Origin of the sequence: Streptomyces sp. NPDC046881 (assembly GCF_040645015.1) — a bacterium.
In the GTDB taxonomy this organism is placed as follows: domain Bacteria; phylum Actinomycetota; class Actinomycetes; order Streptomycetales; family Streptomycetaceae; genus Streptomyces.
Genome location: NZ_JBEYXJ010000018.1, coordinates 1 through 56862, shown reverse-complemented (window position 1 = coordinate 56862; position 56862 = coordinate 1). Strand labels below are relative to the sequence as shown.

At 69.8% G+C, this 56862-nt stretch carries 48 protein-coding genes and 8 pseudogenes (1 of these 56 only partly in view); 30 read left to right on the top strand and 26 right to left on the bottom strand.

The window, feature by feature from the left end:
* Both ABZ923_RS11950 and ABZ923_RS11945 read left to right on the top strand, forming a co-directional pair.
* Window positions 1-358 carry the 3' end of a Vms1/Ankzf1 family peptidyl-tRNA hydrolase gene (locus ABZ923_RS11950; RefSeq protein ID WP_361470008.1) on the top strand. Its footprint begins 785 nt before the window's first position, so 358 of the gene's 1143 nt are visible here — the last part of the coding sequence; its start codon lies beyond the left edge, outside the window; its stop codon occupies window positions 356-358.
* A 76-nt stretch (window positions 359-434) separates the two neighbouring features.
* The gene (locus ABZ923_RS11945; protein ID WP_361470007.1) at window positions 435-797 is read left to right on the top strand and encodes a DUF2795 domain-containing protein; all 363 of its coding nucleotides are present in this window, start codon (window positions 435-437) and stop codon (window positions 795-797) included.
* A gap of 983 nt (window positions 798-1780) precedes the next feature.
* Here the strand turns inward: ABZ923_RS11945 and ABZ923_RS11940 are convergent.
* Together ABZ923_RS11940 and ABZ923_RS11935 are read right to left on the bottom strand one after the other, a co-directional pair.
* The gene (locus ABZ923_RS11940; RefSeq protein WP_361470005.1) at window positions 1781-3382 is read right to left on the bottom strand and encodes an AMP-binding protein; all 1602 of its coding nucleotides are present in this window, start codon (window positions 3380-3382) and stop codon (window positions 1781-1783) included.
* A 435-nt stretch (window positions 3383-3817) separates the two neighbouring features.
* Window positions 3818-5053 (bottom strand): acyl-CoA dehydrogenase family protein, encoded by a 1236-nt coding sequence (locus ABZ923_RS11935; RefSeq protein ID WP_361470004.1) that lies wholly within the window; start codon window positions 5051-5053, stop codon window positions 3818-3820.
* Window positions 5054-5159: 106 nt separating this feature from the next.
* On the opposite strand from ABZ923_RS11935, the gene ABZ923_RS11930 reads away from it, so the two are divergent.
* On the top strand, window positions 5160-6284 hold the full coding sequence (locus ABZ923_RS11930) for an acyl-CoA dehydrogenase family protein (RefSeq protein WP_361470003.1): 1125 nt from the start codon (window positions 5160-5162) through the stop codon (window positions 6282-6284).
* Here ABZ923_RS11930 and ABZ923_RS11925 read toward each other — a convergent pair.
* Window positions 6250-6771: a helix-turn-helix domain-containing protein gene (locus tag ABZ923_RS11925; RefSeq protein WP_361470001.1), complete on the bottom strand. Its 522-nt coding sequence runs from the start codon at window positions 6769-6771 to the stop codon at window positions 6250-6252. The genes ABZ923_RS11930 and ABZ923_RS11925 overlap by 35 nt on opposite strands.
* A gap of 115 nt (window positions 6772-6886) precedes the next feature.
* On the opposite strand from ABZ923_RS11925, the gene ABZ923_RS11920 reads away from it, so the two are divergent.
* The 3 genes from ABZ923_RS11920 to npdG all read left to right on the top strand — a co-directional run bounded on the left by ABZ923_RS11920 (window position 6887) and on the right by npdG (window position 9329).
* Window positions 6887-7399, top strand: a complete 513-nt coding sequence (locus ABZ923_RS11920) for an SRPBCC family protein (RefSeq protein ID WP_361469999.1) — start codon at window positions 6887-6889, stop codon at window positions 7397-7399.
* Window positions 7399-8448 (top strand): LLM class flavin-dependent oxidoreductase, encoded by a 1050-nt coding sequence (locus tag ABZ923_RS11915; protein ID WP_361469997.1) that lies wholly within the window; start codon window positions 7399-7401, stop codon window positions 8446-8448. Before ABZ923_RS11920 ends, ABZ923_RS11915 begins: the two co-directional genes overlap by 1 nt.
* Window positions 8449-8639: 191 nt before the next feature.
* Entirely contained in the window at window positions 8640-9329 is a 690-nt protein-coding gene (gene npdG, locus ABZ923_RS11910; RefSeq protein WP_361469996.1) for an NADPH-dependent F420 reductase, read from the top strand.
* A gap of 425 nt (window positions 9330-9754) precedes the next feature.
* Here the strand turns inward: npdG and ABZ923_RS11905 are convergent.
* The 8 genes and pseudogenes from ABZ923_RS11905 to ABZ923_RS11870 form a co-directional block, all read right to left on the bottom strand.
* Window positions 9755-10492, bottom strand: a pseudogene (locus tag ABZ923_RS11905) (IS5 family transposase); the annotation flags it as partial.
* 100 nt (window positions 10493-10592) lie between these two features.
* Complete coding sequence (locus ABZ923_RS11900; RefSeq protein WP_361469994.1) at window positions 10593-11522, bottom strand: NAD(P)H-binding protein; 930 nt, start codon at window positions 11520-11522, stop codon at window positions 10593-10595.
* A gap of 62 nt (window positions 11523-11584) precedes the next feature.
* Window positions 11585-11812: a hypothetical protein gene (locus tag ABZ923_RS11895; protein WP_361469992.1), complete on the bottom strand. Its 228-nt coding sequence runs from the start codon at window positions 11810-11812 to the stop codon at window positions 11585-11587.
* Window positions 11813-12155: 343 nt separating this feature from the next.
* On the bottom strand, window positions 12156-13214 hold the full coding sequence (locus ABZ923_RS11890) for a zinc-dependent alcohol dehydrogenase family protein (RefSeq protein ID WP_361470098.1): 1059 nt from the start codon (window positions 13212-13214) through the stop codon (window positions 12156-12158).
* Window positions 13215-13241: 27 nt separating this feature from the next.
* Window positions 13242-13550, bottom strand: a complete 309-nt coding sequence (locus ABZ923_RS11885) for a hypothetical protein (RefSeq protein WP_361469991.1) — start codon at window positions 13548-13550, stop codon at window positions 13242-13244.
* 398 nt (window positions 13551-13948) lie between these two features.
* A complete protein-coding gene (locus ABZ923_RS11880) occupies window positions 13949-15388 on the bottom strand; it encodes a gamma-aminobutyraldehyde dehydrogenase (RefSeq protein ID WP_361469989.1) in 1440 nt (479 codons plus the stop codon).
* Between the two features lie 16 nt (window positions 15389-15404).
* Window positions 15405-15806, bottom strand: coding sequence for a nuclear transport factor 2 family protein (locus ABZ923_RS11875; RefSeq protein WP_361469987.1), 402 nt, complete (start codon window positions 15804-15806; stop codon window positions 15405-15407).
* A gap of 79 nt (window positions 15807-15885) precedes the next feature.
* Window positions 15886-17421 carry a cytosine permease gene (locus ABZ923_RS11870; RefSeq protein WP_361469985.1) on the bottom strand — a complete coding sequence of 512 codons (1536 nt, stop codon included), beginning with the start codon at window positions 17419-17421 and terminating at the stop codon, window positions 15886-15888.
* Window positions 17422-17522: 101 nt separating this feature from the next.
* Here ABZ923_RS11870 and ABZ923_RS11865 point away from each other — a divergent pair, with 101 nt between their 5' ends.
* From ABZ923_RS11865 to ABZ923_RS11855, 3 genes are all read left to right on the top strand, one after another.
* Window positions 17523-18974, top strand: coding sequence for a PucR family transcriptional regulator ligand-binding domain-containing protein (locus ABZ923_RS11865; protein ID WP_361469984.1), 1452 nt, complete (start codon window positions 17523-17525; stop codon window positions 18972-18974).
* 237 nt (window positions 18975-19211) lie between these two features.
* Window positions 19212-19376: a hypothetical protein gene (locus ABZ923_RS11860; protein ID WP_176986079.1), complete on the top strand. Its 165-nt coding sequence runs from the start codon at window positions 19212-19214 to the stop codon at window positions 19374-19376.
* Between the two features lie 524 nt (window positions 19377-19900).
* Complete coding sequence (locus tag ABZ923_RS11855) at window positions 19901-20848, top strand: phosphotransferase (protein WP_361469982.1); 948 nt, start codon at window positions 19901-19903, stop codon at window positions 20846-20848.
* A 169-nt stretch (window positions 20849-21017) separates the two neighbouring features.
* Here the strand turns inward: ABZ923_RS11855 and ABZ923_RS11850 are convergent.
* Window positions 21018-21080, bottom strand: a pseudogene (locus ABZ923_RS11850) (NUDIX domain-containing protein); the annotation flags it as partial.
* A pseudogene (locus tag ABZ923_RS11845) lies at window positions 21061-21279 on the bottom strand (hypothetical protein); the annotation flags it as partial. The pseudogenes ABZ923_RS11850 and ABZ923_RS11845, both read right to left, overlap by 20 nt.
* Before the next feature lie 328 nt (window positions 21280-21607).
* Between ABZ923_RS11845 and ABZ923_RS11840 the strand changes: the two are divergent.
* Together ABZ923_RS11840 and ABZ923_RS11835 are read left to right on the top strand one after the other, a co-directional pair.
* Window positions 21608-21843: pseudogene (locus tag ABZ923_RS11840) on the top strand (NAD-binding protein); the annotation flags it as partial.
* A 103-nt stretch (window positions 21844-21946) separates the two neighbouring features.
* A complete protein-coding gene (locus ABZ923_RS11835) occupies window positions 21947-23743 on the top strand; it encodes a GNAT family N-acetyltransferase (protein WP_361469980.1) in 1797 nt (598 codons plus the stop codon).
* Here ABZ923_RS11835 and ABZ923_RS11830 read toward each other — a convergent pair.
* Window positions 23670-25610 (bottom strand): AMP-binding protein, encoded by a 1941-nt coding sequence (locus ABZ923_RS11830; protein WP_361469978.1) that lies wholly within the window; start codon window positions 25608-25610, stop codon window positions 23670-23672. The two genes, ABZ923_RS11835 and ABZ923_RS11830, sit on opposite strands and share 74 nt — an antisense overlap.
* Window positions 25611-25709: 99 nt before the next feature.
* On the opposite strand from ABZ923_RS11830, the pseudogene ABZ923_RS11825 reads away from it, so the two are divergent.
* Window positions 25710-25943: pseudogene (locus ABZ923_RS11825) on the top strand (hypothetical protein); the annotation flags it as partial.
* A 19-nt stretch (window positions 25944-25962) separates the two neighbouring features.
* Here ABZ923_RS11825 and ABZ923_RS11820 read toward each other — a convergent pair.
* The gene (locus tag ABZ923_RS11820; RefSeq protein ID WP_361469976.1) at window positions 25963-26703 is read right to left on the bottom strand and encodes a class I SAM-dependent methyltransferase; all 741 of its coding nucleotides are present in this window, start codon (window positions 26701-26703) and stop codon (window positions 25963-25965) included.
* A gap of 172 nt (window positions 26704-26875) precedes the next feature.
* Between ABZ923_RS11820 and ABZ923_RS11815 the strand changes: the two genes are divergently transcribed.
* Window positions 26876-27355 carry a diadenosine tetraphosphate hydrolase gene (locus ABZ923_RS11815; RefSeq protein WP_361469975.1) on the top strand — a complete coding sequence of 160 codons (480 nt, stop codon included), beginning with the start codon at window positions 26876-26878 and terminating at the stop codon, window positions 27353-27355.
* A 775-nt stretch (window positions 27356-28130) separates the two neighbouring features.
* Complete coding sequence (locus tag ABZ923_RS11810) at window positions 28131-28715, top strand: YrhB domain-containing protein (RefSeq protein ID WP_361469973.1); 585 nt, start codon at window positions 28131-28133, stop codon at window positions 28713-28715.
* On the opposite strand, the gene ABZ923_RS11805 is transcribed toward ABZ923_RS11810, so the two are convergent.
* Window positions 28697-29266 (bottom strand): hypothetical protein, encoded by a 570-nt coding sequence (locus ABZ923_RS11805; RefSeq protein ID WP_361469972.1) that lies wholly within the window; start codon window positions 29264-29266, stop codon window positions 28697-28699. The two genes, ABZ923_RS11810 and ABZ923_RS11805, sit on opposite strands and share 19 nt — an antisense overlap.
* A gap of 91 nt (window positions 29267-29357) precedes the next feature.
* On the opposite strand from ABZ923_RS11805, the pseudogene ABZ923_RS11800 reads away from it, so the two are divergent.
* Window positions 29358-29775: pseudogene (locus tag ABZ923_RS11800) on the top strand (transposase).
* 230 nt (window positions 29776-30005) lie between these two features.
* Window positions 30006-30263, top strand: coding sequence for a hypothetical protein (locus ABZ923_RS11795; RefSeq protein WP_361469970.1), 258 nt, complete (start codon window positions 30006-30008; stop codon window positions 30261-30263).
* A gap of 8 nt (window positions 30264-30271) precedes the next feature.
* Here ABZ923_RS11795 and ABZ923_RS11790 read toward each other — a convergent pair whose 3' ends face one another.
* Complete coding sequence (locus ABZ923_RS11790; RefSeq protein ID WP_361469968.1) at window positions 30272-30640, bottom strand: hypothetical protein; 369 nt, start codon at window positions 30638-30640, stop codon at window positions 30272-30274.
* A gap of 477 nt (window positions 30641-31117) precedes the next feature.
* Here ABZ923_RS11790 and ABZ923_RS11785 point away from each other — a divergent pair, with 477 nt between their 5' ends.
* A complete protein-coding gene (locus ABZ923_RS11785; RefSeq protein WP_011113206.1) occupies window positions 31118-31288 on the top strand; it encodes a hypothetical protein in 171 nt (56 codons plus the stop codon).
* A 315-nt stretch (window positions 31289-31603) separates the two neighbouring features.
* Here ABZ923_RS11785 and ABZ923_RS11780 read toward each other — a convergent pair whose 3' ends face one another.
* The 3 genes from ABZ923_RS11780 to ABZ923_RS11770 all read right to left on the bottom strand — a co-directional run bounded on the left by ABZ923_RS11780 (window position 31604) and on the right by ABZ923_RS11770 (window position 36428).
* Complete coding sequence (locus ABZ923_RS11780; RefSeq protein ID WP_361469966.1) at window positions 31604-32239, bottom strand: hypothetical protein; 636 nt, start codon at window positions 32237-32239, stop codon at window positions 31604-31606.
* A gap of 90 nt (window positions 32240-32329) precedes the next feature.
* Window positions 32330-34132 carry a hypothetical protein gene (locus ABZ923_RS11775; protein WP_361469964.1) on the bottom strand — a complete coding sequence of 601 codons (1803 nt, stop codon included), beginning with the start codon at window positions 34130-34132 and terminating at the stop codon, window positions 32330-32332.
* 1099 nt (window positions 34133-35231) lie between these two features.
* On the bottom strand, window positions 35232-36428 hold the full coding sequence (locus tag ABZ923_RS11770; RefSeq protein WP_361469963.1) for a helix-turn-helix transcriptional regulator: 1197 nt from the start codon (window positions 36426-36428) through the stop codon (window positions 35232-35234).
* 124 nt (window positions 36429-36552) lie between these two features.
* Between ABZ923_RS11770 and ABZ923_RS11765 the strand changes: the two genes are divergently transcribed.
* The 4 genes from ABZ923_RS11765 to ABZ923_RS11750 are packed head-to-tail and all read left to right on the top strand — an operon-like array spanning window position 36553 to window position 43726.
* Complete coding sequence (locus ABZ923_RS11765) at window positions 36553-37161, top strand: toll/interleukin-1 receptor domain-containing protein (RefSeq protein ID WP_361469961.1); 609 nt, start codon at window positions 36553-36555, stop codon at window positions 37159-37161.
* Window positions 37162-37171: 10 nt separating this feature from the next.
* A complete protein-coding gene (locus ABZ923_RS11760; protein ID WP_361469959.1) occupies window positions 37172-39394 on the top strand; it encodes a PQQ-binding-like beta-propeller repeat protein in 2223 nt (740 codons plus the stop codon).
* Window positions 39395-39410: 16 nt separating this feature from the next.
* Window positions 39411-39842, top strand: coding sequence for a hypothetical protein (locus ABZ923_RS11755; protein ID WP_361469957.1), 432 nt, complete (start codon window positions 39411-39413; stop codon window positions 39840-39842).
* The gene (locus tag ABZ923_RS11750) at window positions 39839-43726 is read left to right on the top strand and encodes a hypothetical protein (protein WP_361469956.1); all 3888 of its coding nucleotides are present in this window, start codon (window positions 39839-39841) and stop codon (window positions 43724-43726) included. The genes ABZ923_RS11755 and ABZ923_RS11750 overlap by 4 nt, the downstream gene beginning before the upstream one ends.
* Before the next feature lie 21 nt (window positions 43727-43747).
* Here the strand turns inward: ABZ923_RS11750 and ABZ923_RS11745 are convergent, their stop codons facing one another.
* The 3 genes and pseudogenes from ABZ923_RS11745 to ABZ923_RS11735 form a co-directional block, all read right to left on the bottom strand.
* A complete protein-coding gene (locus ABZ923_RS11745; protein WP_361469955.1) occupies window positions 43748-44224 on the bottom strand; it encodes a hypothetical protein in 477 nt (158 codons plus the stop codon).
* Between the two features lie 230 nt (window positions 44225-44454).
* A complete protein-coding gene (locus ABZ923_RS11740) occupies window positions 44455-45324 on the bottom strand; it encodes a class II glutamine amidotransferase (RefSeq protein WP_361469954.1) in 870 nt (289 codons plus the stop codon).
* A 316-nt stretch (window positions 45325-45640) separates the two neighbouring features.
* Window positions 45641-45793 (bottom strand): annotated as a pseudogene (locus ABZ923_RS11735) (GNAT family N-acetyltransferase); the annotation flags it as partial.
* Between ABZ923_RS11735 and ABZ923_RS11730 the strand changes: the two are divergent.
* The gene (locus tag ABZ923_RS11730; protein ID WP_361470105.1) at window positions 45780-45929 is read left to right on the top strand and encodes a hypothetical protein; all 150 of its coding nucleotides are present in this window, start codon (window positions 45780-45782) and stop codon (window positions 45927-45929) included. The pseudogene ABZ923_RS11735 and the gene ABZ923_RS11730 overlap by 14 nt on opposite strands.
* 129 nt (window positions 45930-46058) lie before the next feature.
* Complete coding sequence (locus tag ABZ923_RS11725; RefSeq protein WP_361469953.1) at window positions 46059-46421, top strand: hypothetical protein; 363 nt, start codon at window positions 46059-46061, stop codon at window positions 46419-46421.
* 235 nt (window positions 46422-46656) lie between these two features.
* Here the strand turns inward: ABZ923_RS11725 and ABZ923_RS11720 are convergent, their stop codons facing one another.
* Window positions 46657-47544, bottom strand: a complete 888-nt coding sequence (locus ABZ923_RS11720; protein WP_361469952.1) for a neutral zinc metallopeptidase — start codon at window positions 47542-47544, stop codon at window positions 46657-46659.
* Window positions 47545-48207: 663 nt separating this feature from the next.
* Between ABZ923_RS11720 and mscL the strand changes: the two genes are divergently transcribed.
* Entirely contained in the window at window positions 48208-48651 is a 444-nt protein-coding gene (mscL, locus tag ABZ923_RS11715; RefSeq protein ID WP_361469950.1) for a large conductance mechanosensitive channel protein MscL, read from the top strand.
* Window positions 48652-49652: 1001 nt separating this feature from the next.
* On the opposite strand, the gene ABZ923_RS11710 is transcribed toward mscL, so the two are convergent.
* Window positions 49653-50585, bottom strand: coding sequence for an NAD-dependent epimerase/dehydratase family protein (locus ABZ923_RS11710; RefSeq protein ID WP_361469948.1), 933 nt, complete (start codon window positions 50583-50585; stop codon window positions 49653-49655).
* A 431-nt stretch (window positions 50586-51016) separates the two neighbouring features.
* On the bottom strand, window positions 51017-51943 hold the full coding sequence (locus ABZ923_RS11705) for a LysR family transcriptional regulator (RefSeq protein ID WP_361469947.1): 927 nt from the start codon (window positions 51941-51943) through the stop codon (window positions 51017-51019).
* 243 nt (window positions 51944-52186) lie between these two features.
* Between ABZ923_RS11705 and ABZ923_RS11700 the strand changes: the two are divergent.
* The 6 genes and pseudogenes from ABZ923_RS11700 to ABZ923_RS11675 all read left to right on the top strand — a co-directional run.
* Window positions 52187-52243 (top strand): annotated as a pseudogene (locus ABZ923_RS11700) (hypothetical protein); the annotation flags it as partial.
* Window positions 52244-52334: 91 nt separating this feature from the next.
* Window positions 52335-52796: a hypothetical protein gene (locus tag ABZ923_RS11695; protein WP_361470103.1), complete on the top strand. Its 462-nt coding sequence runs from the start codon at window positions 52335-52337 to the stop codon at window positions 52794-52796.
* The gene (locus ABZ923_RS11690; RefSeq protein WP_361469946.1) at window positions 52759-52890 is read left to right on the top strand and encodes a hypothetical protein; all 132 of its coding nucleotides are present in this window, start codon (window positions 52759-52761) and stop codon (window positions 52888-52890) included. Before ABZ923_RS11695 ends, ABZ923_RS11690 begins: the two co-directional genes overlap by 38 nt.
* Window positions 52891-53300: 410 nt before the next feature.
* Window positions 53301-53486 (top strand): helicase associated domain-containing protein, encoded by a 186-nt coding sequence (locus tag ABZ923_RS11685; protein WP_361469944.1) that lies wholly within the window; start codon window positions 53301-53303, stop codon window positions 53484-53486.
* A gap of 698 nt (window positions 53487-54184) precedes the next feature.
* Window positions 54185-55462 (top strand): family 16 glycosylhydrolase, encoded by a 1278-nt coding sequence (locus tag ABZ923_RS11680; RefSeq protein ID WP_361469943.1) that lies wholly within the window; start codon window positions 54185-54187, stop codon window positions 55460-55462.
* An 89-nt stretch (window positions 55463-55551) separates the two neighbouring features.
* Window positions 55552-56754 carry a glycoside hydrolase family 64 protein gene (locus tag ABZ923_RS11675; RefSeq protein ID WP_361469941.1) on the top strand — a complete coding sequence of 401 codons (1203 nt, stop codon included), beginning with the start codon at window positions 55552-55554 and terminating at the stop codon, window positions 56752-56754.
* The last annotated feature ends 108 nt before the right edge of the window (window positions 56755-56862 follow it).

Here is a 56862-nt window from a genome sequence, read left to right as displayed (position 1 = left end):
CGGGCGGTCGGAGACCGGCAGCCCGCCGGACGCGGTGGAAGGGGTCCCGGCACTGGTGGAAGCCGCTCAGGAGCACCGCATCGACACACTCCTTATCCGCTCCGACGGTCCGGAGCTGGCCACCGAGACATGGGTGGGTGCCGCGCCGGATCAGGTCGCAGTGCGCCGTACCGACGCGCAGACCCTCGGGGAAGGCGATCCCGTCGCCGTCCGGGCCGACGACGCGCTGCTGCGGGCGGCCGCCGCCACGGCCGCAGACGTGCTGTTCGTTCCTCCCACAGACGGGGAGGGAGCGGACGTGCCCACGGGCGGCCTCGGCGCCCTGCTGCGGTGGACGCACGAACCCAGCGCGGCGTAAGCAGCGCGGCAGGAAACGGAGATGTGCGGATATGGAACGAGGCAGTAACCCGGTCGGTCCCCGTAAGGACGACGAGATGAAGCACGAGCTGGAAGGGCAGCTGCGTGCCGGCCGGCCTACGCACGTGGAGGAGGCCAGCGACCCCGAGCCGCCGGCCGACGACGACATCCGCGTCGACCCCGGTGGCCCCGTCCCGCCACCCGGTAAGGAACGTGAACAGGCCCGGGCCACCGCCGAAGCGGACTCCCTGCGGCTTGAGCTGGCGCGCCACCTGGAGCGCGCCGCCTTCCCGACCGGCCGCCGGGGGCTGCTCGACGTCCTCGAAGCTCACCACGCGCCGGACCCCGTGTTGGAGGCGGCGCGGAAACTCCCGGAAAGCGGCGAGTACGCCAATGTGACCGAGGTTGTCGAGGCGCTCGGCGGCGAGCCCACAGCGTGAATCGTCGCCGCGTGGACAAGCAGGGAGCAGTCATGACCGTTCCCGAGGAGAACCGCCCGAAGACGACCTTACCGACGAAGTCATCGACACATCTGACTGCTACGACAAGCGCGGCTACGTCTACCTCGGCACCACCACAGCGGCAGCCCTGGTCATCTGGCTCCGGACATGATCGCCCGGACAAGTCTCAGGTGCTGGCCTGAACGCTGGACCTCGACTGGCGCCGGCAGGCTTACGCCGCCCTTCCACGCCTGGGTGTCGTACCCGCACCTCCGGGACACCCAGATCGGCGCCCTCGAGGTGCTCTTCAGGGCCGTGCAGCGCCGCGGCGGTCCAGGACGAGCGCGATCGCCGGTACTACGCGGTCGCCTGTCGGCTGGGCGGGCCACGCGACCCTGCCGGCGCTGCGACTGCCGGTGACGCCGATGCCGGCGCAGGGGCGGGATCATGCTGGCTGGGGCTCTGTGCTTCAGTGTCCGGTGCAGAGGGCCATGTCCGGTCGGCGATGTGCCTGCGGCGGCAAGGCCGCCGCTGGTCGGCGACGGTACCCGGTGAAATGCCGGCCGTCGGAACTGCCCGAGGCCACCAGAAGATCATTCACAGGACAGCCCTTGGTATCGCGCACGACCTTGCGGAGATGAAGGGCCCGCCGGTGAGTGTCGGCCGTGTCCCGGTACCAGAGGTCTTCGACCCGGAGCAGGAAGAGGACCTCTGCGAAGGGTTTCGGTCTGTCCGGGGTCCTGCACCCGGATTGCAGGCGGCCGACAGGATGCCCAGGTTGGAAGGAACGAGGCCGGAAGTGGTCGTCGGCCGCGCCGGCCGGCGACCGGCCGGTCACCGTGCCAGTGCGACGTCCCGGCGTACGGCAGCGATGACACGTCTTGAGGTGGCACATGACGTCAGCGACGACGACCGACGCGGCCGCGGAGTTCCGCCGGCTGAGCGACCCGGGCGTCGCGCGCCAGCCCGGACGCGGTGCCGCTTCAGGCGCGGAGGCCGTGCAGTTGCTGTCGCAGGATCTTGCCGGCGGGGGACTTGGGAATCGTGTCGACGTACTCCAGGGCCCGGATCTTCTTGTACGGGGCGACACGGTCGGCGACGAAGGCGAGGACATCGGAGGCGTCTGGCACAGTGCCGGGTTCGGGGACGACGAAGGCTTTGGGGATCTCCTCGCCGTTTGCGTCCAGGGCGCCGACCACGGCGGCGTCCCGGATGCCGGGGTGGGACAGGACAACCGCCTCGAGCTCCGCGGGGGCCACCTGGTGTCCCTTGTACTTGATCAGTTCCTTGAGTCGGCCGACGACGGTGAAGACGCCCTCGTCGGTCACGGTGACCAGGTCACCGGTGCGCAAGAACCCGTCGGCGTCGACTGTCGCCGCGGTCGCAGCGGGGTTGTCGAAATAGCCGAGCATGACATTCGGACCACGACACCAAAGTTCCCCGGCTTCGCCCGGAACGGTGTCCCGCCCGGTGACGGGGTCCACCACCCGGGCCTGCACGTTCGGCAGCAGGACGCCGATGGAGCCTTTGTCGATGTCGGGCCGGTCGTGGGGGATGCAGTGTGTTGCGGGACTGGCCTCGGTCAGTCCGTAGGCCTGGGTGACGCCGCACGCCAGGCGGTCCGCGACGTCCTGCGCCAGTTCCCGGCCCAGGGGGGCGGCGGCAGAGGTGATCAGTTCCACGGAGCCGAGGTCGTAGGAGTCGACCAGGGGATGTTTGGCGAGAGTCAGTGCGAGCGGCGGTGCCACGAACAGGTGGTCGACTTGGTGCTTCTGCACGGTCTCCAGGTAGGAGGCCAGATCGAACCGGGGCAGTGTGACGACGGTGGCGCGGTGGTGCAGCGCGAGGTTCAGGATGCCGGTGACCCCGTAGATGTGACTCAGCGGCAGGGCTGCCAGGGTCACACTGCCACGGCCGATCCGGCTGAGGGGGCGGTTCTGGAGGACGTTCGCGATCAGGTTGCGATGGCTGAGCATGACCCCTTTGGGCACCCCGGTGGTGCCGGAGGAATAGGGGAGGGCTGCCAGGTTTTCGGCGCCCAGTGCGGGAAGCGGGAGATTGCGGCCGGTCCCTGTAAAGGCGTCGAGACCGATCTCACCGGGCCGGCTCCACCCGGTGGTTCCGCCGGTGCTGCCAACGGCCCTCTCACCGACCACGACGATCATGGAGGCGCGGACTCCCGGCGAACGTATCGCCTCGCGCGCGGTCTCCAGCCCGTCCGGCCAGGTGAACAGGATCCGGGCCCTGCTGTCGCGCAGCTGGTGGGCTGTCTCCTCGCTGGTATGGAGGTGGTTGACAGGCGTCACGGCTGCTCCGGCGGACACGATGCCGTGGAAGAGCACCGCGTACTCAGGGCAGTTCGGCAGGTGGATCGCCGCCACGTCCCCGACGCTCACTCCGTGAGCGGCCAGGGCCTGGGCGATCTCGTGCGTCCGGTCGGCCAGCCCACCGTAGGTCATGGTGCGGCCGGTCGCGCCGTCGATGAGTGCGATGGCGTCACGGTCGGCGCTCACGTCGCCGAGCACGAACTGCGTCAGGCTCGTTCTGGGCACTTCGATGTCGGGGAATGGGCTGTTGAGGATCATCGGTGTCTCCTGTGGCGGCGACCGGACCGTGGGGTGGAACGTGGCTGCGGGGTGGACGTCGGGGCGAGGGTGCGGGAAGAGATGGGGCCGGGGGGACAGAGCGAGGCTGGGCGGTGGTGTGCCGCCCGCACTGACCTGGACCACAGCGAGGCACCGGGTCGGGCGGGGGAGTGCCGGAGGTGCGGCTCCGCGTCGCCCAGGGCGTGGCGGCCGACGTCTCGGGAATGGGCCGGCCGGGCCGGTGAGCCGGGTCCGCCTCGTGGCGGGGAGTACGGTGTCGCGTTCGGCGCGCAGTCGAGGCGTGCCCTGTGGGGGCGTTGTCGAGGCTCTGAGCGCTTTTGATTTCGGCGGGTCGCGTCGGTCGGAGGCGGCGGGCCTGTCCCTGGGTGGGGGCGCGAGGGTGGCGGCACCTTGCGGTACAGGGGGCGTGCTGCCTCAGGACGCGGGGGAGGGCCGCGGGCGGGGTTCCTTGGGGAGGCCGAGGAGCATCTCACCGATGATGCCTCGCTGGATCTGAGAGCTGCCTCCGTAGATGGTGGCGGCGCGGGCGTTGAGGTAGACGCTGGTCCAGGAGGCCGAGGAGTTCGATGCTCCCGTGTCGTCGGTGTAGTACCAGTTCGGTGAGGGATCGCCGGTGGGGGTCAGGGCGTCGAGTCCCAGCACGTCCATCGCCAGTTCGGTGGCCTTGCGGTGGTACTCGCTGGTAAGCAGTTTGACGACCGCTGCTTGGGGGCCGGGCTCCTGTCCTTCGGCGAGTTGGGTGGCCAACCGTAGGCTCTGGCAGTGCAGTTGCTCGACCTGCACGTGGCACCAGGCGAGGCGCTGCCGGATATTGGAGTCGTCCTTCAGTCCGCTGGAGACGATGAGGTCGGTCAGCCGGTCCAGTTCGTCGCGGAGCTTGATCGGCATGAGGACATAGGTCTCGGCGCGTTCGAAGTTCAGCAGGGTCATGGCCACCGGCCAACCCTGGCCCTCCTCGCCGACGATGAGATCGGCGTCGGTGACGGCATCCGTGAAGAACACTTCGTGGAAGTGGGTCTCGCCGGTCAGATTGCGGATCGGGCGGACCTCCACGCCGGGCTGGTCGAGCGGCACGAGCAGCATGCTGAGGCCCCTGTACGGGGACGCTTCAGGGTCGGTGCGAGCCAGCACGAACATCCAGTTGGACAAGCGCGCCGAGGAGGACCACAGCTTCTGGCCGTTGATCACCCACCGGTCGCCCTCGCGGACCGCGCGGGTGGCGAGAGAGGCCAGGTCGGACCCCGCACCTGGTTCGGAGAAGCCCTGGCAGAAGACGTACTCGCCGCAGACCAGGCGCGGTAGGAATCGCCTGCACAGCTCGGGCGGACTGTGGTGCAGCATGGTGTTGCCGAGCATGCTGATGCCGAACGTGTCGTTCTCCGCGCCGGTCGGGATCCCCGCCCGCACCAACTCCTCACCGAGCGCGATCCGTTCGGCGGGACCGAGCTCGGCGCCGCCGTACTCGGCCGGCCATGTCGGTGCCACCCAGCCCCGCTCGGCCAGCGCCGCACGTGCTCGGGCGGTGAAGTCCCGCCTCCCGGTCGGGCTGAGGGCGCCGATGCCCTGCCAGTCGTCGGGTACGAGCTGGGCGATGAACTCGCGCACCGAGGCGCGAAACAGCGCGATGTCAGCGGATTCCTGCAGATCCATCGAGGCCCTTCCCGTGAAGAAGTCCTTGCGGATGTCCACAGTTGCGTAGATAGACTTACTCGTCAACGTCAGCAGCCGTCAACTTCCGGCACTCCGAGGAGCGGCCATGCGTTTTGCCCTGAGCGACGAGCATCGTGAACTGACCCGGACCGTGCACCGGCTTCTGGTCGAGCGCCGCGGCGCCTTTCCGCCCGTCTTCGGTCCGATCGCGGGACCTGACCGGGACCTGTGGGAGGAACTGGCCGGTCTGGGCCTGCTGGGACTGACGGTCCCCGAGCACCTGGGCGGGGCGGGGGCAGGCCTGCTGGAGGCCGCGCTCGTCGTTGAGCAGGCCGGGGCCACGCTGCCGCCCGTGCCGTACCTGCCGGTTGCGGTCGCGGCCGCGGTGCTGGCCGAGGCTCACGGTGGCGGCGGGAACGGACCCGGTGCCGAACTGCTGAAAGGGATTACAGACGGCTCGCTGCTGGTGGTGCCGGCCTGGGAGACCTTCCCCCGCACGGTCGTCGGCCGGTGCCGGCCCGACGCGCTGCATCTGGAGGGTGGCCAGGTGAGGGGGTCTCTGGCTGCCGTGCCGTACGGCACGGACGCCGATGTGCTGCTGGCCGTCGCGGGCGGGGTGCTGGTCTGGCTACGGTTGGACCGGCCCGGCGTGCGGCGGACGGCCCGTGACGGACTGGACGTCGTCGAGCCGGTCGCCGCGATCGAGTTGGACTCCGTCGGTGCTCACGTACTCGGACCAGTCCGGTCCAACCAGACTCTCGCGGCGGTACGGACCCTGTTCGCGGCCGAACTCGTGGGCTTGGCGGGCCAGTGCGTGGACGAGGCCGTCACCTATGCCGGGGAGCGGCATCAGTTCGGGCGCCCGATCGGCTCGTTCCAGGCCGTCAAGCACACCCTGGCCGACCGGCACGCCCAGGTCGACGCCGCGCGACTGCTGCTGTACTGGGCGGCGGCGACCGGCGATGCGCACGCCGCGAGCCTCGCCGTGCAGGCAGCCGGCGATGCCGCCGATGCGGCGAGCGCCGACAATCTGCAGACCCACGGCGGCATGGGCTTCACCTGGGAGGCGAGCGCGCACGTCCTGCTCAAGCGGGCTCGGGCCAGGCGCGCACTGCTCGGAACGTCCGCCCGGCAACTGGACGCCATCGCGGACCATCTCCTCGAGACCCGGCCCCGGGTCTCCGGCCGGCCCGAGGTCAGTCCGCGACTGTCGTCGGCTCGTCCAGCTTGAACCGCCGCCGGATGCCCGGATGGCTGAGCAGTTTCGCCGGGTAGCCGGGGCCCGGGCGTGGGGTGACGTCCTCCCAGGTGAGCGGCTCCTTGCAATGGGAGCACACGACTTCGCCGTGGACGTCGTGACCACACGGCTCGTGACGGGTGATCACCGGCGGTCCCGCCTCGTCCGACAGCCACCTGTCGCCCCAGCTGGTCAAAGCGAGGATCACGCCGTAGAAGTCGCGGCCGGACTCGGTCAGCAGATACTCGTGGCGGACCGGCTGGGTCTCGTACACGTGCTTCTCCAGCAGTCCCGCCTCCACCAGTCTGCGCAACCGCTCCGACAGGGTGTTGCGGGCGATGCCCAGCTCCTGCTGGAACTCGTCGAACCGGCGGATCCCGTAGAACGCCTCCCTCAGCACCAGGGGGGTCCACCAGTCACCGAGCAGGTCCATGGTCCGGGCCACCGAGCAGGGCCAGTTCGCGAACGACGTACGCCTCATGCCCTCAATGGTACGAGTCTTTCAACGAAACTCAGCAGAAAGGAGAGCGTCGAAGCTTGCGCTAGTGAGTCTCTTTAAGCAACTATGCAGGTGCCTGAGGGAAGGAGTGCAAGGTATGGAGTGGACGGGACAGGTCTACGCGGACATGCCCACCGTCTCTGCGGAGGTGTACGTCGACGCACCGCCGGAACGTCTGTGGGGATATGTGAGCGACATCCATCTGATGCCCGAGCTCAGTGCCGAGCTTCGGCACGTCGAGTGGCTCGATGGCGCGACCGGCCCGCAGGCCGGAAGCCGGTTCCTCGGGCGCAGTACCCACCCCGCACTGGGCAACTGGGAGACGATCAGCACGGTCGTGGACTGCGAGAAGCCACGGCGTTTTGCCTGGGCCGTGGGCGACCCCGTCCATCCGATGAGCATGTGGCGGTTCACGCTCCGCCCGCAGGGGACGGGCACTGTGCTGGAGCAGTGGGCACAGCTGGGGCCGGCCCGATCCGGGCTGAGCGCGGCGATCGACGCGATGCCGGACAAGGAACAAAAGATCGTGTTCGTGCGACTGCGTGAGTTCGAGGCCGGTATCAAGTCCAACCTCGCCGCCCTCAAAGAACTGGCCGAACGGGAGAAGTGATGCGCACAGCGACCACCATCGAGGCCTCCGGCGGCGGCACCTGGGGCGAGACCGTCGAGTTCGTCCTGGAGGCCGAGAAACTGGGCCTGGACATCTGCTGGGTGGCCGAGGCATGGGGCAGCGACGCCCCATCGCCGCTGGGCTATCTCGCAGGCCGCACCGAGCGGATCCTGCTCGGCTCCGGGGCCATCCAACTCGGCACTCGTTCCCCGGTCACTATCGCGCAGACCGCGATGACGCTCGCCCACCTCTCGGACGGCCGCTTCCTCCTCGGGCTGGGAGCGTCGGGGCCGCAGGTCATCGAAGGCCTGCACGGAATACCGTTCGCGCGGCCGCTGACCCGGATGCGGGAGACCGTCGAGATCATCCGACGCGCCTCCACCGGAGAGAAGATCGAGTTCCAGGGCCGACAGTTCACCATCCCACTGCCCGACGGCGAGGGACGCCCGATGCGGCTCAGCGTCAAGCCGGTGCGGGTACCGGTCTACCTGGCCACCCTGTCCCCGAAGATGCTGGAACTCACCGGTGAAATCGCTGACGGCTGGCTGGGCACCAGCTTCGTACCCGAGGGCGCCCACGCCTACTTCACCCACCTGGACACCGGGCTCGCCCGAGGCGGCCGTACCCGCGCCGACCTCGACGTCTGCCAGGGGGCCGAGATCAACATCGTCCCCGACGAGCGCCGGCTGGCCGAGGTCGTCGGCAGCCGCAAGAAGGAACTGGCGTTCTCCCTGGGAGGTATGGGCTCCGGCTCCACCAACTTCTACAACAACGCCTACAGCCGCCAGGGCTGGGCCGACGTCGCCGCGCGGATCCGTGAACGCTGGCAGGCCGGGGACCGCGACGGCGCCACCGCCCTGGTCACCGACGAGATGGTCCTGGCCACCACCCTGATCGGCACCGAGGAGATGGTCCGCGACCGGCTCAGGGACTGGGACGCCGCCGGCGTGGACACCGTCCGCCTCTACCCGGCCGGCGACACCCTCGAGGCGCGGCTGGACAACCTGGGACACGGCATCGACCTCGTCCGCTCGCTCGACACCCGATAAAGGTCCCTCTCCCGGTGGTCGGAGCCGGCCCCGGACCAACGCTCAGGCGCCCTTGCGGCCACCCGCCCACCACGGGCGCACCGCTGCCGGGCCCTGTCGGCCGCCCCGCTGGGGGCCGTTCGCAGGGGCCTGTTCTTCACCAGCGATCACACACCCGGGTCCCGGACCCGGCACCATCCGAAGGGACCACCATGACACCGGCCGTCTCCCCACCGACACCACCAACCGCCGCTCCCGACGTGACCGGTCAGGTCGTCGGCATCCTGGGCGGAACAGGGCCGCAGGGCCGGGGCCTGGCGTACCGGCTCGCCCGTGCGGGACAACAGGTGATCATCGGATCGCGGTCCGCTGAACGGGCAGGACAGGCGGCGGAGGAACTGGGCGTGCTCCAGGGCCTCAGCAACGCGGAGACCGCCCGCGCCAGCGACATCGTCATCATCACCGTGCCCTGGGAAGGACACGGCGCCGTTCTGGAGGAGCTCCGTGACGACCTCGCGGGCAAACTCGTCATCGACTCGGTCAACCCTCTGGGTTTCGACGCGCAGGGCGCCTACGCCATCCGTCCCGAGGAGGGCAGCGCGGCCGAGCAGGCCGCGGCCCTCCTGCCCGACTCCCGGGTCACCGCAGCCTTCCACCACCTGTCGGCCGTACTGCTGACCGACCCGTCCATCGACACTGTCGACACGGACGTCATGGTGCTCGGGGACCGGCGCGCGGACACGGACCTCGTACTGGCCCTCGTCGACCGCATCCCAGGCATGCGCGGCGTCTACGCCGGGCGACTGCGCAACGCGCACCAGATCGAGGCCTTCGTGGCCAACCTGATCTCCGTCAACCGCCGATACAAGGCCCACGCTGGGGTACGCGTCACCGACGTCTGAAGCACCCATGGCTTGCGGGCCTCGAAGTGGAGATCTTCCAGGTATCCGGCCGCTGCAGGGCTGTTCCGCGGCCCGGTCAGCGGCTTCCCGGAACCGGACCCGGAGCACGGCAACCGCGGCGATGACCGTCGCGAGGTGCCACCGGTCGGGAAGGTTGAGAGATGCCGAGTTTGCCGCCAACCGTGTCGGCGCCGGGTACCGGTTATCCCGACGGTGTGTGCCAGCTGCGTTTGGCGAGGGCCTGGCGGGCGGAGTGTCACAGGGCCAGGGGGGTTGTCGCGGTTGCCTGCAAGGCAGCATCTGCTGCTCGATCTGCTCGGCAGTGTCGTACTCGGTGACGATCCGAGAGAAATCACGCAGGTACTGCCGGCTTGAGCAAGGGTGTCCGGGGAGTTGGCGCCGACCCGCTTACCGGCCATTTTGGGGACTTCGCGGTAGCAGATGAGGGCAGCGGCGATCACGGTGGAGGTCAGGAAGTGGTCAGGCTTGTGCTCGTAGCGAGGGCGCAAGCGCCGGCAGCCGGTGAGCCAGGCGATGGTGCGCTCGACGACCCAGCGGTGTCGACCCAGGTGTGTGGAGTTCTCGCTGCCGCGGCGGGCAATGCGAGGGAGGATGCCGCGCGTTCATCACCATGGTTGCAGGTGGGGGGAGTCGTAGTTCTTGTCCGCGTGCAGTTTGGCCGGGCGCCGGCCTCGTGGCCCGCGGGGTGAGTGGATCGGCGGGACGCCTTGCACGAGGGCCTGCAGGGCTTGGCTGTCACGGGCGTTGGCTGCGGATATCCCAAGCGAGATAGGCAGGGCTCGGCGATCGACGATGAGATGGATTCTCGATCCGCTCTTGCCACGGTCGGTCGGATTCCCCGCATGCGGGCGCCGGTCAGCGCTGGGTCTGTCGGTGCTCGTTCCAGGCCTGCGCGGCGAGCTGCATGGGCGTTGCCCAGTCGTCTTCGCTCTGCTCGGCGATCGAGTACCAGACGCGTTGCTGGACGCTGGCCAGAACGTTGAGGCCCTTCGGTCGGGGCGAACTTCCGCGCCGGGTGAGCAGCGGCGGCGTTCACGCGGGCAGGGCTGGCGGGTGTGCGCCCAGCCGATGACGGCTGTGGCGACGGTGTGCAGGGTGGGCGAGCTGGGCTGCCGTGCGGGAACGGTGAAGCCGTCAGCCACTGCGATGCCCGGCGCATAGCCGGCGCCGAGAGCGGGTCGCTCGACGTCCAGGCGCGGCCGCCGCAGCGTGGTGCGTGGTTCCTCACGGTGGTTGTCGGCGTCAGCGAGTGAACAGCTCGGGGTTCTTGCGGACGAAGTCGGCTACTCCTTCGGCGGACCGCCCGGTGACCTCTGCCATGCCTACTGCCTGGCGGTCATAGCGGCCGTCCAGGTGCAGGCGAGCCATGGTGGAGATGTGCTGACGTACATGGGCCGGCAGTTCCAGCGCCGCGAGATCGTTGTCCAGCCATTCCTGCAACGGGACATCGGTGTAGCCGACCGTGCGGTGCAAAGCATCGGAAATCTCCGCGGCCAGAGCGGCGGCGTCCTGTGATCGTGGACCGGTCAGCTCATAGCTCCGGCCGATGTGCCCGGCCGGATCGGCCAAGATCTCCTCGACAACCGCGGCAACGTTACCGGCCGCGATCGGGGAGGTTCTCGCCGTGCCAAAGGGCCACCTGATCACGCCGTCCTTGGCGATCGAGGAAAACACGATCTGGAAGAGCGGGTTCTCCATGAAGACGGTGGGCCTGACCTGGACCACGGGCAGGCCTGACCAGTCGAGAACCTGCTCGACCAGCCACTGCTGTCGATGCTGGTGCGACTCGGAGCCGCTGGTGGCGTCCATCTCGGCGACGGTCAGCTGCGACATGTTCACGAACGCCTCCAGCCTTCCGTAGGCGCGCGCGACCGCCGCCGTGGTCACGGCAGCCAGCAGATACTGTGCCGACACGGCCATGCCGAAATACATCCGACCGCAGCCGTCGAGGGCGTCGGCGACATCACGAGCACACGTCAGATCTCCGACCACGACCTCGGCACCCGTCGCGCGCAGTGCCTGGGCACGGTCGTCATCCCGGCGCACCAGAGCACGGACCTGGAGACCCCGGCGCCGTAGACCCTGGACCACGGTCCTGCCGACGGCCCCGACGCTGCCCGCAGCACCGGTCACCAGAATGGGCCGCATGCCTGCTTCCGGGCTGTAGTCCATGTCGGCAGACTGCGGCCCGCATGGCCAGGACGCAACCGGGGTGGTGTCCAGCCCGGCGAAGGTCAGACGATGACCGCCTTGGCGGTCAGGTCGGTGGCTGGAACGTCGAAGTGGTCGGTCAGCAGGCAGGGGAACGCGGCCAGGTCCGTGATGCCGCAGTCGGTGTGGTGCAGGACCGCGTAGTGGTTGTCACGCGGGCCGGGGCCGCCCGTGCGGGCCTGCGGCCCTGCACGAACTTCGCGAGCATCTCCAGCGTCGCAAGGGTGGCGGGCGTGACCCGCCCTCCGCATTGCGGATCACCGCCGCCTCGCCGAGCTCGAGCACGTCGGTCGGGTCGACACGCGGGTCGACGCATCCGATGACCGTCAGACCGCCTGTGGGCATGAGCTTACGGCCGGCGAACGATCCGCCGTCGGCGAACCTCACGTTCCGCTTGGCCGGCTCCTCCGTGTCGATCACTGGGCTGGTGATCCCATCGTGCTCCGTGCCTGATCCTCTGGCGACGTTGTCACTCGCCTCCAGCCCGGCTCGTAGCCGCCTCCCCTGCCCACTCGGCTGGCCGCGGACAGTGATCGTGCAGCAGCTTCGTCCGGCGGCTCCGGCACGCCGTGGCCGCACCGGCGGGACCGATTCCTACCCGCCGTCCTCCGCCCCGCCGTCGTCGAAGACGAACAGTGGCTTGGTGCCGTGCGCGGGCGCTTCGGCGAGCGCGACGGCCTCGGCGAAGCGTTCGAGCGGGAAGGGGCGCCCCTGGGGGATGCTCAGCACCTCGTCGGCGACGAGGTCGCGGACCCGGGCCAGCGCGCGCAGCGCCGTCTCGGGTGAGGCGGTGCCGAACCAGCGGTTCAGCCAGAAGCCACGGACCGTCTTGGTCTCGTAGATGACCGAGCGTGCCTGCAGCGGGATGGTCAGTGCCGCGGGGTCGGTCTGCCGGTGGGTGGAGAGCGCGCCGTAGACCACCAGCTCTCCTCCCGGAGCCAGTGCCTGGGACACCTGGGCGCCGACGGGACCCGCGACACAGTCGACGGCCTTCCGCACGCCGGCCGGTCCCGCCGTCTCGGCCACACGCTGCATCAGGTCCTCGTCCTCGGTGCAGATGACCTCGTCACCGCCGAGCGCTGTGATCTCCTCGACAGCGCTGCGACGCCGCACGACGTTGATCGTGCGGATACCCAGATGCCGGCACAGCTGGATGACGAGCCGTCCGACGGTGGAGCCCGCGGCCGTCTGCAGCAGCCATTCGCCCGGTTGCGCGTCGAGTTCGCGCGTCACGAGGAGCAGCGCGGTCAGCGGGTTGACGGCGAGTTGGCAGGTGGTGGAGTCGCTCAGGTGGTCGGGTACCGGCAGGAGCCTTCGGGCGTCGGCCACGAGGTATTCCTGCCAGGTACCGGCGACGGGGGGCCCGGGTACAGCCGGGATCGCGGCGGCCACCACGCGCTCACCGGCCTTCAGTCCTTCGGTGTCCGGGCCCAGGGCTTCGATCTGACCCGCACATTCCATGTAGCCCCCGACAGCGGGGAACTCAGGGGAGAAGCCGTAACGGCCGCGCAGCACGTGCAGATCACTGGCGTGTACAGGAGTCGCCTTCACCCGAATCAATGCCTGACCGGCTTTCGGCGTCGGCACAGGCCGGGATTCCAGCCGCAGTACATCGGTGGGTTCACCGGCCTCCAGGGCTACGAGCGCGCGCATCGATCGAGGCATGTGTGGCCCTCCGTCTCACAGCGCCCGAGACGGCTCGGCGTGCTGGCGTCGCGCGGCCTCGGAGGGGACGTGATCAGGACGTTCGCCGCAGCGCACCACCCTGACTCCGTCACTCCACGCTACGCCCGCCCCCGGGAAGATTCCCGGCGGCCGACCATCCTTGTTGATCGCGGCCAGCCCACTGCCGCGGACATCGCCGATGAGGAGCCGGGTGCTGTGGTGGTCGGCCCGTGCGGCCGCGTACGGCTCCCCGCCCAGTTCGGCTTCCTCCTCGGCGGGGATGTACAGGCCGGTGATCCGCAGCGGGCCGGCGCGGGCGGGCAAGGGCTGCAGTGCCCTGGCCGGACGCCGGTGGCGAGCCCGAAGGCGCGGTGGGACTCTCTCGACCAGCGGTTCGCCGCCGCGACGCGGTCACCGGCCGCTGACCGCCACCGTCTGGCCCGGTTCAATGGCGCCCTTTCCGCGACGCCGGGGCAGCAGTTCGTCAGCCAATGCCGGCGGAGGCTGCCTTTTCCCGTCTTTGGCAGCCGTGCCGGTGTCGGCGTCCACGATCGGCCGACACGAACGGAAGCGGGACATGGCCCGCCCGGTGTCTGGGAAACCCGGCCGATCCGGCGCCGGGCATGCGGCGGGCGAGGAGTTGCTGGGTGTCGGGGTCGGTGGTGCGGACCCCTCGGCCGCCCCCGGGACAGCCCGGGGCGCGGCCGACGAGTTGCCGGACCTCAGAGCGACGTCATGACGTGCTTGATCCGGGTGTAGTCCTCGAAGCCGTATGCGGAGAGGTCTTTGCCGTAGCCGGACTTCTTGAACCCGCCGTGCGGCATCTCGGCGACGAGGGCCATGTGGGTGTTGATCCACACACAGCCGAAGTCGAGTTTCTTCGACATCCGCATCGCCCGCGCGTGGTCCTTGGTCCACACCGAGGAGGCCAGCGCGTAGTCGACGCCGTTGGCGTACCGCACGGCCTGGGCCTCGTCCGTGAAGGACTGGACGGTGATGACCGGGCCGAAGACCTCGTTCTGGATGATTTCGTCGTCCTGTCGGAGGCCGGAGACCACGGTCGGGGCGTAGAAGTAGCCCTGCTCGCCGACCCGGTGGCCGCCCGCCTCGATCCTGGCATGTTCGGGGAGGCGCTCGATGAAGCCGCTGACCTGGGCGAGCTGGCCCGCGTTGTTCAGCGGTCCGTACAGCACGTCCTCGTCGTCCGGCAGCCCGGTCCTGGTGTCGGCCGCGGCTTTGGCGAGGGCGGCGACGAATTCGTCGTGGACCGTCTCGTGGACCAGGACGCGGGTGGCGGCCGTGCAGTCCTGCCCGGCGTTGAAAAAGCCGCCGATCACCAGGTCCTCGACCGCCTTCGCCAGATCGGCGTCCTCGAAGATCACGGCCGGGGCCTTGCCTCCGAGTTCCAGGTGGACCCGCTTGACGTCTTTCGAGGCGCTCTGGGCGACCTGGATGCCGGCGCGTACCGAACCGGTGATGGACGCCATCGCGGGGGTCGGGTGCTCCACCATCAGACGGCCGGTCTCACGGTCACCGCAGACCACGTTGAAGATTCCGCGGGGCAGTGCCAGCTCCTCCAGGACACCGCCGATGATCTCGGCGATCAGCACGGTGGAGGCCGGGGTGGTGTCCGAGGGCTTGAGCACCACCACGTTGCCCGCCGCGAGCGCCGGGGCGAACTTCCACACCGCCATCAGCAGAGGGTAGTTCCATGGCGCGACCTGGGCGCACACACCGACCGGCTCGCGGCGGATGATCGAGGTCATTCCCTCCATGTACTCGCCGGCCGAGCGGCCCTCCAGCATGCGCGCCGCGCCCGCGAAGAAGCGGATCTGGTCGATCGCGGGGGCGAGTTCCTCACTGCGGGTGAGGTGGAGCGGCTTGCCGGTGTCCCGGCTCTCCGCGGCGACCAGTTCGTCGGCCCGTGCCTCCATCACGTCGGCGATCTTCAACAGTGCGCGCTGCCGTACGGACGGTGTGGTGTCGCGCCAGATGGGGAACGCCGAGGCCGCGGCCGCCATCGCAGCGTCCACGTCCGCGGCCCCCGAGAGCGGGGAAGTCGCGTAGACGTCACCAGTGGTGGGGTCGACCACATCGAGCGTGCGGCCGTCCGAGGCGTCCGCGAACGCACCGTCGATGTAGTTGCGGAAGGTGGTGCTCATGGAACGTATCCCCTGGTCAGGTGGCGGTACGGGCGGACAGGTGCTCGTGGACGGCGACCCAGCGGCCGCCGTCGGCGCGGGTGAAGACGATGGTTTCCCGTTCGTGGACCGTCTCCTGGCCGGTGTGGGTGGCGACCCGGGTCTCGACGTCGTGACTGAAGACGGCCGTGTCACCGAAGTGCTGGATCAGCTGCGCGGACGAAGTGCAGCCGAGGATCCGGAAGCCGTCCTGTTCCACCCACTGCTGCCACAGCGCCCGGTACTCGGCCGTGGAGCCGAGCCGCTGCGGGGTGGTGTGGAAGACGAAGGTCGCGTCGGGGGCGAAGGCGCCGAAGTAGTCGTCGAGACGGCCCTCGGCGAAGGCGGCGACAAGCGCGTCCGCAGCGGCCCGGACCTCCTGGACGGTGGTGGTGCTCATGCACGGCTCCTCGTCACGGGCGTTCGGCGGCCGTGGCCGGAACGCAAGGCGTTCGGTTACGGTAGGTGACGGTGAGGCCTCAGTGGGCCACGGCGGGCTCGGTGACGATCTCTCCGGTGTCGCCGGTGATCGGCGGCACCGGGGCATCCGACGCCCGCACGAATCGGGGTCCGGCCGGTCCGTACACGGCGCGCGGTTCGGGGAACACGGAGAGCAGGACGAGGTAGAGCACGATCGCGAGGGCGAGGCCGACCGGCAGCGAGATGTCCGTGCCGCCCGCGAGATCGCCGAGCGGGCCGACGAACTGGCCGGGGAGGTTGGTGAAGAGGACCGCCACGACGGCGGAGACGAGCCAGGTGGACATGCCGCGCCAGTTCCAGCCGTGCGTGAACCAGTAGCGGCCGCCGCGCTGGCGGCGGTTGAAGACCTGCAGAGCCTCCGCGTCGTACCAGCCGCGCCGGGTGACGTAGCCGAGAGTCATGACGATCATCCACGGTGCGGTGCAGGTGATGATCAGCGTGGCGAACGTCGAGATGGACTGCGCGAGGTTGAGCGCGAAGCGGCCGGCGAAGATGAACGCGATGGACAGCACACCGATGAAGAAGGTGGCCTGGACGCGGCTGAAACGCGTGAAGACGCTGGAGAAGTCGAGCCCCGTGCCGTACAGCGACGTCGTGCCGGTGGAGAGGCCGCCGATCAGGGCGATCAGGCAGAGCGGCAGGAAGTACCAGCCCGGTGAGATCGCGAGCAGTCCGCCCACGTAGTTGGGGGCGGCGGGATCGACGTACTTCTCGGCCTTCGTCGCGATGATCGACGCGGTGGCCAGGCCGAAGAAGAACGGCAGCAGGGTGGCGATCTGGGCGAGGAACGCAGCCCCCATCACCCGGCGGCGCGGAGCCTCGGCCGGGATGTAGCGGGACCAGTCACCGAGGAACGCGCCGAAGGAGACCGGGTTGGACAGCACGATCAGCGCGGAGCCGATGAACGAAGGCCAGAACAGCGGGTCGGCCGTGGAGGTGAAGGCCCCTGCGTAACCGGCGTCGAAATCACCGGCGAAGGCGAAGACGCCGAGCACGAAGAGGGCCGACGCCGCCAGCACCGCGATCTTGTTGACCAGCAGCATGAACCGGAATCCGTAGATGCAGACGACCAGGACGAGCCCGGCGAAGATCGCGTACGCGATGCCGTAGGTCACGTCCGACTCCGGGAGGTGGACGAGCCGGTGCGCGCCGCCGACGAGCGCGTCCCCCGAGGACCACACCGAGATCGAGAAGAAGGCGATGGCGGTGAGCAGGGAGAGGAACGAGCCGACGACCCGGCCGTGCACGCCCAGGTGCGCGGAGGAGGAGACAGCGTTGTTCGTGCCGTTGGCGGGGCCGAACAGCGCCATCGGGGCCAGTAGGAGCGCACCTGCCACGAGACCGAGGACGGTCGCCGCGAGACCCTGCCAGAAGGAGAGGCCGAAAAGGATCGGGAAGGCGCCCAGCACACAGGTCGCGAAAGTGTTGGCACCGCCGAAGGCGAGCCGGAACAGATCGATCGGGCGGGCTGAACGGTCCTTGTCCGGGATCCGCTCGACACCATAGGTCTCTATCTCGGTTATCGAGGTCGTCATGGGGCTCCACCTTCCGGTCCTGCCGGGGGACGGTGCACAGTGTGCGGCCCGCGAATGACCAGCGACAATTGTGTTTCGCACAGAGCCGTACGCTGTTTTGTGTGGCAAGCAACAAACTCACCGTCGGCGATCTGCTCTCCTTCCCGGCGCTCCAGCTCTCGGTGAAGGCCGGCAGCGCCGGTCTGGACCGGTCCGTCTCCTGGGCGCACGCGAGCGAGCTTGCCGATCCGACGCCCTGGCTCCTGGGGGCCGAGGTGATCATGACGGCGGGTCTGGCGGTCCCCCGTACCGCGGCCGGACAGCGCGCCTACGTGGAGCGGCTGGACGACGCCGGGGTATCCGCTCTGGCCCTCTCCGCGCAGCTGCACATGCCCCCGCTGCACGATGCGTTCTTCCAGGCGGCGGAGGAGCGGGGTTTCCCGGTCCTCGAAGTGCCGCTCGCCGTCCCGTTCATCGCGGTCGCCCAGGAGGTCGCGGCCGCGGCCCAGGAGGACGCCCGGCACCGGCTGGGCGCGCAGCTCCAGGTCTTCGGCGCGCTGCGCTGGCTGGTCGCCGAGGATCTCGACACGCCGACACTTCTGCGCCGTCTCGAAGGCCTGTCGGGTTACGACGTCTATCTCTGCACACCGCAGGGCCACCCGCTCCTGCCCGGTATTCCCGTGCCGGATCCCGCTGTCCTGCCCGCTTCCACCGACGCCCCGCCGACGATCCCCGGCGGATTCGTCCTCCCGGTGCCCGCGCCCGGCGGCCCGGCGGGATTTCTGGTCGCATACGAGCGTCAGGGCGCCCAGCCCGCGGGACTCGCCGTCGTCCAGCACATCGCCACGGTGGCGGCGCTGCGGCTGGCGATGCTACGCAACGAGCGCGAGACGCTGCGCCGCGAGGGCGCGGAGACACTGGCCGAACTACTGCAGGAGGCGCTCGACCCGGAGGTGGCGCGCCGCCGGCTCGCCCGGCACGCCATCGAGGGCGACACCGTACTCCTCGTGGTGCGCGACACCACCGACGAGGCGCTGCTGTGCTGTCTGCAGGACCAACCCCATCTGCTGCTCACCCGGGGTGAGGACCGCTACGTCCTGGGGCCGTCGGAGCTGGCGGAGGCCGTCGGGGAGCTGTCGGCCGGGGCAGCCGGGGTCAGCCGCACCTTCCAGCCGGGCGCCGCGCTGAAGGTCGCCCAGCGCGAGGCGCTCTGGGCGGTCGCCAAGGCCGTGGAGTTGGGTTGCGCCGTCGTCCGATACGGCGACGACTCGACGGGCCGGTGGCTGCCCGACGACCCCGCTGCCCTGACCGCGCTGGTCGAGTACGTGCTTGGCGCGGTCCTGCGCTACGACGAAACCCATGACTCGCAGCTGCTGGTCTCCGTCCGCACCTGGATGGAGCGCGACCGCCGCACCGAGACGGCCGCGGCGGCACTCCACATACACCCCAACACCCTCGCCTACCGGCTACGCCGTTTCGGTGCTCTCGCCGACCGTGATCTGACATCGACGGGGGCCCTGGCCGAGGTCTGGCTGGCCATTCAGGCAGCGGGGGCGCTTGGCCTGACCGATTGAGCACGTTCGCGGCAGGCCGGGAGGGCAGAGCTGGAAGACCGATGAGGGAAGGCGCGGGAGCAGCGGGGAGACAGCGTCGGCGCCGACGACCTGGCGACGGCCGGTGGTGGGGGCGCTGTCCGGCCGCGGATCGCCTCTCCGGACGACGCTGGACTACCGCTCGCACGGGTGCGGCCGCAGACGTTCCACCATGGCCTGAGAGGGGAGGATGGACGTGAGCGACGAAGGAGGCCCGTCATGAAATCCGGAGCCCCTGATTACGACGCCTGGTACTCGCGCACACCCTCGCAGGCCGAGGGCGAGCGGGACGAGACGGGCGAGCGCACCGCAACGGAACAGCACCCGGACGTCCCCCGTAGCGAGCCGTCCCAGGCGGAGGGCGAGCGGGGCGACGACGCCTAGCGTCACTGGACGATCCGTCGCCGGGGGCCGGGTGAGGGCGCAGTTTTTTCGGCGCTGTCACCGGTTCCCGGCCCGCCTGCCGTCCAGCAGTCCGTGCAGGTGCGCGGCGGCGTTGTGGATGTCCGCGTATTTCTGCTGTCCGGCGCGTGCCTCGGCGGAGAGCACACCCCAGCGGTGGACACGATCAAGGGCCGCCTGCCGCTCCGCCCACGATCCTGCAAGGTCGAGTTCGGCCTGCGTCCCGGGCGGGGACGGCCGGACTAGCGGAGGGGGCTGTGGCCGACGGACGCCGCAGTGCGTGGTGCCCGTCGGCGGGTCCCCGAGCAACAGCCACTGTCGGCTCCGGTTACGCAGGATCCGCCGGCACTGTTCCGCCGCCGTATACGCGTGGCGGACCGCACGGCGCCCGGCAGCCCTTCGTCACCGGGTGTCGTGCGGGCGAGGGGCCTACCGTGGGAAATGGTCCCGGCGTCGGCCCCGCCGACCGGCCGGTCGTTCACGGCGGGGGCGGAAGGAGGCACGAGATGTCCGAGGCGACACGAGACACCACTGCCCGGCGCGTACGGCATTTCGTCGACGCCGGATATCCCGACGCCGGGCCCGTCGAGACGGCGGTGAAGGGAGCCGTCTACCGACTCGGGGACGGAACGGTGGCCAAGGTGTGGGAGCGCCGACGTGGATCCGAACTGCGGCGGATGCAGCGTTTCTACGCCGATGCCGCGGCGCACCTGCCGTTCGGCGCCCCGGAGATCCTGGCCGTCGAGGACATCGACGGTGTCCCGATGACCGTGGAGCGGGAGCTGACCGGCGAGCCCTTGGCGGGCAGGATCCGCACCGACGACCCGGACGAGGTGCTGCCCGAAGCGGTCGACTGCCTGGTCGGCGTGCTGCGCGCCCTCGCGGACGCCCATGATGTCGACGAGGTCAAGCACCTTCCTGTGCTGGACGAGGAACGCCCGCTGTGGGAAGACCACGCCACTTTCGGATCCGCCTTGGCGGACCTGGTGGACCGGCGGGTCAGCCGGTGCGCGGACCGGCTCTCCACGCATGTCCGCGACTTCGACGACACGCGCGCCCGGCTGCTTCGGAAGCTGCGCTCGCTGCCCCGTACCGACGAGGCGGTCGTCCACGGTGACGTCTCCCCGGAGACCGTGCTGGTCGACGACGACCTGCGGCCGCTCGCCCTCGTGGACTACGGCTTCCTGTCCACGGGCGGGGACCCCCGGTTCGACGCCGCCGTGGCCGCGGCCGTCTTCCCGGCGGGCACCGAGCACGCCCCGGAGATCACCCGGCAGCTCACCACGCGGTTCGCCGACGAGTTCGGCTACGCGGTCGACGACCTCCTGCTGTACCGGGCCGCCTATGCGATGGCCACGAGCGACGCCTTCGCGCCGGGCGGCGGTGACGAGCACTTCGCCTGGTGCGTCACCGTGCTCGAGGACCCGGCCGTCACCGAGTCCCTGCACCGGTGACGTACCCGCGGGCGGCCGGGAAGTCCGGTGACGGTGTGTGTGGTGCCCTACGATCCCGAGCGGATCCAGGGTCACATGGGCCTGGGGGTCGAGCGGCCGTTCCCTCTGCCGACGACGTCCGAGGAGGCGCTGGGGTAGCGCCGTCAAGGGCCAGAGCCGCCAGCAGGCCGGCTTCCTCCTGGAGCTCACGGACTGCGGCCTCCGCGAAGGTCTCACCCGGTTCGACGGTTCCGCCGGCTAGGGACTTTCCTTTGGATCACCGGGCGGACCAGAGGAAGATGCCTGCGATGTGGAGTCCGGCCAGGTAGATGGATGTGGAGTCCGGCCAGGTAGATGGTGGCGGTCTTCTCGTAGCGGGTGGCGATGCCGCGCCCCTGTTTCAGGCGGTTGATGCACCGCTCGACGGTGTTGCGCTGCTTGTACGCCTCGCGGGCGGAGGCGGGCGGCCTGCCGCCCCGGCTGCCCCGTCGCAGCCGGTGGCCTCGCTGGTCCGCCGGGACCGGGATGACCGCCAGGACCACGTCCGGCCTGGTGCGCGGACGACCACGCCGTCGGGGAACGCGCAGTCGGGCCATGACATCGGGAAGGCGGGTGCGTCGCCGGCCTGTCCGGCGGGTGAGAACGAACGCGAGGGACCGGCAGCGAGCATCGGCTGCGGGCTTGGGGTTGGGCCAGTTGTTCGACGATGCGGGTGTCGTGTGCCCGGAGTGCCTCGAGCAGTTTCGCGAGCCCGCCGTAGGCCCGTCGCGCGGGTACCCGGTGATCGGCGCCGGGTTCACGGGTTGCGAAGTCGCCTCCGCCTGCCGGGAGTCGGGTCTCGATGTCACGGTCGCCGAGCACGGCCCGGCGCTTTTGGTGGGTGCGCTCACCTGTCCGACGGCACGGCGATGGACGTTCAAGTGGCGGTCGTCTCCCTCGGTGCCCTGCGGAACACCGAATGGCCGGCCGGCTCGGGCCTGGCCGCCGGACCGCGGGGGATCGCCTGCGACGCCGGCTGACGAGTGTTCGATGTGAACGGCATCGTCACCGACGACAGGACGGAAAGCGTGATGTCACGCGGCACGCTGAGGGTGGTCGTCACGCTGGAACAATCCCCTCATGACCACCAATGGGGTTCGCATCCGGGCGGGACTGCCACAGGAGGCCGCTGCGCTGAGCGCGCTCGCGCTGCGGTCCAAGGCTCACTGGGGGTACGACGACGCGTATCTGGCGGCCTGTGCGGACGATCTCCGGCTGGCGCCGGGAGACATGGCCGACCGCAGGGTGAGGGTGGCCGAGGCGGGCGGCCGGATCCTAGGGGTGGCCACGTTGGACGGGGAGCCGCCCCGTGCGGAGCTCGGCATGCTCTTCGTCGATCCGCCGTCGATCGGCCGGGGAGTGGGCCGGCTGCTCTACCGGCACGTGCTCACGGAGGCCAGGCGGATCGGCTGCGACCGGGTGACCATCACCGCCGACTGGCACGCCGTGCCCTTCTACATCGCGATGGGCGCGCGGCGCGCCGACACCTCGCCGTCCTCGGGGCAGCTGGTCAGGATGGAGGCGTGGCCGGCCGGGGCGGATCCCTCGTGGGTGCGGGCGTGGACGGGGGGCCGGCGGTCCGTCCACCTCGGCAATGTCGCGGAGTTCCACGCCCAGTTCCCCGGCGTCGCGCCCATGGACGGCGTCCCGCACTACGCTTGCCTCTCGGCCTTCGCGGGCCCGCATCCCGCCCTGGTGGTCCTCCCGCTGCCCGTCGAAGCCGCCTGGATGCGCGGCCTGGCCCGGCAGCTGGAGTGGGACGAGGTGGAGGTGCACTGCGTCGACGCCCCTGGCGGCGCCCTGACCCAGGCCCTTCTGGACAGGCCGGCGCTGGCGCGGCGGATCCGGAACTGCGGTCTGCCGGTGCTGCCCTGGGGACGCACCGAGGCGTCCGAACGGCTCACCTCGGGGCCGCCCCTTCGGCTCGGCCACGAGTCGAAGGCCGCCTCCCACCGCCTCTTCCTCAGACTCGCCGCGGCTCACCCCGGCATCCGGGTGCCCGCTCAGCAGCCGGTCCGCTCGCGGCGCGAGCTGGCGCGGGCGCTGGTGGCCCGGGCGTCGGCCGGGCTGACGAGCGTGGTCAAGGGCGAGTACGGCGTTGGTGGTTCGGCCACCTTCGTCCTTACGCCCGAGGACGTGCTGTCGGGTGGCGGCACGCGGGCTGTGACGCGGCGGCTCTTCGGCGAGGACCTGCTTGTGGAGGAGTATGTGCCAGGCGCTGACCTGTATCGGAACCCGACGTTCGACGGGGTGATCGCCGAGGACGGGACCGTTCACGTCGTCGGCACGGGACTGATGGAGGTCACTGGAACGGCCTACCGGGGGGTCACCGTGGGCCCGGGTGTCTTGCCCGCGGAACTGACCGCGATCGCGACCGCGTTCGGTACGGCCGTGGGGGAGGCCCTGTCGGCGGAGGGCTACCAGGGCTGGTTCGACGTGGACTTCGTCACCGACACGGCCGGACGGCTGGCGCCCACCGAGATCAATCTGCGGCTCACCGGCCCCGCCGCCGCCTTCACTCTCCAGACCCGCCTGGACAGCGTGCGGGGAGGCCGTCACCTGGTGCGCACCCTGGACTGTCTCCCCCTGGGTGCGCGGCTGCCCGCTCCCGCGCTGCTCGAGCACTGCGACGGCCTGGCCCGCCGGTGCAGAGCCCTGGGTGCCGTCCTGCTCACCACCATCCCCACGGCGGGTCTGGAACCCGTGCCGTACGTGGGGGTCGCCCTCGCAGCACGTTCGCGTCAGGCGCTCGACGAGGCCGAGGCGCTGGTCCGGTTCGGCAATGGCGCGCTGAGCGGCTGGTTCACCGGCCCAGCCTCCGGCGCCACTTCGGCGTCGCGGCGGCGAACGCGGCGAGCACGGCTGCGGCGATCATGAGCGACACGTTGAACGTGTAGACGAGGGCGGCCTGTGCCGGCCAGTCCGTCTTGGCGGTGAGCCGGTAGAAGTTGTCCTGCGGCCACCACGCCACCAGAAGCCAGACCGCGGACAGGTGCGCCGCCGTGGTGAACCAGCCCGTGTGCCCCACCCGTGCCATGCCCGGCCGACCCACCAGCAGGACGGCCATGCCCGCGCCGAAAGAGACGTTCTCGCAGAAGTAAAGGACGCGGAAGTACTCCGCGTAGGGACTGGGCACCGCCGAGACGTCCGTCGAGTACGGCCACAGGAAGTCGGTGAACAACCATGACAGCAGGGCGAAGAACGCGGCGAGGACCAGGACGCCGACCGACATGCACCCTGTCGCAGGCGCCGGCGACGCAGGGCCGCGCACGATCCCTCCCTTGCTGCTGAGGGCCGTGCCTGCGTCGACCGGCAGGGGCAGGTTCCTGCGGTCCACCTTGTCGGCCCGGGTGCGGGGCAGCGACGGGACAGGCACCACCGCATGCGGCTGCGCGTCACCGGGCAGGGTGCGGCACACGTGCCGGTGGACGTCCACCGGGTCCAGTCCGCGGCCCTCGACGGGGACCACGTAGGCCACGACCTTGATGTCTCGAGGGTCCTTGGTCTCCACCTCGGCCACCAGGCCCGCGCGTACGTCCGGATGGCCGTGCAGCGCGCGCTCGGCGGAGGCGTACGTGCCCTGTCGGCCCAGGAACTCCAGCAGGCCGTCCTCCCGGACACGTCCGTCGTCGCCGGTGTGGACGCCGTTCAGGACGATGGGGCCCCGCGCGCCGGGAACGGGCCCCCGGACGGCGAGGTAGGTCTCGGGCAGCGGCACGCCGATCAGCGAGACCGGTTCGCTCCCGTCCTCCGATGGCTGCCGTTGCTCCGGCAGCTCGAAGTAGGTGCCGGCGCCGAGCGCCTCGGTGACGGTGTAGGCGTTGACCACGCGCACGTCGCCGCCGAGCGTCTCCTTCAGGGCACGCTGTTCGTCGACGTACCAGACGTCGCCCGTGACGGTCACCAGGCGCAGCCGCGTCTTGTGGGGCGGCCCCTGGATCGTCAGCAGCCGCGCGGTCGGCACACCGCAGGCCAGCACGGTCGCCTCCTCGTCGGCGATGAGCCGCCGCAGAGCCGTTCCCCGGGCGCCGGGGTCATGGGGTTCGTCGCCGTCGGGGAGGACCAGGGTGCCGCCGGAGCCGAGGGCACGCACCCAGTTCGCCGTGAACTCCGCGGACTCGGGCAGGGCCGTGTGCACGTGACGGTCGCGGGCGTCGAAGCCGTAGACCTGCTGCCAGGCGCTTCGAGCCACTGCGAGGTCGTGGTGGCTGACCGGGACGAGTTTGGGCGACCCCGTCGTCCCGGCCGTGAGCAGCACGCATGCGGTGGCGCCACGGACGGATGGCGCGTCCTGTGCGTCGAGCGCGTGCGGCTGTGTCCCGGCCTCGTCCGTCGGCCCCGCTTCGACGTCGACGCACACCACCCGCCGGTGCGGCCGGTCGCCGACCGCCAGCCGGTACAGCTCGCGGGTGAGCACGAGGTAGGGATCGGCGTCTGCCAGGACGCGGTGCAGTTCCTCCCTGGGCGTGGCCGGGTCGAGCGGCAGGTAGGCGCCTCTCAGCCTGAGGACGCCCAGCATGGCGGCCAGAGCGGCGACGGGGTTGTCCAGCACGACAGCGGCCAGTCCACCGTCCCCCAGGCCCATGGATTGCATGCGGGCGGCCTCGGTATCCACCAGACGGCCCAGTTCCCCGTAGGTGATCCGTTCGACACCGCACACGATCGCCTCGGCCGACGGCGTCGTGTTCACCCACCTGGTCACCAGCTCGTCCACGCGCTGACCGCCGACTGGCACATGTTCCACCGACATCAAACCCCCTGTCGCTCCGCGTGCTGGCAGAAGTATGCCCACGCTTCGGCCGTTTGGTGGGCGATTGCCTAGGACATCGATGTGTGGGCACTCGGGGTGACGTCGTTGATCGCCCGCCGGGGCACCGAGCATGGCTCCGGGCTGGGAATTCAACGCTGGTTCGCGGAGCGCGCGTTCGCGCACCTGCACTGGTTCCGCCGCCCGCGGATCCGTTGGGAGACACGCGACGACATCCACGAAGCCTTCCTCGCCCTCGGAAGCGCGCTGATCTGCTGGCGACGCCTGAACTCCAGGCAGGAGTTGCAAGACAGGCACGGCCTGCGTTGACCGCCCGCGGTAGCCGACCTCAGGTCGGCTTGCGCCACACGGAGATGTGCTTCGAGGAGTCCTGGGTGAACGGAGACCCGTCCCAGTCCGCGACGCGACGTTCCAGCTCGAGCCCAGCGATCCGTGCCATCAGGTCGAGCTCTGCCGGCCAGGCGTACCGGTGCCGGGAGTTGTCGCGGCGGTAGCGGCCGTCGTCGCCGTCGCGGGTGAAGTGGTGCGAGACGAGAATCTGCTCGACCAGGTCGAAGGTGTCGAAGCCGAGATGCTGCTCGGAGATGTCGAACGGCACCGCGACCTGGCCGGGCGGCAGGAACCGCAGCGGCGGCACACCCAGCTCGATGACGAATCGGCCGCCGGGCGCCAGATGCCGTGCGGCGTTGCGGAAGCACTCGACCTGCTCGTCCTGAGTGAGCAGGTTCGTGATGGTGTTGTAGACGAGATAGACCAGGGTGAACTCACCGGGAACGAGGGTGGTAGCCATGTCCCCGATGACTACCGGGAGGGTGTCCTCGTCGATCTTGCGCCGCAGTACCGCTGTCATGTGCTCGGACAGTTCGATGCCCACTACCGGCACGCCGCGTTCCCGGAGCGGGACTCCCACTCGTCCGGTTCCGATGGCGAACTCCAATGCCTGGCCGTCTCCGGCGAGCTCGGCGAGGAAGGCGAGAGTCGGTCCGAGAACGGCAGCCGAGGACATCTCGGTCTCTTCGGCGTCGTAGCGGTCGGCGGTCGTACGGGTCCACAGCTCACTACTCGTCACGGACGACCACTTTGCCGGGTGCCGAGGGACGCTGTCGACGCAATTACGTTCTCCCCGGCACAGGGTGCACCACCCACAGCTCGTCGTCGACTTTCCACGGCCTCGGCGGAGCCTGAGATGCCTTTCGACGTCCTATGAAGGGGAGGGGATCGCAACCGGGTAGGTTCCGGCCATGGTTGATGACTGGCGGATGGATCGGATCGGGAGTGCCCTGCGAGGCGAAAACCCCGCAGTTCTTCGGCGCTTGAACGCGGGATTCGCAGCGATCGGCGACGTGCAGTTCCTCCCGGGCTACTCGGTGCTCCTGGTGGACGATCCCGGTGTGGAAAGTCTGACGGACCTGTCCAGAGACAAGCGGCTGGCCTTCCTGTCCGACATGGACCAACTCGGAGAAGCGGTCGAGCGAGTATCCCGCCGCATGGATGCGGCCTTCCGGCGAGTCAACCTGGAGATCCTGGGCAACACGGACGGGTTCCTGCATGCGCACGTGTGGCCCCGGTTCGAATGGGAGCCGACCGACTTGATGCGCATGCCGGTGTGGCTCTACCCCCGCGACAGGTGGACCGACAAGCAGTACGCACTCGGACCGCAGCACGACCCGCTGCGCAAGGCGATCGGAGACGAGCTGGACCGTCTTCACTCGGCGAACTGACATCGAGCAGATCATGGAGCGGTTGCCTTCAGCACTCGGGGGAGGGGCGTGCATGTGCTCGCCTACGACATCCCGGCGCCGGCCCCGGTCCGGCAGTGTGCCTTGCCTCAGCCAAGCCCGCTGCCGGGACCGACCTTTGAACGGCTTTCGGCGCCGCGGCGCATCTTCGAGTCAGCGCCGCAATGCGGCGAGCTGTGCGGTCGTCGACCAGGTGCGCCGGCCGGCGTCGAGTCCGACCAGTGCCTCGCAGTCCGAGCCGACGCAGGGCGACATCGTCGTCAAGAGCTGCCGCAGTATCGACACGGCCGGTCGTCGAGCGGTACCGATTTCCGATCGCCGACCCCGCCGATCGTCCGCTCGATACGGCGCGCGGACTACGGGCGGGACGACCGCTCCCTCCAGCGGTCCGAAGGTGTTGCGGTAACGCTGGACGACGGTGGTACCCGGCGGCGTTCACAGGGCCGGGTCCGGCTCGGCGGGGCGACGGGTGAACAGGCTGCTGAGCATCGGTGGCTTCTCCTTCGGGAGGGTCGTTGATCAGGCGGCCAGCCGGTGGGTGACCGGGGCCGTGAAAACGAAATGGGTGTCGGGGCTGGGCTCGTAGCCCCGGGCGCGGGGGTCGCAGCAGCCATGGGTACGCAGCGGTACTGGCGCAGAGCACTTGTTCCGTTGCTGTCGTATTCCTGGCCAAGAAGGTCCGTCAGACGCCTCGTACGTGCCCCTGGGCCGTGCAAACTCGCTGTCGAGAGAGGGGCTGGTGCGGGAAGCTGCATGCGTGATCGAGCGAGAGGCCGCCGTTCGGGCTGTCGAGGACCAGCTGGAGCGCGACTATCAGCAGTGGCGGGCCGCGGGTGTGGACGCGATGCGGATGGCCGTGGTCGACGTCGAGGAACACGAGCTGGTGTGGATCGTCTCCTGGACCTCCGAGGAGTTCGTGCGCACCCGGAACCCGGAGTTCATGCTGGTCGGTAACGGGCCTTACCTGGTCGACCGTGTCGACGGTGGACTGCACCGGGTCGGCGTCGTCTCCGCGGTAACCGGGGAGTGGGAGGCCGACTATCGAGCCCGGATACGTGGGCTGCCGGTGCGCACCGCAGTAGACGATCTACACGATGCGCTGTGCGAAGTCGCCGCTGCGCGCGGACGCGTGCACGCTGTACGGACACTGCGCCAGAGGCTGCCGATGTTCTCGCCTGCGGAGGCCATCGAATATGTGAGCGCATTGTTGGACGGTGATGCGCCCGCGCGTCTCGTGGCCGTCGCCACCAAAGAGCTCGTGGAGCCTCTCAACCCGGTACTCGCAGTGGAGACGATCCTGAGCGGGGCGGCGATCCGAGCCGGTCAGAGGCCCAAGGGGTGACGGGAAAGCCAGTCGGCGTGCCGATCGCGCACCCGGTCCCGTTCCTCGGACGTGGCGAGGAAAACGTCGGCGCCACCGTCGTAGGGGTGGTGGATGCGCTGCATCCGGGTGTCGGTGATGAGGACGCCCGCCACCTTGTCGTCGGCGACGTCTCGGAGCAACTCGTCGATGCAGCCACGCTGCCAGGGCCGGCGGGCGGCGAAGAGGTGGCAGTACGTGCGGAACGCAGGGTCAGGATCGTCCTTCACCAGCAGGCTCTGCCAATACCCGGTGACGGCCTGCGATGGCGGAACCTGTGCTTCGGTCGTCCAGAGCGGTGTGATCACATACACGTCCGCACCAGCAAACAGCTCATCGAGGACGGTGTTGTAACGCTCCAGGACGACGGTGTACTCGCTCTCGTCCTCCGCGTACCGCTTCGATTCCGGCAGGCTGTGAAAACGTACCCAAACATCCCGATACGGGTCCCGGAGTTTGTACCCAACCGGCGGGCAACTGGGCCAACGCTGTTGCCACAGCTCCGTCAGATCCGCCTGCCCGTCTCCAGACACCCGTCGCACTCGTCCTCTCGCGCATGAACCTACCGACGACCATGATGCCGGTGCTCACGAACGAGAGACACCGACTTCCTACAAGAGCGACTTGTCCGACGAGCGCTGGGCTCTGGTCTAGCCCGTAATCAGCGTCTGGAAGGCCCGACACCGCTCCGTCGGCGGCCGCCAGGGCAACTACGGCATGCGAGAGATCGTCAACGCCTTGCTGTACCAGTCCCGCACCGGATGACAGTGGGACTACCTCCCCCCACGACCTGCCTCCCGCCGGCGCCGTGAAGTACTACTTCTACACGTGGCGCGACGACATCGAGGTCGAAGTCGTGAAGCGCAATCCCCGCGACACCGGGTTCGTCCCACGGCCCAAGAGATGGGTGGTGGAGCAGGCGAACGGGATCTTGATGCTGCACCGCGGGCTGGGTACGTGACTATGAGCATCGGCCCCGGCCGAGTCGAGGATGTACTGGGCCACAAGCGACCGCATGTCGAGGATGCTGACCGGAACCTGACCGGAACCTCCGCCCCCACCCGGCGCGGCGCATGACTGGCGGAGAGCTGACCTTGGGGGGCGCGTCTGGAGGAGCGGGAGCGGGAGGTCGCCGCGCAGGCCGAGACGGCCCGGGAGAAGATCGCCGAGCCGGCCGCGCTGCTGGACGGTCTCGGCAGGGTCACCGAGGAGATCCGGATCACCCGCAAGACGCTGCTCGAGCTGCCGGACCATCCGGCTCATCACCAGATCATGGCAGTGTTCGCCACAGCCGACGCCCCGCTGCGGGCGCGAGCGGTGTGCGAGGCGATGGACGTGGAGATCGTGCCCAACAACATCAACAACGTCCGCCTGAAGCTCAAGCGGCTGGTCGAACGCGGAATCCTGGTCGAGACCGAGCAGGGTTTGTTCACCCAGCCGCGGCCATGGCCGCCCAGCGAACCCGCGGCCAGGCCGCCCGCCTCAAGCGAAAGGGCAACACAGGCGCAAACTTCCCATAGCACCCTGTGAGTTGCCGATCAGTCGATGCGGTCGCTCAGGCCCAGCACCTTCGGGTCGTCGCTGGGGAAGTTCCTGGGCATGCCCGGCACGTCGATGGTGCGCCCGTACATGCCGGCCAGGAACTCGACGGCACCGACTGGGAACTCGATCCAGTCGGCGTTGTCCGTGCGGACGACCACCGGCCACGCGTCCGGATCCGCGGGGCTCGTCTTCCAGTAGAAGGTGTCCCCCGAATTGGACGACGCCCAGGAGATCAGGCCTCCTGGCTGCGGGTAGGGAACGTAGTCCTCGGTGTCGCCCATCTCGTACAGATCCTGAAGGATCTCGTCGTCCCTGGACGCGGACGCCCATGGCGCCTCGGCGCCGGGCGTCGGAAGGGACACCATGAGGAAATCGTCGATGACGAGTGTCGGGTACGCCTCTGCCAGAGAGCGGAAGTCCGAGGGCAGCGACGTCCCGAGGCCCGCCTCGAGGGCGGCCCAGTCCATGCTTCGTCCGCCTGGCACACGCCACCGTGTCATCGAAGGCAGCGCGGCCTCCAACTCTTCGACCCTCGCCATGTCGTCTGCCAATCCGGGGAGTTCTCGATCACGACGGTCTCGAACAATACTCCGTCCTCGATGCAGGCAGACACGGCGACATCGATTACGACGTTGGGGACTGTAAATCGTTCGGTGTAATTCCCGATCATGGCCCAGGCCGAGGGCCTGCAGCTGACCGGCGAGGGCGGGCTGCTCCAAACCGTCGACCCCGCCGACGGTGTCCGCGCGCGGCATATGCCCCGTACTTTGTGAAAGTAACTCGTGTGTTGGGCGAGTGTCAGTGGGAGGCGTGGGCACCTGGTGGCCAGGAGGTTGATAACGATGGTTCCCCTGCTTCTGGTTCTTCTCCTGGCCCTGATCCTCTTCGGTGCGGGTTTCGCGCTGAAGGCTCTGTGGTGGATCGCGGTGATCGTGCTCGTCGTGTGGCTGCTGGGCTTTGTCGTCCGTACGGCGGACAGCGGCGGCCGCAAGGGGCGCTGGTACCGCTGGTAGACGACGGACACACCCGGCGCGAGTAACGCGCTGCGCGCGAGGAGTGGGTGAGGGCCCGGCCGAATACGGCTGGGCCCTCACTTGCGTAAGAACACACGCTGCGCGAGCGGTCGGGAGGGATCGGGCGTATCGGGCGCAACGCAGGGTACGTGAGTTATGCACCGGCCCGCGGACCCAGCAGTGGAACCCTGCTCCTCCTGTCCGTAGGGCCGGTGCGCATGGGGCCTGCGCGACGCGCTGGTCGCGTCGTCGTCCTCCGGCCAGGGCGCTCGGTACCCCTGGCGGAAGCAAGTCGTAAGGCATCCGCCGAACGGTCTATCGCGGATGCTGCCCTCTGACGAGTGCAGTGGGCAGTGACGCGCCCAGGATCAGATCACGCGGCAGCGCGAGTTCGAAGCGCTGTTCCAGCACGGCGAGAGAGGCACGGTGCGCCGTGTCCCTCTTCCTCTCCTCGGGAATTCCGGCCGCGATGATGTCGGCGCGGATGAGGTCGGCGCCGGGACCGGTGATCTCCTGCGACCACGTGTGCATGTACATGTCGAAGCCGCACACGTAGTGGTCGTCGTGGAAGTAGGCGAATGCGGGTGGGGGAATCTTCGGGTTCTGCTTCTCGTAGTAGAGCTCGAAGACGTGGGCCCCGTCTCGGGACGTCCCGTCGTGGTACGCGGGCCCGAGGACGGCCGGCCAGTGGCCGTAGGCGATGGCGAAGCCCAGGCCGGCGTGGTCGCCGTAGCGGACGGCGATGCTGTCGGTGTCGCCGCGCTCGGCGTCGAGCCTGTCGATGAGCTCTTCGGCCTGCGGTCCTGTGGTGGCCTGGACCGGTACGGGGCCGTCGGTGGCGGCGAGGCGGGCGGCGAGTTGTTCGCCGGTCAGGCCCCGGGCCAGCTTGATGTAGTAGCCGAGCCAGGAGATGTCCTCGTCGGCTATCCATGTGATCCCGCCGGAACTCACAGCGTTGCTCCGTTCTTCCGGTGTGGCGCGGCCCGGGGCCAACCCTGTGACCGGCCCCGGGCCGCAATTGCGGTGTGCGTCAGTATCGTGCTAACGGATGTCGCACTTGATCGTCGGCTTCGAGGCGTCACACTTGTCGAAGCCCGGCGTCCTGACGAGATACACGTCCTGATCGATCAGCCGGAGCTCCTTGGCGAACGTGGGAAAGCGGCTCATCGAAGTGGAGTTGACCCACCCGGACATCGCAGACCGGCCGCATACTTCGGACCACGTCGGCGCGGCCGTGCGCTCGTCATCGTACAGCCGCCAAGTGCCGTCCGACTGCTTGGTGGCGTAGGTCTGCGCGCACTTGTCGCCCGACGTGACTTGGTTGGTGCCGCCCATGTCGGAGGGCATCCCGCCGCTGTTGTAGCTCGCTGCGAAGGTGAACTCGTCACAGGACGGCTTGTCGCTGGCGGAGATGTCGGTCACCGGTGTGGTGTCTGGGTGGCCGGATTTAGCGGCCCAGCCGTCCGGGCAGACGACCCTGCGGTTGGCGTCGGGGTCGCGGCTGTACTTGTTGCGCTCACCGTGCTCGCCGGTATCGCCCCTGCGGTCGGGGAGGTAGCTGAGCGGCGCTCCTTTGCGGATTTTCGCCTGGATCAGCCAGGCGTGCGCGGCAGCCGCCGGGGTCTTGGCGGTGTTGAACACATAGCCGGGCATGTAGTCCCGGAACACGCAGCCCGCGGGGGAGTACACCATGTCGCAGCGCACGTATACCGGGTTGCCGATGAAACCCTGACTTTTGTCCGTGGGGAACGTTTCCGGCACCGACGTGGAGAACGTCGCGTACGGTGCGAACGCCAGCGCCTGGGAGAGGTCGGAGTCCTTCTTTCCGGATTCGTCCGGAACCCCGCCGGACCACTGCACGGTGGCCGTCGCAGTCTCCTCGTGGGGGTCGATGTCGTAGGAGCCGCCCCACATCAGCTTTCCGTCCCAGGCGTAGGAAGGCTTGTCCATGCAGCCGGCGGAACACTGTGGGGAGATCGTCAGCTTGATCGCCCCCGGCTGGGCGGGAAACGGCAGGTGTCCGGCGGGCATCGGCAGCGGTGTGACCCGGGCCCACAGTTTCAGTTGCGTGCCGGTCAGCGCCGTGCTCATGTGAGAGGAGTACAAGAATTCCTCGTAGCCCTTCTCCTCCTGGCCTGTCTCATCGGTGACCTGCACGGAGAACTTCCCGTACATGCACGCCTTGTCGCGGGTGTAGATCGACAGGTAGGTGCCCTGAGTGGCGCCCACTTCGCAGGAATCGTGCAGCGGCGGGTTCGCCGTCCGTATGGACTTCAGCCTGGCCCTGGATTTGCGGGCGGCTTCGAAGTCTGCCTTCGTGGCCGGTTTCCAGGCGATGCACAGCCGGTCGCCGTGCGCGCTCGCCTCGCAGTGCTGTTCCCTCGTGGCGTCCTTGGTCTGCACTGAGCCCCAGCCGGGGACCGGTTGCCAGGAGGTGTCGAAGGCCGGGTCCGTGGCGTCCTTCTTCGGTGCCGGGAGAGTGATGTCGACCTGCCGGCCCCGGGTCCTGAACGTCGCGTAGGGCGACCAGTCCGTCTCGTACAGGGAGCCGTCGTAGGCGGAGGTACGGAACGCGTAGGTGGTGGCGGGCTTGAGATTGCCGTGCGGGACGGTGACCGTGGCCTTCGACCCCGAGGTCACCATCTTGGACACGATGACGCCGTACTCGGCGGACACCTCGCCCTGGTTGTCCGGGTCGGCGTTCTGACCCGTGATCTTCACCTTGGCCTTCGGTTTCCCAGCCGTGTCGACGGTCCACACCTCAAAGGTGAGGTTCGCCTTGTCCCCGTCCGGGTCCGTGACCGAGTTACGCAGCTGTGCCACGGTGCGGTCGACCTGCCACACGGTGCCGTTCTGCTTCCATGTGGGTCCAGCTTCCGGCTTGGTCCCCGACGCGGGGCGGCCACCGGCTCGGATGCTCTTTTCCGGCCCTGCGGCCGGCCGCGACGACGGAGCATAGTTCCCGTCCTCACTCGGAGCCGGGCTGTCGGCGGCAGACGCCACGCCGGTGCCAAATAACAGAGCCGCGGCGGTAACGACGGTGGTTAACCGGGACAGGCAGCGCTTTCTTCTCGATATTCCAGACATGCTGGATGGTCCTTTCAGGCCCCGTCCCACGAGCTCATGGCTATTCGGCCCGCCGGGACGCAGGCTGGTTGGGGGGTTGAGTCGCGCTGGCAACCTTCCTACAGGCCGCCGACTGGCCCCTCCAAGGTCAGCAACTGGGGCGATCGGCCTGAAACGCAGGTAGTGGACGTGATGAGGCCGACGTTTAGCGAGGGTTGCAGCGCAGGTCCTCCAAACCTGAGCAGCGGTCGCTATGGATGTCCAACAACCCGCCTGGGTCGGAGCTATGGCGGCGATCGCGCGTCACCGGGTGGTTGTACGGATTCCCGCATCGCGCAGATCCGACGCGGGCACCTGCCCGGACGCGACGAGTGCCCCGGGAGGGGACTGGGCGACGAACCGGGTGCGTCGCCCGCCGTTGGTCATCCGCCGGGCGGTCAACCCGGGTTCGCGCACGCGCCCAGCTGGGCACTGGTGGCAAGTAGAAGGGCTCGGGCCACTGCGGACGGGCCGCCCAAATGCTCAGTAGCGCGCTGCGTTTCATTGGTCGGCGCCGAGCCTTCCCGCCAAACGTCGGGGAGTATGTGGCGGCACCGTGTATGCAGGTCACTGTTCGCTGGCGTAGCCACCCGGCAGGCATGTCCCGGCTGAAGCCTCGACCGACCGATAGGCGCATGGCGCCGCCGACGCCAAGCAGTCACCCGCCGCTGTCACTACCTGTGGCGCTGTCGCACGATGGAGGGGCGGTGAGACCGCCCCCGCACGGTCGGGGTCCCGCATCCCGCTACACTCCAGCCGCCCAGTGAAACCCGCAGGTCGGGCAGGAAAGTCCTGTTGGAGTACTAGATCTGTCCGTACAGCCAGCCGATCGCGACTGTCAGCCCATGGTGAGGGCGGCCGATGCGTCGATGAGGGCGAGTTGGCCCGGGGCGGATCTGCGGGTCCGGGCCTGTTCCACGAAACGGCCCAGCTCCGCGCGGACGGTGGCCGAGTCGATGCGCTTGATCACGGGAAGCGTGGCCTCGACGATCTGACAGGCGTCGTCGAGGCGGCCGACACCGGCCAGAGCTGTCGCGTGCCGAATGGCGAAGCGGGCCTGGGAGTTGCTGTCCGCCGGGACGGCCGGCCGGCGCTGGCGCTCGGCTTCGAAAAGGCCGGCGGCCGGTTCGTAGTGGCGGAGGCTGAGCATGCAGGACGCCTCGATGAGCCGAGGGTTGCCGTTCTCGGTGCGCGGACCCCAGTGCGGGGTCCGGTCGCCGATGGCCTCGGCGGCGTGACTTCCGAACTGCTCCAGTGCCTCCCTGCAGGCGATCGCGTCGCCACGGTGCGCATGCCCCTGGGCCGCGCGTCGCGCGGCGTGCGCGCGGATCACCGGGTTGGCCGCGGGGTGCCCGGCCGCCTGGTCGGCATATCCGATCGCCGCATGGGTGTCACCTCGGTGCTGGGCGATGAACGCCTTGCGGACCAGGGCGTAGGCGGCCACCGTCTCGTCTCCGCCTTGTGCGCCCCAGCGGACAGCGAGATTCGTCCAGCGCAGCGCCTCCGCGGGGTTTCCTGCCTCTTGTGCCATCCACCCCCCATACTCGGCGAACTTCGAGGCCAGCTGCCAGATCTCGGCACGCTGCTCGCCCACGGCGAGCGGAGCGGCGTCCGTCAGGGTCCGCGTGACCGACTTCATCGAGGCGGTGACGAACCTCGGTCCGGTGGATCTGCCGATGTCCTTCAGCTCCCGCAGGACCCGCTCGTATCCGGCGACCACGGGGCCGGCGTCGACGAGGCTCTCGGTCCGGGAGCCGCGGCGGCCGGCCTCGGCCAGTTCGACGAGTGCTCCGCCGGTGCCGAAGGCCGCGTCGCATGCCGCAGCCACAGCGGGCGTCGGGTTGCGCAACCCGCTCTCCAGATTACAGATCTGCCCTTCGGAAACGTTCACACGCCGGGAGAACTCGCGCACGCTCCACCCCCGACGTCCCCGGAGTGTGGCCAGGACGACGCCGAAGTCCCCCGGCGGCAACAGACGCGTGCCGGTCCGTCCCCCTGCGGCGGCCGTCACTGCCGCGCTGTCCACCGGGTCCATACCAGCCAGCGTACGGAGCCTTGCGGCAGTTATTCAATCCGCGGTGAAAAGCCACCGGGCGTGTACTCCGCCCCTAGGGTGAGCACGTTGCCTGACGTCAACGCCTGCCGGAGAGGGGGCACTTGTGCCACGCGTCTTCCTCAGCTTTCGCAAGCCGGACTCCCGGTGGATGCGAGACCGCGTCTACCGCGCGCTGTCCGACCGCCTGGGTGTCGGCGAGATCTTCAAGTCGGGCCAGTCGATACCGCCCGGGGCGGACTTCGCCGGGATCCTTCGCCGGCAGGCCGCCGAGTGCGAGCTCATGTGCGTACTGATCGGGCCGGGGTGGCTCGACGCGAGAGGCGAGGACGGTGTACGGCTCCTGGACCGGCCTCACGACTGGGTCCGCGTGGAGATCGCGACGGCTTTGCAGGCGGGGAACCGTGTCGTCCCGGTCCTGCTGGGTGACGCGACGATGCTGCCCGAGGTCTCCGCGCTGCCGGCCGAGATCGCGGAACTGGCGCGCCTGCAGTTCCTCCGCGTGCCGGAGACCCATCTGCCGGACGGGCTGCGGCATCTGGGCGACGCGGTGACCGCTCTGCTGTCCGACACCGGTACCGGCCCCGCCGGCGCACCCGGGAACGGCACGGAGCCGGCCCCCGCCCCGGAGCCGTCGATCACCATGACGGCCCATGTGTCCGGCGGGGGAAGCGCCTACCAGGCGGCCCGTGACCAGACCATCAGACTGGCGTGAGGGGCGGACGATGGATCATCCCGGAGCAGACGGTGCTCAGCGGATCGGGCCGTATGCGCTGCTCGGACGGCAGAGCACGGTCGGCGGGGGCGAGGTCTTCGCCGCCCGCACGGACGAGGGGCTCCTCGTCACGGTGACGGTCGTGCGGCCGGAGCTTGCCACGGTCCCCGGGTTCCGGGACCGGTTACGAGCCGCCGTCGAGGCGGCACGGTCGCTGTCCGGTGCCTTCCTCCTCCCGGTGGTCGATGCCGACGTCGACGCACCGGTTCCCTGGCTGGCGACCGCGTTCGCCGCCGGACTGCCGCTGCGGCAGGTGGTGGACCGCCACGGTCCGCTGTCCGAACCGGCTCTGCGGATGCTCGCCGACGGCCTCGGCCGGGCGCTGGCCGCACTCCACGCGGCCGGGACGGTCCACGGCGAGGTGAGCCCCGACTCGGTGCTGCTGACCATGGACGGGCCCCGCATCTCCGCCCTGGGGATCGTGGGAGCCACCCGCAGCCCGGCAACCTCACCGACGGACGACGTGTTCGGCCTCGGGGAGACCGTGCTGTTCGCGGTTTCCGGGGGCGAGTCGGACACGGACGCCCTCCCGGTGTCGCTGCGCGAGGTGATCGACGGCTGCCTGTACCCGGAACCGCCGGACCGTCCCACCGCGGAGCAACTCGTCGACTACCTCAGGCGTCAGAACCTGCCCCCCCTGCAGGGCAGTTGGCTGCCCCCGGCGGTGAGCGCCGACCTGGCCTCCGCGACCGCGGCCCTCGGATCGGTGTCCGCCGGGGGCGGCGGTCGGGGCCCGTTCCCTGCGCCGCCGGTGAGCGCGGCCGGCTCGGGTATGAGCCGCCGGAAGCTGATCACCGCTCTCGCCGGGGGTGCGGCCGTGCTCGGCGGCGCCGCGGCGGCGCTCGCCTTCTCCGGCGACTCGTCGCCGACGCCCGAGGGCCGGGCCGGCGGACCCGGATCCACCACGCGGCCCGCCTCTCCGTCAGGCGGGCGTCCCACGCCGTCCTCTTCCGTGTCGCCGTCCTCGACGGACGGCCCGGAACCGATCGTGCTGGCCGGACCCGACGCCAGCAAGGCGTGGTCGGGCGCCGGCAAGCACGCCCCCACCTGCCTGGAAGCCTCCGACAAGGTGGTCATGGTGGTCACGGACACCGCCACGTCCTTCCTGGACGCCGCCACCGGGAAGTCCGTGTTCCCCAAGATGAACACGTCCAACGACTACGGCACGAGCATGGACAAGTACCCGACGGCGTATGCGGACGGAGTGTTCTACCTGCTCTGCGACACACCGAGTCGGATGGGCCTGCTGGCCGCTTTCGACGCCGCCAGCGGGAAGGCGAAGTGGGCGACCAGGATGGCCGAGGTCGATCCCGGCGGCGACACGCGTACGGGGGTGTACCTGAGCCACTACGTGGCGGCCGCGGGAAACACGGTGTACGTGTGCGGGACGTTGCTCCAGACCTCCAAACCGTACTCGGCCAAGTCGCCGACCACCGGCTACATCCGTGCGTTCGACGCCGCCACCGGCAAGGGACTGTGGCGGGTCAAGGGCACGGACATCAACAACGTGCTCGTGCCGCCCACCGGTTCCCACCTGCTGGCCGCCTCGGCCGTTCCAGGCCAGCCGGGCCGGGTCCAGATGATCGACGCCGGCCGGAAGGGCGCCCGCGGCTGGAAGGCATCCGTCCCGGACGGCGGGTACTACTTCAATCCGGGCTGGCCGCTGACGTGCTACGCCGCCGGGCTGTTCCTGTTCGCGGGGGGCAAAGGCGACACGCTGTTCGCCGTCGACGCGGCTACGGGCACCCAGAAGTGGCATCAGCTCTTCGAGTCGAACAGCGGGGACCAGGTCAAGATCGGTACCCCGTTCGCGGCCCTGGACGGCACGACCGTCTTCGTGCCGGTCGGCGCCGACCTGGTCGCCCTGGCCGCGGCCGACGGCACACCACGGTGGGTCGCGAGGCTCGACGGGGCCAACGACACGGGCGGTTCCAACTACTTCAACGCCTCCTCGAGGATTTCCGGCAAGAGCGCCCAGTGTTCGGCCGACACCGTCTTCGCCACCGACACCGCCAAGACGCTGTGGGCCATCGACGCGGCCACGGGCAGAGCCCGGTGGAGGTACAGCGACCCCGGGCAGCCCGACGTGGGGTTCCGGTGGACGGTGGGCGGCGACCGCGCGTTCGTCGCCTCCCACCTGACCCTGACCGCGATCGCGGCCCACGGACGGTAAGGGACAGGGAGCGGACATGGAGACGAGTGTGGAACTCGCCGGCCTGGCATCGGCAGCCGCGGCACGCCTGATCGATCTGCTGGCGACGGACGGCTGGGCCGCGGTCAAGTCCTCGGTCCTGTCCCTGTGGCGATCCGCACACCCGGAGCGCGTCGAGGAGGAACTCTCCGACGCGCGCGACGAGTTGCTGCAGGCGCGGCAAGCCGGCAACGGCCAGGAACTCCAGGGGATGCTGGTCGCCGAGTGGCAGGCCCGCCTCGTCCGGCTGATGGCGACGCGGCCGGACGCCGTCGACGAGTTGCACGCCCTGTTCGGCACCGCACCGCGCGACGCCGGAGTTACGGAGCAGCAGATCTCGGGCTCGATGACGCTGGAGGCACACGTCCGTGGCGGCGACGCGTTCCAGGCCGGCCGGGACATGACCGTCACCCGAGGCGGGCAGGCGTGACGGAACGCAGCACCGGTGCCCCGCCCCCCGACGGACCGCCGCCGTGGCGGCCGAAACGGCTGGAGGCGAGCGCGAGCGGCGGGGGCAGCGTCTTCCAGGCCGGCCGGGACCTCCACGTCCGCGTCGGCGACGAGGGGCGCAGAACCGTGCCCGGCCCGGGCGCCGGCCAAGTGCTCTGCCCGTACCCGGGCCTGGCCCCGTTCCGCGCGCAGTACAAGCAGTGGTTCCACGGCCGTGAGCGCATGGTTCACCTCGTGTGCGAGCGGATGGACGCCAGGCTGCGCGAGGGCGGCCCGCTGGTGCTGATCGGCCCCTCGGGTGCCGGGAAGTCGTCACTGCTGGCGGCCGGAGTACTGCCGGCCCTGGACGAGGGTCGGCTTCCGGTCGCCGGGTCGAGCACCTGGCCGCGGATGCTGCTGACCCCGACGGCGTCCCCGGTTCTGGCGCTGGCGGCCGCCGCCGGACTCGACGCCGAGACCGCCCGGCACAGGGCACCGGCCTGGCGGGCCGATCCCGCCCGGTGCCTCGCCGAGCTGCGCGAAGCCATCGGAGCCGGGGATCCGGCGCCCATCGGGGAGTCACCCGCCGCCGGACTGGTCGTCGTGGTGGACCAGTTCGAGGAGGTCTTCACGGCCTGCGGCGACGAAGGCGAACGGCAGTGGTTCATCGACGTGCTCGACCGCCTGGCCCGGCCCACGGGCGGTGCGGTCGTCGTGCTGGGAGTCCGCGCGGACTTCTATGCGGCGTGCACGGCGCATCCGCGGCTGCGGGCGGCGCTGCAGGCCGGACCGGTCCTGCTGGAGCCGATGACGGAGGACGAACTCAAGGAGGCGATCCGTCGCCCGGCCGGCAGCGTGGGACTCGACGTCGAAGACGGTCTGGTCGAGGTGCTGCTGGCGGATCTGGGCGCGGTCGCGGGACCGGCCGGTGCGCGCACCACGGGCCGGCTGCCGCTGCTCGCCCACGCCCTGCGGGCCACCTGGCAGCAGCGCCACGGCCACACGCTCACCGTGGACGGATACCGTGTCACCGGCGGCATCCAGGGCGCCATCGCCACCACGGCGAACAGGCTCTACGACACCCTGCCGCCGCCCTGCCAGGAGGCCGCACGGTGGGTGTTCCTGCGGCTCGTCATCGTGGGGCGCGACGCCGACGACAGCCGCCGCCGCGTCCGGTACGAGGAGCTGCTGCGTCACGCGCCGGACCGCGAAGCGACGGTCAGGGTCCTGGACGACTTCACCCGTGGCCGGCTGCTGACCCGGGACCAGGACACGGTGATGATGACACACGAGGTGCTCATCCGCGCCTGGCCCCGGCTGCGGGACTGGATCGAGCACGACCGCGGCGGGAACCTCGTACGACAGGATCTGGAGGAGGCGGCCGCGCTCTGGGAACGGGCCGGCCGGGAGCCGGCCGCGCTGTACCGCGGCAACCGCCTGGAAACCGCCCTCGCCTGGGCCGAGACCCACGGGCCGGAACTCAGCGGCGCGGCCCGGGCATTCCTGGCGGCCGCCCGCCACCACCAGCGGCGCGGGCAACGGCTCCGGCGCGCCGCGGTCGCCACCATCACCGTCCTGGCCGTGGTCGCCTCGCTGGCCGCGGTATTCGCCTTCCGGCAGGAGTCCCAGGCCCGGGACGCCGCTGCCGCGGCCCTGCGCTCCCGCGACCAGGCCGTCAACGCCGCAGTCACCTCGGCGGCCGTGCAACTGGCACCGACCGATCCCTCGCTGTCCGCTCAACTCGCGCTGACCGCCTACCGCATGGACCCGACCCGGGATGCGGCGTCCCGGCTCATCTCGACAGCGAACACACCGCTGGACACCCGGCTTCCCGGCCCGCGCGGCGCCGTGTACACCGTGGCCTACAGCCCCGACGGGCACATGCTGGCGGCCGGGAACGTCGACCAGAACCTCGTCCGGCTGTGGGACGTCTCCGATCCCAGCCGTCCGCTGGCGCTCGGCAAACCCGTGCCCGTGGACCGTTCCGTCAACTCGATCCTGTCGCTCGCGTTCAGCCCGGACGGCCGGGTGCTGGCCGTCGGCGGCCACACCAGCCACAACGGCGACGCCGGTTCCGGCGGATTCGTCGACCTGTGGAGCCTGACCAGCCCCAGCCACCCCGTCCTGCTCGGCCGGCTGAAGAGTCCCGCCATTCAGGGCTGGGACGCCCTGGCCTCCATCGAATCCCTGGCGTTCAGCCCCGACGGCCGTACCCTGGCCGCCGGCCGGCACGCCGGACTGGTCAGCCTGTGGGACGTCACCCGCCCCGACGACGTCGCCCCCTCGGAAGCGCCCCTGAACCTTGACTGCCCCGACATCTTCTCCGGTGGCATCGCGTTCAGCCCCACCGGGCACACCCTGGCCGCCGCATGCGAGGACGACGCCGGCACCGTCAGCCTGTGGAACACCACCGACCCGGTCCACCCCCGCCGCCTCCGTTCCCTGAAGACCGGGCATCGCGTCGTCTCTCTCGCGTTCAGTCCCGACAGCCGTACTCTGGCCGTCGGGGCCAGACGGGGCACGGTCTCCCTGTGGAAGGTCGTGGACCCCGGCCACCCCGCCCCCTTGGGCAAGCCGCTGACGGGTCCCGCCCGGGCTGTCATGTCGGTGGCGTTCAGCCCGGACGGTCACACGCTGGCGGCCGGCAGCGCCGATCACGCCGTCTATCTGTGGAACGTCACCCACCCCCGGGTCATCGTCCCACTGGGCCGGCCGCTGTCCGGGCCGGGCGACATGGTGACCGCCGTGGTGTTCAGCCCGGACAGCCGTACCCTTGCCGCCGGGAACGCCGACGGCAACGTCGACCTGTGGAGTCTGCCGCCGACCCGGATCATCGGCGCCGGCGGCAACGTGGCGTCCGTGGCGTTCAGCCCCGACGGTCGCACCCTGGCCGCCGGAAACCAGAACAACACCGTCTCGCTGTGGAACACCACCGACCCGAACCACCCCGCTCCAAGCGGTGATCCGCTCGCCGGCCCCGGGCACCCGGTCGACGCCGTGGCGTTCAGCCCGGACGGGCGGACCCTGGCCGCGGGCGACGGCGGCGGCACCGTCACGTTGTGGAGCACCGCCGACCCCAGCCGTCCCGTCCGTCTCCGGGAGACCCTCACCGGGGCGAACGGGAGCATCTTCGCGCTGGCGTTCAGCCCCGACGGCCACACCCTGGCCGCGGCCGGCGACGACCGCTACGGTGGCAGCATCGCCCTGTGGGACGTCAGCGACCCCGCCCACCCCGTCGCCCAGCCCGGCATCTCCAACAACCGCACCCGATCCGTCCTGTCCCTGGCGTTCAGCCCCGACGGCACGATGCTGGCGGCCGGCGGCGACGACAGCAACCACGAGGTCGGCCTGTGGAGTGCGACGGACCCCGGGGTCCGCATCGGGCAGGCGATCCCCCAGCCGAACGCCACCCGGGTCGCGTTCAGCCCGGACGGTCGCACGCTCGCCACCGGAAGCAGCCGCGGCACCGTCACCCTGTGGAATGCCACCGACCCCAACCACCTCACGCGCAGGGGCAGCCCCCTGACCGTACCCGGCGGCAGCCTGGGCTCGGTGGTGTTCAGCCCGGACGGGCACACCCTCGCGGCGGCCGGACACACCGACAACGGCACCATCAGCCTGTGGAACGTCACCGATCCCGACCACCCCACCGCCATCGGCCTGCCGCTGACCGTGGAGACCGGGTACGTCGACGTCCTGGCGTTCAGCCCGGACGGTCACACCCTGGCCGCCACCACCGACGACGGCGTGGCCACGCTCTGGGACCTGAACGTCGAGTCCGCCATCAGCCGTATCTGCGTCGGCAGCTCCGGCGCCTTGAGCCGACAGCAATGGAGCCGGTACGTTCCCCAACTGCCGTACGACCCACCCTGCGTGACCGCCTAGCGCTCCAGTGCGGCTTCGTGATCAATCCCGTCGGTTCGTCGCCGGAGCGCCGTCGGAGTGGCTGCGGCGGGCTGCCGCCTGGTGTTGTCGCCGCCAGCCGGACCAGTGCAGCAGCTTGGCCGCTGACACGGTTGGTGGGTTGAAGACGGCGGCGAATAGGTGTCGGATCTCCGGGACGGTCAGCCTGATCGGCGGGTGACCACGGGTGAGATGGGCCGGCTGGGCGGGTCGCTCGGGTGCCGAGCCGGCGGCGACGACGGTCAGGAAGGCCAGGGCGAGCGAGCATGGCGAGGGTGATGTGCCGGTGCCACGAGGTCCAGTTACGAACCTGGTAGTGGTCGAGTCCCGCTGGCTGGTGCCGAGCAGCTCGGCGACGCGCCGGGTGCTGCGCTGGTGCTGCCTGACCAGGTAACGCATCTGCGCCCCGGCGGACTTCGGGATCGGGCACGTGAACGCGCCCTGGACCGCCATGTCGAGTCCTTCGCCGGGGCTGGCCATCGCCGTGACTCTCCTACTCCTCGGCGGTGACCTCGCCAGTCTCGATGTAGCGGGCAAGGTTGGCCACCTGGCCGTCACCGGCGAGCTGCTGAAGCACGTCGGCACCCATTTTTTGCGTACTACGAGGGGGTACGGTGCGATGTGGGTGCACGCGCCCGTTCGGGTCACATCGAGACTTCGCACCGGCAGCCTGGTGTCTGGCCATGTCCATAGTTGCGGTGCTCGCACCGTCAGGCAGCCTTCTGGGAGGCGGCTACGTCGGGGTGCAGGTCGTCGAGGGTGAGCTGGTGCGCCGGAGGGTCGGGAAGGACGATCCGGCGGGTGAGGCGGAGGTCGGGGCCGACGTGGAGCAGTTCGCCGGGCTCCATCTCGCGCCAGTGCGGGTTGTCGTCCATACGCTCGCTCGCGACGACGACGGCGGGATGCTCGGCAAGATGGGATGAGTGGATCCGCATGCGCCCGTGGCTGCCGCTGTGGTCGAGATGCCGGCTGCCATGCTCGCCGCCCGCCCGGCGCTCGAGGACGTACAGATCGTGGGTGTCCGGGTAGCGCAGCGCCCACAGCCCCTCATGGGTGGTGAGGATCAGGTTCATGGCATAGACGGGCACGTTGCCGGCGATCCAGCGGGCGGCGTGCCGGATGCCCTCGGTGACGTCACCGCCGTGCTGCCGGGTCTCCCGGGTGATCAGGGCGAAGAACCGCTCGGAATCGGTGTCACCCTTCACCAGTGACCGGTCCTCACCCAAGTGGTTGTCGAGCTTGTCCAGGCCTTCGATGACCCCGTTGTGGGCGAAAAGCCGCCCGTCCTGCTCGAAGGGATGGGTGTTGCGGACGTCCAGGCTGCCAGTGGAGGCGAAGCGCACGTGGGCGATGAAGGTTGTCGACTCGACCTCGCGGGCCTCCTCGGCGAAGGCACGGTCGCGGTAGGCAGCGATGGGAGCCTTGTCGATGCGCGGGGTGCCGTCCGCGGTGAAGTAGCCGAGACCGGTGCCGTCGGGGTCGAGATGGCTCTGCCGGCTGAGGCTGTCGGGGGCGTCCAGCAGCCAGAAAGTGGCGCGTGTCGGGCGCGGGGCGCTGCTGAGACCGAAAAGACGGCACACGGCATTCCTCCGGAGGGTAGGCCAGCCCGTCGTGGCTCGTGCCGGGCCGGCGGTTCGTGCTCTGTCGTCAGTGGCGATCGGGGCGCGCGCCGTGAGCGAAGCCACCGGTCCCGTCATCCCGGTGAGCGATGGATACGCACCGGGTGCCGGCTATGCCCGGGCGCACCTGCCTGCCTGCCCTGAATACCACAGAGCCGACTCTCCGCCGGGCAGGCTGCACCACCAGGGCCCCGCGCCGGCCAAGACCGGAGTGGGGGAGCGGCATGAAAGGTCATCTCCCTGGTCTCTCTCCGCCCAACCGGCCAGACCCCGTACTTCAGGAGTGACTGTCAGACGGGGAAGGGATGGGATCACTGGTCAATCGAGCGTGCAACTCCATGTCGTATCGCACGCCGTCATAGACGAGCTTCGGGCGCTGCAAGCCTTCCGCGGCGAACCCAGCGGACGCCCCCCTGGTGACCGCCGGCGACTTCACCGGCGGCAACAACTGGGGCACCCTGGTGGGCTGGTCCGACGGAAGGGTCTCCCAGTTCCAGGAGACCGGCCCCGGCGGCGTCGGCACGGAGGTCCACATGGCCACGGCCGGCAGCATCTGGTCGGCCTGACGGTGCGGCAGCTTGACCCGGACAGGAAAGGGTCAAACCGATTGATCCGGGCGATCAGGAACGCGACCCGGCCGGGGACCGTCTTGGACTGCGGCGAAGCGCTCCCCGAACCATGAAGGAACCCATCAAGTGGCTCTCTCCTTCCGCATCCGTCGCCGGCCGACCGCGTTTGCGCTCGCCGCGGCCGTGACCCTGCTTGGCCTCGCCAGCTGGTACGTCTTCTCGGGCCGAGGCACGGGGCTGCTACCGCAGAGCAGCTGGGGGCCCTGGCGGGACAAGCCGCAAGTGAACCACTGGGGAGTGCAGGTGCGGGTCAACTCGTGGAGCCGCGCCGCTGAGGCGCACGTGCACATGGGCAAGGCGGAGGACTTCACCATGAAGGCGTACGGAACGCGAGCCAGTGCCACGACGGATATGGACGGAACCCGGTTCACCCTGACGCCCGACGGCAAGATCACTGGACAGTGGCCACAGGAGTACGGCCCGAGGTGACGCACCACCCGTCGGCTCGTAGCCAGCCGGGCAACGGACAGCGCCCGTACGGCAAGAGCGTTGTCCGTTGCCGTCGCTCGCCGACGTCGTACGCGCCCACCGGGTGGGGCGATCCAGCGTGGTTTGATCAGCAGGACTGTAGCGGGACGTCAGAGCCCGGCGTACTCGGCGTCCGGGGAGCTGGACGGGTCGCGGTGCGCGATCGGCTCCTGGCGGGCTCCTCTCGTGAGTGTGGTCAGCTGAACGTGTTGCAGCTGGCTACGCGGCCGGAGCGGTAGCCGGTGGAGAACCATTGCTGGCGCTGGCCGGCGGAGCCGTGGGTCCAGGTGTCGGGTGTGACCTTGCCCTGGTAGCGCTGCTGGATACGGTCGTCTCCGACGGCGGCGGCCGCATCCAGCCCGCGGTCGATGTCGTCCTTCGTCAAGTCGGTGATCAGTGGCTTACCGTTCTTGGGGTCGGGGGTGGTGGTGGCGTGGTGGGCCCACACCCCGGCGTAGCAGTCCGCCTGCAACTCGAGTTTCACCGAGCCGCTGTTCTGGCCCTTTCCGCTGCCGCGGGAGATCGTTCCGCTGAGGTCCTGGAAGTGGTGGCCGTATTCGTGCGCGATGACGTAGGCCTCGGCGAATGGGCCGCCCTTGGCGCCGAACTTGCTGCTCAGGTCGTTGAAGAAGCCGAGGTCGAGATAGACCTTGTCATCGGCTGAGCAGTAGAAGGGGCCGACGTCGGAAGTCGCGTTCCCGCAGCCGGTGTTCACACTGCCGGTGAACAGGAATGTCGGGGCCTGCTGGTAGGGCTTGCCGGCGGCTGTCTCCGTCTGCTTCCAGAATGCCTGCACGCTGTCGACCACGGCGACGATCCGGCACTCGTCCTTGCGGTTGGCGTCGGCACCGGTCCGGCAGTCCGCCGCGAGGTCCGCGGCTGACGTGCCGGACGAGGACGTGTCGCTGCTGCCCGAGCCGAACATGCCGGGGTCGACACCCAAGAGCACGGACGCGACCAGCACGACGAGCCCGATCAGTCCCCCGCCGATGGTCTTCCCGCCGCCGGGGATCCCGCCCAGCGCACCTCCCCGACCGTCCTCGACCTCGGACGTGTCCAGAGCAGCATCGTCGTCGAATTGCATACGTTGACCCTCCCTCAAGCAGCGCGCCGGACCGCCCCGCGTCGTCCCGCTCGCCTACCCCGTACGAGGACATCCCCATCCCGTCCTCTTCCTGCTCCGCTTCTCGGAGGAGCCGGCGGGCGACGCCGCGACGCCGCTCCGTGGGTGAACGGCGGACCGCCGTGCGCGGCAGGCGGGGCCCGGCGCCGCGCAATCCTCGCCGGAGCCAAGGCGGCCGTCGACCGCGCCGGCGCCACTTCCGTTCGCCGCCTTACCGGAACCTGGCCCGGCTGACGCGCACAAAGAGACGGGAAGGCCGGTACGGCACGGATACCGGCCCCCCGCATCCGGACCAGTACCCGTACGAAGGACGCTCACAGCCATGTCCGATCAGCACGCGGCTGCCGCCCTGACCGCCGCAAGCACGTCCGCCACTGCTGGCAGCAGCTCCCATCACGGGTCGACCCGCCCGAGTGACCCTGAGCGAGCCAAAGCGGTAGCCAGCGCGGCGATCTGACCACAAAGACCTGACGGGAACTTCGCGGAGTCGTCCGGACGCCTCGGCGAGCCGGCGGCGGCCGTGGTGCCGCCGCCCAGCAGGCATGGGTGAGACGTGGCAGGGCATCCGGGGTGAGGCGCCGTGGTGCCGCCCGTCGACGTCATGAATCTTGAAGGGGTGAGAAGGTGAAGGGCTTCCGCAGCTTCATCCTGCGCGGCAATGTGGTCGACCTGGCAGTCGGCATCGTGATCGGAGCGGCGTTTACCGCCGTCGTCAACGGCTTCGTCAGCGCCTTTCTGACCCCGCTCGTGGGACTGGCCACCGGTGCCACCGGCGACATGGCCCGCAAGACCTTCGCAGTAGGCGCCACCAAGTTCCCTTACGGCGCCTTCATCAACGCGGCCATCAGTTTCCTCCTCATCGCCAGCGCCCTGTACTTCCTCGTCGTACTCCCGATCAACAAGCTGCATGAGCGTCTCGCTCCCCACCACGACGTCCAAGCCCCCAAGCGGGACTGCCCCGAGTGCCTCAGCCCGGTTCCGGCCCAGGCCCGACGCTGCGCCTCCTGCACCGTCCCGCTGCCCGCGGTACCCGCCCAGGCCGGGGAGACAACCCAGCGGGCCGGGTGACCGTACCCTGATCGATCGGTGACAGCCGGGCACCCTGGGTGCTCAACGCTTGGCCGGGTTGTCCGTGCAGCCGACTCGCAGCGACCGCTTCCCTCTCGTCTGACCAACGACGCGCGCCCTCGAGCACTGTCGGTTCGCCGGGCGGCACCGTTGCCTCGCTCGTCGTGAGCACGGTGGTCGGCACCGATGCGATGGCCGGCCAGCCCTGCGGCTGCCCGGTGATCCCGCATCAGCGCTTTGAGTCGTCCTTGGACGCCGTTGGCGTGTGAGTGCTGAGGAGGGTGGGGCTCATCAGTGATGGGGATGGTGCACACGCAGAAACGCTCCCGAACGGATACAGGAGTGCGGGCATCGAGGGCATGGGTGTGGTCAGCCGGTTGCGGTTTCGTGAGTCAGGGCGGTGCGGCCCGCGTCTGCCGCAGTTTTGGTGGGGCAATCATCAGCGCGTGCCGGGTCCGGTCCGGCTTGGGGCCTTCCTGTGGCAGGTAGTGCTGAGCCATCGCGTAGCGGTTCACGTGGGCTCATGCCCGCCCCGTTCCGGCCCGGCCGGCGAGGCCGCCGCGCGGAGCCGTCCGGCGATCCCTGCGTCCAGGTTCACCGCTGACCGGACCCACCCGCACCGGCGCGCCCGACCACACACGATGGCCGGGCACTTGAGCAGGGCCAGCTCCATGCCCGCGGTCGTACCGGAACCCATCGCGCTTCCGCACGGAGAAGGGCATGGCGCGATAGCCCCGGCGAACGGCAGTGCTTACTGGATCGGGCAGCAGCCCCTCGGGCTCGTCGCCGGTATCGGAAGCCGACCCTGGTTATGACAACAACAACTATCGTCGCCTGGTCCGGGATATCGGTGTGTTACCGCTGATCGCCTGCCGCCGCACCGAGCACGACTCGGACCGGGCGCCCAGCGCCAGGTCGAACAACGTGCGTTCACCCACCTGTGCTGGCTCCACCACCCGAGTAGGGCGGACACCATGGTCAGGTGTAACCCCGTCAGGCCGTCACGCGGCGTCGGGGGCGAGCGCTTCCTTCACGGCGGCGAAACCGGCGGCATGCGGGACGATGGGCCGGTATCCCAGTTCGGTCACGGCTTTGTCGGTGCGCAGCGTGCACGGCTGTCCGACGAACCACCGGGCGGGTACCGGCACCACATGGGCGGCGGTCTCGGCGTCCATGTCGGGGATGGGCGCGTCGACGTCGTAGAGCGAGAAAAGTGTCTCCAGGAAATCCCGCAGGATGACTGGATGCTGGTCGGTGACGAAGTAGGCCTGACCCGGCCGGCCGTGCTGCCATCCGAGTATCAAGCCCTCGACGGCGTTGTCCACGTACGTCACATCGGTGGTGTGCCGGCCGCCGTCGATCCAGGCAAACTGCCCGGCCTTGGCCGCAGCGGCCAGGCCTTCGGTCAGGCTGCTGTCAGGGCCCCAGACAAACCGCAGTCGTATGGAGACGGTGGTGAAGCCCGGTGCGTCGGCATCCAGCACGACCTGCTCGGCGATGGCCTTGGCCGCGCAGTAGGCGGCTTCCGAGTCCGGCCGCAGCGGTGCAGTCTCGTTCACGTCCAGCAGCGGTTCGCCGGCCAGAAGCGCGGCCTCGCTGCCACAGTGGACGAAGGTGGCGACCCCCGCGGTACGGGCTGCTTCCACAGCCGCTCGGGTGCCACCGACCGTCACCTGCTCGTGGCGCTCGCGGTCGGCGGTGATGTCTGTCTCGGCGGCCAGGTGGAACAGTACGTCGCTGCCCGCCACCGCGTCCTGCCAGCTGGCCGGCTCCGTCAACCGGCCCTGCACCGGCTGCGCGCCGAGGGCCGCGACCTTGTCGGCCGACGCTTCGCTGCGGACCAGTGCGCGGACCGTATGGCCTTCTCCGACAAGCCGGCGGATCAGGGCCCGTCCGATGAAACCCGAGCCACCCGTAATGAATGCCTGTGACATGGGAGCCTTCTTTCTCGTGTAAGACGCTTCCCGCTCGCTGCGGGCGGGAGGCCATGTTGTGTGCAGCGATCAGGGGCTGCCCGCTGTTCCCTCGAAGTCATTCATAAGTCGACGGCACTCCAGAGATTTTTTGGATGCCTCATCCTCGTCGGATTCCCGAGTGTCGGGAGAACCATGTCAGCGGCCGCAGCCGAGCAGTGTCTCGGTCGGAAGGACGCCGACGCGGCTCTCGGAATTCACGGCGCGCCTTGTGCTGAGCTGGGATGCTCGGGGGCTACGGCTTGCAGCGGGCGAGAGAGCACGGGTGGACCACAGGCGTGCGCTGACGCGCAGGCGTGGCCCTGGCTACGCCGTACGGTCACGCCATGGTCGAGCCACGACGTGACGAGTAGCCGCGCCTTGGGTCCTGCCGGGCTCAGAGCGTTCTGTGGTCACTCGCCCGCGACCACGACACCCTCGTCGAGCTGCGTCTGTACGCTGCGCGGGACCCGCACTCCGTGACGGCGCAGCCCCGCGATGAACCGCGCGACGAGCGGATCGGTGTTGGCAGAGGTCACCGCCATCAATTGTCTGGTCCACCGCGGTGAGAACGGCCGGACCACGCCCGGAAAGCCCGCACCGACCGCACTCACCGGACAGACCGCGACGCCCAGTCCGGCGGCGGCCAGTTGGGGTGCCGTAGCAGTAACGGACGTCCGCATGACCGCCTCCGGGTGGACCCCGGCCCGGGCGAAGGACCGGTCGAGCCATGCGCCGAGGCGGTTGTCCGCCGTGTAGTGCACGAGTGGCGCGCCATCGAGGTCCTGGATCCGCACTGAGGCCCGTTGGGCCAGTGGGTGGCCGGTGGGCGCAGCCAGCACGATCTCCTCCTCGGCGACGGCAGTGACCTGGAAACGGTCGGATGGGGGGTCCGGCAGCACCGCGACGTCAACCTCGTCGGACTCGACCAGCCTCAGCGCCTCGTCCATGACGGCGAGTTCATGCAGAGTGATGGCCACTTCCGGGTGACGCCGGCGCCAGTGGCGGAGCACCGGAGCGAGCAAGACGACGGTAAGGCTTTGCGCGCAGCCGATCCGCAGCGACCCGCCCCCGGCTTCTCCCACCGCCCGAGCCGACCGAACAGCGGCGGTAGCCGCCTCGACCGCCCGTCGGGCATCAGCGACCGCGACCCGCCCCGCGGCGGTGAGCCTGACCCCCCGTGCCTCGCGACGCAGCAGGGCCGTGCGGGCCTCGCGCTCCAGTGAGGCGATCTGGTGGGACACGGCCGGTTGCGAGGAGTGCAGCAGCAATGCGGCCTGAGTGATCGATCCGGTGTCCGCGACAGCGATGAGGCATTCCAGGGCGCGAAAAGAAGGCATCCAGAAATTCTATGTAAACCCGTTGAGGTATCAATGCTCCGACGGGAAAGGATGCGATAGCGATCAATGTGGTCGAACGCGATATACCTGGCACCGGCCACAGAACTCGAGCACCTCGTCATGCCAAGCGACGTTTCGGCGAGCCACCTTCCCCGATGAGATCGTCTCCCCCTGCAGGGGAGCGGTCCGCCGGGGAACCGGCTCGTACGGCACCTGCGCCGCCCGGCGACGCGGGGCCTGTTCGTGTCGGCGACGGGGCCCGGGAAGACGCTGGTGACCATCCGCGTCGCGGACCGAGTCGGCGCGCGGCTGGTGCTGTTCGTGGTGCCCACCCTTGACCTAGCAGCGCAGACGGCGCTGGCCTGGCGTGGGGACGGCCATGTGCGAGCACATGGTGATCGTCTCCTCCCTGGACGTAGCCGGCCGGGACGACCTGGTAGCAGCCCGGGTCATGTCGACCACCGATCCGCACACGCTGGGCGGGCTGGTGTCGGTGGTGGGGGAGGAGCAGGACCAGACCCCGGCCCTGACGGTGATCTGCACCTACGACTCCCTGAACAAGCTCGAGGAAACCCAGTACACGGGGTACGCGGTCCCGCCGTTCGACCTGGCCGTCATGGACGAGGCGCACCGGATCGCGAGCCGGGCCGATCAGAAGTGGGCGATCGTCAACGACGCGCAGCGGATCCGCGCGGACCGCCGCGTCTACCACCCCCCGGATCTTCGCCGCGCCGGAGCTGACGGACTCCGCCGACCTCACCCGCGCCCGCCACCACCACCGCGGCGCCGCGGGCGGGGAGTCCTTCGCCAACAGCATGGACAACGAGGCCGTCTACGGAAAGAAGATTTTTGAGTGCCCGCTGGCGCAGGCGGTCGCCGACGGCCGCGCGGGGGAGTATCGCATCGTGGTGCCCACCTCACCGACACCGACCTGCGCCGCCGCCTGAACACGCCCGCCCCACCGGCGCGGGCGCGGGCGGCATCACAGGCGAGGGTGAGAAGGGCGACGGCCCGGCACCGACGCCGAGAACATCCTCGGCACCGCGTACGAGCCGGTGTGGGCGATCGCCTGCGCGCGCCCGCCGGCCACGACCACCACATCCTGGAGCGCCTCCCGGACAGGGCCAACCCGCCTCCCGCGCGAGACCAGCGACGTCATCGCCCGGCGCTGGCACTTCGACTTCACCGTCCACCCCGAACGCCCTCGACGTCCCCGCCGACTACACCGCCCCGTCAGCTACCGGCTGGGCACCTTCATCACCCCCATGCGCGACGCCCGCACCGCCGGCCGGCTGGAGGCGGACTGGACCGCCGAACTCGACGCCCTGGGCATGACCTGGGACAAGCACGACGCAGCATGGCGCGCACGCCTCGCCGCCGCACCGACTACCTCCGCACTCACGGCCACCTCGCCGCCCCCGCCACCACCCCCATCGGCGCCTGGCTCGCCGAACAGCGCCACCTCGCCGCCGAGAACGAACTGGCTGGCGCCCGCGCGGACGCCCTCACCGCGCTTGCCCCCGATTGGCGGCTGCCGCACTGAGTGGACTGGCGCCGCACATACCACCTGCTACGCGCCCACCTCGCCACCGGCGCCGACGCTGCCGCGCTCACCCGCGGCACCCAGCTCGCCGGAGTGAAGACCGGCTCCTGGCTGCACCGGCATCTGGCCACTTGGCAGACCCTTCACCCCGGCCAGCAGCAGCTGATGACCAACCTCGGCCTGCCCCCCGACACCCACCCCCACCCGCTCACCCCCGCCCACCGAGCCCGCCGCATAGCCCAGACCGTCCAGCGCCTGACGGCGGTGCCCCGGACTCCGGCCCTGGACGGGGCGATCCCGCCGAGGTCACGTGGAGTGCAGTGTCTTCTGTCCGAATCCGAATGGCGATGTCATGCACGGGTTCGAGTGCGGCCCTTGTGTGCGAATGCGGCCACATCGCCGGAATTGGCCATTCCGATGAGCGTCCAGTGCGGAGCCGCTTCACTTAAGGGAGGCTTAAACACTCCTTAAGCGACCTTGACCCTCGACTCGCTTTCCAAGTAACCGCAGTTCAGAGGGTGTTGAGCGCGCCGCGGACAAGTTGGCCGAGGTAACCGTGGTGCGTACCATCGGGGTCCACCCGCGGCTCACCGCAGTCGAGAGAGCGCTCTCAATCGGAACACTTTGCCTCCTCGTCCGCGGCCCGCCGTACGGGCGGAACCACCTGAATCCCCCACAAGACAAGGTTCATCCCAGCCATGGCAGCTCATCGCGCTCGGCGGTGGACGCTCGGCGGACTGGTCTCACTGGTCGCCGCCGCTCTCGTCACCGCCGTCCTCATCACCACGACCGGTTCCGGCGCGAACCGGGCCAGCGCCGCACCCACCGCGGTGACCTGGTCCGACGACTTCGACGGCAGCGCCGGAAGCGCCCCCGACCCCGCCAAGTGGACGCTCGAGACCGGTGGTTCGGGCAACGGCAACCACGAGCTGCAGTACTACACGCCGGGCAACCGGAACGCCGCCCTTGACGGCGAAGGCCACCTGGTGATCACGGCGCGCAAGAACACCGACTCCGGACTGCAGTGCTGGAACGGGACGTGCCAGTACTCGTCGGCCCGGCTCAACACGGCCCGCACCTTCAGCCAGGCGTACGGCCACTTCGAGTCCCGCATCAAGATCCCGCGCGGCCGGGGTGTCTGGCCGGCCTTCTGGATGCTCGGCAACGACCTCGGGAGCGCGGGCTGGCCCAACAGCGGCGAGATCGACATCATGGAGAACGTCGGTCACGAGCCCGGCGTGGTCCACGGCACCATCCACGGCCCCGGCTATTCCGGCTCCGGCGGCCTCGGCGCCGCCTACACCCTGCCCGACGGCAAGGCGTTCGCCGACGACTTCCACGTCTTCGCCGTCGACTGGAGCCCGACGGCGATCACCTGGTCGGTGGACGGCCACGTCTACGAGACCCGCACGCCGGCCGACCTCGGCGGCAAGAAGTGGGTCTACGACCACCCGTTCTTCCTCATCCTGAACCTCGCCGTCGGCGGCGACTGGCCCGGCAGCCCCGACTCGGCCACCTCCTTCCCGCAGACGATGACCATCGACTACGTCCGCGTCTCGACCTCCGGCACGGGCGGCTCGACCGGGTCGACGGGCAAGAGCGGTGCCATCAAGGGCATCGGCGGTATGTGCGTCGACGTCGCCGGCGCCTCCGCCGCGGACGGGACGCCGATCCAACTGCACGACTGCACCGGTGCCGACGCCCAGAAGTGGACGCTGGGCAGTGACGGCACCGTCCGCGCGCTGGGCAAGTGCCTCGACGTGCGCGGCGGTTCCACCGGGGACGGCACCCCCGTCCAGCTCTACACCTGCAACGGCAGCAAGGCCCAGCAGTGGACCTACACCGCCGCCCACGACCTGACCAACGTCGGGGCGGACAAGTGCCTGGACGCCACGGGCGGTTCGGCCGCCGACGGCACTCGGCTACAGATCTGGACCTGCGGCGGCACCGCCAACCAGAAGTGGACCGTGGGCTGACCCGCAGGGCGGACGACCCACCCCACCAACCCCCCACCCACCCCCCACTCGCCTCCCAGAGGCACATGTACCAACGAAAGGCACGCCACATGGCAGCACGTCACCAGCGCAGTCTCACCCGCCGCAAGCTGTTCTTCGCCCTGGGCGGAGCGGCGGTGGCCGCCCCCGCCGTCGCGGCCCTCGGCCCCTACGCCCTCGCCGGTACGGCGGACAACGGCACGAAGGCCGCCGCGGCGGGCGCGCTGCCGCTGACGATCGTCAACGACAGCGGCTCGTTCGACAACGCCTCGGTGCACGTCTACATCGTCGGCAACCAGGACGGGAAGCAGGTACGGGTCACCCCTGACGGCACCCTGGCTCCGATAGCCCTGTCCGACAACGGCGCGGACGGCTTCACCGACTACGCCCTCTCCCTGCCCGCGAGCGGAGAGGCCACCCTCAAGCTCCCCTACATGTCCGGCCGCATATACGTGTCGCTCGGGCAGAAGCTGAAGTTCAAGGTCGTCAAGGACGGCAACGGAAACCCGGCACTGCAGTACCCCGCCGGCTGGGTGACCTCCGACCCCAACTACCGCGTACTGCACGACTGCGCCGAGTTCACCTACAACGCCGCGGGCATGTTCTGCAACACGACCATGGTCGACATGTTCAGCGTGCCGATGAGCATCCGGCTGACCGGAGCCAAGGACCAGACCACGGGCACCCTGCGCGACGGCGGCCGGGCTTCGGTGTTCAGCGCGGTCAAGCAGGTCGCGGAGTTCGCCCCGCTGGTCGTCGACGACCTGCGCGTCATCGCGCCCGGACACGGCCTGGACGCGGGCCTGTTCGCCAAGGACTACTTCGCCCCGTACATCGACCAGGTGTGGAGCACCTACACCGGCAAGGACCTCAAGGTCACCACCAACGCGGGCACCTTCACGGGCCGGGTGCGCGCCGACAGGTTCACGTTCGACGGTCCGGCCCCGGTCACCTTCGGCAAGCCGTCCACCCGAGACGTCCTCTTCTGTGACGGCAACCTCGCCGCACCGAACGACGGCACCACCGGTCCTGTCGCCGCCGTCCTGGGCGCCGGCTTCAACCGCTCCACCCTCCTCAGCAACCCCGACCAGCCCGTCACCGACGCCTCGGCCTTCTACCGGACCGACCGCACCAACCACTACGCGAAAGCCATCCACGCGGCGACCCGGGACGGCAAGGCCTACGGCTTCGCCTTCGACGACGTGGCCGACTTCGCCTCCTACATCCAGGACACCGCGCCCACCGGAATCCGGCTGACCCTGACACGGTTCTGACGCGCGCCTTGTCGCGGACCGGATCGCGCTGGCCGCGGCTCAGCCCTTCGGGATGCCGTACGCCCGCTCGACGCGCAGCCGCACCACCAGGCGGCGGTCGCGGACCAT

Bases quoted from the DNA above. Each gene is read 5' to 3' on its own strand.
- ABZ923_RS11705 (WP_361469947.1), bottom strand. From the start codon at position 51,943: ATGCCTTCTTTTCGCGCCCTGGAATGCCTCATCGCTGTCGCGGACACC.
- ABZ923_RS11920 (WP_361469999.1), top strand. From the start codon at position 6,887: ATGGAGTGGACGGGACAGGTCTACGCGGACATGCCCACCGTCTCTGCG.
- ABZ923_RS11895 (WP_361469992.1), bottom strand. From the start codon at position 11,812: ATGCGGAGGGCGGGTCACGCCCGCCACCCTTGCGACGCTGGAGATGCT.
- ABZ923_RS11770 (WP_361469963.1), bottom strand. From the start codon at position 36,428: ATGGACCCGGTGGACAGCGCGGCAGTGACGGCCGCCGCAGGGGGACGG.
- ABZ923_RS11720 (WP_361469952.1), bottom strand. From the start codon at position 47,544: ATGCAATTCGACGACGATGCTGCTCTGGACACGTCCGAGGTCGAGGAC.
- npdG (WP_361469996.1), top strand. From the start codon at position 8,640: ATGACACCGGCCGTCTCCCCACCGACACCACCAACCGCCGCTCCCGAC.
- ABZ923_RS11880 (WP_361469989.1), bottom strand. From the start codon at position 15,388: ATGAGCACCACCTTCCGCAACTACATCGACGGTGCGTTCGCGGACGCC.
- ABZ923_RS11690 (WP_361469946.1), top strand. From the start codon at position 52,759: ATGGACAACGAGGCCGTCTACGGAAAGAAGATTTTTGAGTGCCCGCTG.
- ABZ923_RS11940 (WP_361470005.1), bottom strand. From the start codon at position 3,382: ATGATCCTCAACAGCCCATTCCCCGACATCGAAGTGCCCAGAACGAGC.
- ABZ923_RS11685 (WP_361469944.1), top strand. From the start codon at position 53,301: ATGGCGCGCACGCCTCGCCGCCGCACCGACTACCTCCGCACTCACGGC.
- ABZ923_RS11785 (WP_011113206.1), top strand. From the start codon at position 31,118: ATGGTTCCCCTGCTTCTGGTTCTTCTCCTGGCCCTGATCCTCTTCGGT.
- ABZ923_RS11755 (WP_361469957.1), top strand. From the start codon at position 39,411: ATGGAGACGAGTGTGGAACTCGCCGGCCTGGCATCGGCAGCCGCGGCA.
- ABZ923_RS11835 (WP_361469980.1), top strand. From the start codon at position 21,947: ATGACCACCAATGGGGTTCGCATCCGGGCGGGACTGCCACAGGAGGCC.
- ABZ923_RS11675 (WP_361469941.1), top strand. From the start codon at position 55,552: ATGGCAGCACGTCACCAGCGCAGTCTCACCCGCCGCAAGCTGTTCTTC.
- ABZ923_RS11855 (WP_361469982.1), top strand. From the start codon at position 19,901: ATGTCCGAGGCGACACGAGACACCACTGCCCGGCGCGTACGGCATTTC.
- ABZ923_RS11745 (WP_361469955.1), bottom strand. From the start codon at position 44,224: ATGGCCAGCCCCGGCGAAGGACTCGACATGGCGGTCCAGGGCGCGTTC.
- ABZ923_RS11795 (WP_361469970.1), top strand. From the start codon at position 30,006: ATGGCAGTGTTCGCCACAGCCGACGCCCCGCTGCGGGCGCGAGCGGTG.
- ABZ923_RS11915 (WP_361469997.1), top strand. From the start codon at position 7,399: ATGCGCACAGCGACCACCATCGAGGCCTCCGGCGGCGGCACCTGGGGC.
- ABZ923_RS11870 (WP_361469985.1), bottom strand. From the start codon at position 17,421: ATGACGACCTCGATAACCGAGATAGAGACCTATGGTGTCGAGCGGATC.
- ABZ923_RS11680 (WP_361469943.1), top strand. From the start codon at position 54,185: ATGGCAGCTCATCGCGCTCGGCGGTGGACGCTCGGCGGACTGGTCTCA.
- ABZ923_RS11710 (WP_361469948.1), bottom strand. From the start codon at position 50,585: ATGTCACAGGCATTCATTACGGGTGGCTCGGGTTTCATCGGACGGGCC.
- ABZ923_RS11945 (WP_361470007.1), top strand. From the start codon at position 435: ATGAAGCACGAGCTGGAAGGGCAGCTGCGTGCCGGCCGGCCTACGCAC.
- ABZ923_RS11890 (WP_361470098.1), bottom strand. From the start codon at position 13,214: ATGCGCGCGCTCGTAGCCCTGGAGGCCGGTGAACCCACCGATGTACTG.
- ABZ923_RS11875 (WP_361469987.1), bottom strand. From the start codon at position 15,806: ATGAGCACCACCACCGTCCAGGAGGTCCGGGCCGCTGCGGACGCGCTT.
- ABZ923_RS11930 (WP_361470003.1), top strand. From the start codon at position 5,160: ATGCGTTTTGCCCTGAGCGACGAGCATCGTGAACTGACCCGGACCGTG.
- ABZ923_RS11935 (WP_361470004.1), bottom strand. From the start codon at position 5,053: ATGGATCTGCAGGAATCCGCTGACATCGCGCTGTTTCGCGCCTCGGTG.
- ABZ923_RS11760 (WP_361469959.1), top strand. From the start codon at position 37,172: ATGGATCATCCCGGAGCAGACGGTGCTCAGCGGATCGGGCCGTATGCG.
- ABZ923_RS11790 (WP_361469968.1), bottom strand. From the start codon at position 30,640: ATGGTGTCCCTTCCGACGCCCGGCGCCGAGGCGCCATGGGCGTCCGCG.
- ABZ923_RS11860 (WP_176986079.1), top strand. From the start codon at position 19,212: ATGAAATCCGGAGCCCCTGATTACGACGCCTGGTACTCGCGCACACCC.
- ABZ923_RS11925 (WP_361470001.1), bottom strand. From the start codon at position 6,771: ATGAGGCGTACGTCGTTCGCGAACTGGCCCTGCTCGGTGGCCCGGACC.
- ABZ923_RS11695 (WP_361470103.1), top strand. From the start codon at position 52,335: ATGGTGATCGTCTCCTCCCTGGACGTAGCCGGCCGGGACGACCTGGTA.
- ABZ923_RS11815 (WP_361469975.1), top strand. From the start codon at position 26,876: ATGGTTGATGACTGGCGGATGGATCGGATCGGGAGTGCCCTGCGAGGC.
- ABZ923_RS11900 (WP_361469994.1), bottom strand. From the start codon at position 11,522: ATGGACTACAGCCCGGAAGCAGGCATGCGGCCCATTCTGGTGACCGGT.